Raw genomic sequence first — 44110 nt, forward strand, 5'->3', positions numbered from 1 at the left:
CGCCCGGGCAAGGGCGCCGGCCGGCGACTGCGACTCATATGGAGCAGATAGTGATCATCTCTTTCGTACGACGACGAAGTCCGCGAGCGCTGTGAGCTGCGCCCGCACGGTCTGCGGCATGTCGATGCGGTGCAGCGCCTCGATGGCGACCGCGTGCTGTCGACGGGCCTCCTGGGCGGTCCACTCGCGGCCGCCCGCCTCCTCGATGAGTGCCGCACGGGCGGCGAACTCCTCTTCGGAGAAGCTGTCGAAATCGCTGCTCTTGGCGTCGGCGGCGAGCAGTTCGCCCAGGCGTTCCGATGCCGGGCCGCCCGCGGCGAGCGCGGCGACGACCGGCAGGGACTTCTTGCGCTGGCGCAGGTCGCTCCAGGTCTGCTTGCCGGTGGACTCGGGGTCGCCCCAGATGCCGAGCAGGTCGTCGACGGCCTGGAAGGCGAGGCCGAGGTGGTAGCCGTACGCCTCCAGGGTGTCGGCGGTCCGGTCGTCGGCACCGCCGAGGACCGCGCCGATGGAGCAGGCGCAGGCGAGCAGGGCGCCGGTCTTGTTGCCCTCCATCTCCAGGCACTCCTCGACGGTGACCCGCTCGCGGTGCTCGTAGGAGATGTCCTGGGCCTGGCCGTCGATGAGCTTGCGGCTGGCCGCGGTCAGCCGGCGGGTCGCGCGGCCCGCCTCCACGGTGCCGAGCTCCAGCAGGACCTCGTTGGCGAGGGCGAAGAGCGCGTCGCCGACCAGGATCGCCTGGGCGGGGCCGTGCACCTTCCAGACGGTGTCGCGGTGGCGGCGCTGTTCGTCGCCGTCCATCAGGTCGTCGTGCAGCAGCGAGAAGTTGTGCACGAGTTCGACGGCCACGGCGCCGGGGACGCCGGCCTCGGCGGCGGCGCCGGCGGCCTCCGCGGACAGCAGGGCGAGGGCGGGGCGGACGGCCTTGCCCCCGTCGCCGTCGGCGGGCTGTCCCTGGGCGTCGATCCAGCCGAAGTGGTAGGCGGCGACGGTGTCCATGGGCGGTGCGAGCCGGTCAACGGCGGCCCGGAGCACCGGCGTGGAAAGGGCCCGTCCGCGCTCCAGAAGCGCGGTGACGTCCGTGTCGGCCACGGTGTCGAAAGCCGGATTCGCCGGGGTCACTGACTCTCCTCTTGTTCCGGTGGTACTGCTCATGCCGCCTCCTGCAGCGGATGTTCCTGGGGCCGGCCGAGCGCCCGGAGGGCGGCGTCGGCCGCGCTGAAGCCGCTGCGTACGGCGCCCTCCATCGTCGCGGGCCAGCCGGTGGCCGTCCATGCACCGGCCAGGCAGAGGCCGGGGGCACGGGTGCGGGCACCGGGCCGCAGCCGGCCGACGCCGGGGGCTGGGGCGAAGGTCGCCGTGCGCTCCCGGGTCACGAAGAAGTCCCTGATGCCGGCCCCGCGTGCGGCCGGAAGGAGCCGCTCCAGCTCGGGCAGGTAGCGGCTGCGCAGTTCGGCGACGGGGAGGTCGATCTCCTCGTCGGCGGCGGACTGGGACACGGCGAGGTACTGCCCCGGCCCGGTGAGGCCCGAGGCGTCGGTGCGGTCGAAGACCCACTGGACCGGGGAGCCGAGCGCGGCGAAGAACGGCCGGCGCAGCACCTTGCGGTCGTAGACGACGTGCACGTTGAGGATCGGCGAGGTGCCGATGTCGAGCAGCCGCCCGGGTTCGTCCAGTGCGCCCTCGGGCAGCAGGTCGTGGGCCTCGCGCTGGGGTACGGCGAGGACGACGGTGTCCGCCTCGATCCGTTCGCCGCCGGTGTCCACGATCCAACCGCCGTCCTCCGTACGGGTGAGGGCGGAGGCCTTCGTGCGCAGCTCGGTGCGGACCGAGGCGGAGTCGAGGGCCTTGCGGGCCAGCGTGTCGTGCACCTCGCCGAGGGGCACGCTCGCCCAGCCGATGTCGGCGGCGCCGGGCTCGGAGAGGAGTCCGGTCCTGAAGACCTTCGCGGCCAGGGCCAGCGAGGAATTCGGCGCGGTGGCGTTGAGCGTGGCGACGCCGACCAGGTCCCACAGGGCCTCGATGGTGCGCGGCGACTGGCCGTGCCGGGCGAGCCAGCTGCCGAAGTCGATGGCGTCGAGCGCGGGGTCGTCGGGGTCGAGGCGGCCGAGTGCCAGGGCGGCGCGGCCGACGCCGGCCCGCTCGGCGAGCGAGAGGTGCGGGTAGCCGGCCAGTCCGGCGGCCAGATGGAAGGGCACCGGCAGCGCGTTGCGGCGCAGCCGTCCCAGCCGGGGGCCCGAGGGGCGACCGACGTCGAGAACGGGCACGTCCAAACGGTTTTGCAGGGGTGCCAGACGCGTCCCGTCGACGCGGTCGAGGAACCAGCGGTAGGCGGTGCAGCAACGCAGATAGACATGCTGTCCGTTGTCGACCGTCAGTTCGCCGCGCTGGAAGGAGAACGCGAGGCCGCCGAGCCTGGGCCGTCCTTCGAGCAGGGTCACGTCAAGCCCGGCGTCGGCGAGACGCAGCGCCGAGGTGATGCCGGCGAGTCCGCCACCGATCACGACCGCACGGGAGGAGCGCGGGGTGCCGTCCGTCATGTGTCCTCCTTTCGCCGGGTCACTTCAGTCAGGGACGCGTCGGCGCCGCAGCGGGTTGACCGCCGGGCCGATCGGTTCTCCGTGTTGCACATGGTGCGCGAGAACTCCGCACGGCGCATCAGACACGCCCCCGCGTCGTGCGCCGGGAAATGTACCGGGCGTCGAGCCCCGACAGTCCGCGCACCGCCACGTACGCCTTCTCGTGGCCCGGCAGCGAGACCCGGCCGCGCAGCACCGCCTCGGGGTCGCGCTCGATCCGGTCGAGCAACCGCCGGTAGATGCCCGCCATGGCCGCGACACACGCGCCGCTGCGCCGGTCCAGCATGGGCAGCAGCCGGTAGCCCTCGGCGAACAGCGTGCGGGCGCGCCGCACCTCGAAGTGGACGAGGCCCGCGAAGTCGGCGCCGGGCGGCGGTGTGGCCCGGTGGAAGCCGGCCGAGCAGCCGAACTTGGCGAGGTCGTCGGCAGGCAGATACGTACGCCCGTTGCCGGCGTCCTCGCGGACGTCGCGCAGGATGTTGGTCAGCTGGAGCGCGAGTCCGAGCGTGTCGGCGTACTCCGCGGCCCGGTCGGCACCCGGGGCGCCGGGCTCCGTGCCGAAGACGCCGAGGCTGAGGCGGCCGATGGCACCCGCGACACAGCGGCAGTAGACCTTGAGGTCGTCCCAGGTCTCGTACGTCGCACCACGCACATCCATCAGCACGCCGTCGATGAGCTCGTCGAGCCCGCCGAGCGGGAGCGGGAATCTGCGCGCGGCATCGGCGAGCGCGACGGCCACCGGGTCGGTGTCGTCCTCGTCGACCGCCCCGTCCCGGATCCGGTCCAGGACGGTACGGGTGCTCTCCAGGCGGGCCCGCTTGGTGTCCGCGTCCAGCTCACCGTCGCCGATGTCGTCGACTCTGCGGGAGAAGGCGTACAGCGCCGACATGGCCTGTCGCTTCTCGGCCGGCAGCAGCCTGATGCCGTACGCGAAGTTACGCGCCTGCTGTCCGGTGACCGCCTCGCAGTAACTGTATGCGGCCTGTACCGGTGCCGACATGTATGTCGTCTGTCCCTCCACGGTCCGGCTCACCCCTCTCTACGCGCTCTTCGCAAGACAACTCCCACCTCGCGCAGCAGGCTGGGCTTGGTGGGCTTGGGCGGTCCGGGCAGTACGTCGAACCCGGCGGCCGCGATCGCGGTGAGGGCGGCGCGCCCCCCTCCCACGAATCCGGCGAGAAGCAGCTTGAGCCTGCCGTGGACGCTACCCACCAGGGGGGTGCCTTCATTCAGCAATTCCCGAGCGCGTTCTGCTTCGTACGCGACCAGTGAACGCACCGATGCGCCCCCAGAGGGGGCGGCCAGGTCGGCCTCCGTGACATGGAACCGGGCCATGTCCTCGGCGGGCAGATAGATCCGGTCGCGGCCGAGGTCCTCGGTGACGTCCTGGAGGTGCTCGACGATCTGCAGGGCGGTACAGACGGCGTCGGAGCGGCGGATGCGTTCGGGGCTGGCGGTGCCGGTGATCTGCAGGACCAGCCGGCCCACGGGGTTGGCGGAGAGCTCGCAGTAGGCCAGGAGTTCCTCGTACGTCCCGTAGCGGCGGACCTTCTGGTCCTGCCGGTTCGCCTCGATGAGGCCGAGGAAGGGTTCCGGGGTGAGCGCGCAGCGCCGCACGGTGGGGAGCAGGGCGCGCAACAGGGGGTGGCGGGGGCCGTCGCCGGAGGTGTCGAAGACCCGGTGGAGGTCGGCCTCGAAGGCGTCGAGCATGGCGAGCCGGTCGTCGGCCCGCGCGGGGTCGACGCCGAGGTGGCGGGCGTCGGCGCCACCGGGGGCGAGATCACCGTCGCCGATGTCGTCGACCAGGCGCGCGTAGCCGTAGACGGCCATCAGGTCGTCGCGCCAGGCGCGGGGCAGGAAGAAGGGGGCTACGGGGAAATTCTCGTCCGCGGCCTTGTCGAGGGTGCTGGGGACGGCGCCGTCGGGGTGCGCCTGCCGGGTACGGGTCACCACGGACCGCCCGGCGCTGGGACGGCGTGAGCACCTCGGAGCTGGAGATTTTCCGTCATTGCCGTCACATCTCCCGTTCTACACTGCTGACCCAAAACATCCCATTCCGGACACGCCGCCCGCTCTGCCGAGTGCGGAGCGCTGCCTACGGGCCGTACAACCAGGCACTATCGCCCCACTTGCCTCGAATCAGCACCGGTACAGCTTACGTCGTACAACGCTCATCCATACGGCGGGGTGTTGGGCGCGTTACCCGAACGCCGTCCGCCCCGCCAACCTTCCCCGCACACAAGGGGATTGACGTCATCCGTCGGGACGAGATCCTGCCCGCGGCATACCGCCGGGCGTGGAGAGCGCCGGCCGCGGTCCACGATCCGGACGCCGGGGCGGCCCCCGCCGGAGGTTCCGACAGGGGCCGCCCCGGTGACACAGGACCGGACGAACCACTACTTTCCGGTCTCGCGCTCGTACGCCTTGAGCACCTCGTCCGTCGGGCCGTCCATCAGCAGCTCGCCCTTTTCCAGCCAAAGCACCCGGTCGCAGGTGTCCCTGATGGACTTGTTGCTGTGGCTGACCAGGAAGACGGTGCCGGCCTCCTTGCGGAGCTCCCTGATGCGCTTCTCGGAACGGATCTGGAACTTGCGGTCACCGGTCGCCAGCGCCTCGTCGATCATGAGGACGTCATGGTTCTTGGCGGCCGCGATGGAGAATCGCAGGCGTGCGGCCATGCCGGAGGAGTACGTACGCATCGGCAGGGTGATGAAGTCACCCTTCTCGTTGATGCCGGAGAAGTCGACGATGCCCTGGTAGCGCTCCCGGATCTCCTCACGCGACATGCCCATCGCGAGGCCGCCGAGCACCACGTTGCGCTCACCGGTCAGATCGCTCATCAGCGCGGCGTTCACCCCGAGCAGCGAGGGCTGCCCGTCGGTGTAGACCTTGCCGTGCTCGGTCGGCAGCAGACCGGCGATGGCCCGCAGCAGCGTCGACTTGCCGGAGCCGTTGGTGCCGATGAGGCCGATCGCCTCGCCCCGGTAGGCGGTGAAGGAGACGCCGCGGACGGCGTGCACCTTGCGCACCCCGCGCGATTCTCCCTTGCCGCGGCGCATGATCCGGCTCAGTGCCGCCGTCGCGCTGCCCTTGCCGCCGCCGGCGCCGTTGACGCGGTACACGATGTGCACATCATCGGCGATGACGGTGGGGACGCGCCCCGGTGTCTTGTCGTCAGCCACGGCCGTACCGTTCCTCTGCCTTCCAGAAGTACACGAAGCCCACCAGGCCGACCAGGACCGCCCAGGCGAGCGCCACGATCCAGACGTGTGCCGGCAGGTTGCCCGAGCCGTAGCCGTCGATCAGCGCGAAGCGGACCAGGTCCATGTAGATGGCCGCCGGGTTGTACTGCAGAACGTTGGCGATCCAGTCCGGCTTGTCCTTGAGCATCACCGGGATGGAGAACATGACGCCCGACGCGTACATCCAGGTCCGCATGACGAACGGCATCAACTGCGCGAGGTCGGGGGTCTTGCTGCCGAGCCTGGCCATGATCAGCGCCAGACCGGTGTTGAAGACGAACTGCATGACCAGCGCCGGGACGATCAGCAGCCAGGAGAGGCTCGGGTAGCTGCCGAAGGCGATCGCCACGGCCGCGAGCACGATCATCGAGAACAGCAGCTGCTGGAGCTGTTGGAGCGAGAACGAGATCGGCAGCGAGGCACGCGGGAAGTGCAGTGCCCGGACCAGCCCCAGATTGCCGGAAATGGCCCGCACGCCCGCCATCACCGAACTCTGGGTGAAGGTGAAGACGAAGACGCCGGTCACCAGGAACGGGATGAAGACCTCCTGGGTCATTCCCTTCCTGGTGCCCAGGATCAGCCCGAAGATCAAGTAGTAGACCAGGGCGTTGAGCAGCGGTGTGGCCACCTGCCAGAGCTGGCCCAGCTTCGCCTGGCTGTACTGGGCGGTCAGCTTCGCCCTGGAGAACGCCATGATGAAGTGGCGCCGGCCCCAGAGCTGCCGGATGTACTCGAAGAGCCCTGGCCGGGCGCCGCTCACCGTCAGGCCGTACTTGGCGGCCAGGGCGGCCGAGGTCAGGCCGTCGTCGGCGGATGGTGGGGTACTCAATGCGACCGCACCATCATGGGTTGTGTCACTCACCAGATGAAACTCTCGTATTCAGGATGCGCAGCCAGTCGCGGGTGCGGCTCGGAGCGGACAGGTCCCGTGAAGAAGACGTACGTCCCATGCTCTCAGAGGTGAGCCTCTCAGATCACGGGAGGTCGGCCCAGTCTGGTCAGCCGCCAGACCGTCCGCCATTTCATCGGGCGGCGGGTGCCGCACGGCGTCGCCCAGCCTTCCCGGAAGCCGCCGAGCCAGGCCTTCAGCGCCGGGCCCGAGGGCTTGCGGACCAGGGTCAGCAGCAGCCACACCCCGAGATAGACGGGGACCAGCGGCGCGGGCAGATTGCGACGGGCCAGCCAGACCCGGTTACGGGCCACCATGCGGTGGTACACCGCGTGCCGCGAGGGCGCGGTCGTCGGGTGGTTGAGGACCATGTCCGCGCGGTAGTCGATCATCCAGCCGGCGTCCAGTGCCCGCCAGGCGAGATCGGTCTCCTCGTGCGCGTAGAAGAACTGGCCGGGCAGCGGGCCCACCTCTGCGATGACCTTGGTCCGTACGGCGTTGGCGCCGCCCAGGAAGGTCGTCACGCGTGAGGAGCGCATCGGGTCGGCCACGCGCAGCCGGGGCACGTGGCGGCGCTGTGTGACCCCGGTGTCCGGGTCGGCGATGCGGAAGCTGATGATGCCCAGCCCGGGATCGGCCTCGAAGGCCTGCCGGCACAGCTCGGCGGTGTCGCTGAGCGGCAGCAGTCCGTCGTCGTCGAGGAAGAGCAGGGCGTCCACGTCGGCGCCGGACGGGCCGAAGGCCTCGATCCCGACGTTGCGGCCGCCGGGGATGCCCAGGTTCTCGGGCAGCTCGACGGTCCGCACCCCCGCGGGGACGTCCGGTACGGGGGCGCCGTTGCCGACGACCACCACCTCGATCCGGTCGCCGTCCTGCCCGGCGACCGAATCGAGGAGAGCGCGGAGCTCGTCAGGACGGTTGCCCATCGTGATGACGACCGCGCCGAGTTTCATGGGGGTGCTCACTTCAGCCTGCTCGACGCCAGGATCGACACGAGGTGCAGGAGCGTCTGGAGCAGCGCGATACCGGCCAGCACCGCGACCATGAGACGGCTGAAGAACAGGTCGTCACGGACCGCGTCGAGGACGGCCGCCGCCAGGATGACCAGTGACGCCTCGACCCCGAGGATGAGCCGGTGGAACTTGAGCGCACCGGCGGCCCGGCGGGCGAACGCCATTCCGGACGAGCGCGGTTCCGAAGCGGCCTCCTTGACCGGCGGCAGCCCGCCCTGGTGGCGCGCGACGCCCACGAGGTCGGTCTCGGCCTTGATCAGGATGGCGCCGAGAGCCGCGAGCGTGCCGAGGAAGGCCCAGAGCCAGTCGATCCGTCCGCTGCCCCACAGGTCGGCGGCGCGCAGGCCGAAGCCGACCAGCACGGCCGCGTCGCAGAGGTACGCGCCGACCCGGTCCAGGTAGACCCCGCCCAGCGAGAACTGCTTCTTCCAGCGGGCCACCTCGCCGTCGACGCAGTCGAGCAGCAGGTAGAGCTGGACCGCGAGCACTCCGAGCAGCGCGCCGGGAATGCCGGGCACGAGCAGGGCCGGTGCGGCGAGCACGCCCGCGACCGTCATCACATAGGTCAGCTGGTTGGGCGTGACCCTGGTGTTCACCAGGTGCCGGTCGATGCGCAGCGAGATCTCGCGCATGTAGAGCCGACCCGCCCAGTGCTCACCACTGCGCCGGTCCTTCACGCCCGGCGGGTGCACGACCGGACGGAGTTCAGCTATGGATGGCTTTTGCATAGTCGGCGTACGCGTCCCTGATCTGGTCGGTGGACAGGTTGAGGTGTTCCAGGATCGTGAAGCGCCCCGGACGGGTCTGCGGGGCGTAGTCGACGGCCTGGACGAACTCGTCGACGGTGAAACCGATCTCTTCGGGCACGACCGGCAGCCCGTGACGGCGCAGGGTGGCCGCCATGTACAGCGACTCCTCCCGGGCGCCGCGCAGATGCATGGCGAAGCAGGCGCCGAGGCCGACCTGCTCGCCATGGCTGGCCGCGCGCTTGGGGTACAGCAGATCGAAGGCGTGGTTGATCTCGTGGCAGGCGCCGGAGGCCGGCCGGGAGTCCCCGGCGACGGACATCGAGATGCCGGTGAGCACCAGGCCCTCGGCCAGCACCTTGAGGAAGGCGTCGTCGCCGATCTGGCCGGGGTGGCGCAGCACGGCCTCGCCCGCCTGCCGGGCCATGGCCGCCGCGAGTCCGTCGATCTCCTCGCCGTTGACCTCGTGGGCGAGCTCCCAGTCGGCCACGCAGGAGATGTTGGACACCGCGTCGCCGATGCCGGAGCGCACGAAGCGGGCCGGTGCCTGGCGGACTATGTCGAGGTCGATGACCACGGCGATCGGGGTGGGTACTCCGTAGGAGCCCCGGCCGTTGTCGTTGTCGAGCGTCGCGACGGGCGAGCAGAGGCCGTCGTGGGCGAGGTTCGTCGCCACCGCGACCATGGGCAGCCCTACCCGCGCCGCCGCGTATTTCGCCACGTCGACGATCTTGCCGCCGCCGAGGCCGACCACGGCGTCGTACCGGTTGCCCTTGATGTCGTCTGCCAGCTTGACCGCCGAGTCGAGGGTGCCGTCGGTCACGGGGTACCAGTGGGCTCCGGGCAGCGCGGGCGTCAGCCGCTCGCGCAGGGCACGCCCCGAGCCGTCGCTGATCGCGACGGCGAGCTTGCCGGAGGCGGAGATCCGCTGGTCGGCGAGGAGGCCGGCCAGATCGTCCAGGGCGCCGCGACGGATGTCGACGACGACCGGGGACGGAATGAGCCGGGTCAGTACTGGCACGCGATCTCACGGCCCTTCGCGAGGTCGTCGTGGTTGTCGATCTCCACCCACGTCACTTCGCCGATGGGGGCCACGTCGATGGTGAAGCCGCGGTTCACGAGCTCCTGGTAGCCGTCCTCGTAGTAGAGGTCGGGGTCGCGCTCGAAGGTCGCCTTGAGGGCGTCCGCGAGCTCCTCGGCGGCCTCGGGCTCGATCAGGGTGACGCCGATGTACTCACCGGTCGCGGTGGCCGGGTCCATCAGCTTGGTGATGCGCCGCACACCCTTGCCGTCCTCGGTGATGACCTTCATCTCCTCGTCGGCGAGCTGCTTCACCGTGTCGAGGGCGAGGATGATCCTCTGCCCGTCGCCACGGGCGGCGAGCAGGGTCTTCTCGACGGAGACCGGGTGGACGGTGTCGCCGTTGGCCAGGATGACGCCGCGCTTGAGTACCTCGCGGGCACACCACAGGGAGTAGGCGTTGTTCCACTCCTCGGCCTTGTCGTTGTCGATCAGGGTGAGGGTCACGCCGTACTTGGCCTCGAACTCGGCCTTGCGGTCGTACACGGCTTCCTTGCGGTAGCCGACGACGACGGCGACCTCGGTGAGACCTATCTCCGCGAAGTTGGCCAGCGTGAGGTCCAGCACCGTCTTCTCGCCGTCGACAGGCACGAGCGCCTTCGGAAGCGTGTCGGTGTAGGGGCGCAGACGCCGTCCTGCACCGGCTGCCAGTACGAGGCCGATCATGCGGGTTCTCCTTCGTCGTGAACGGCGGGTGCTCCGGAGGACACCCAGAAACGGATGGACTCCACGAGCACCACCAGTGCCACCGCCACCGCGAGGGTGGTCAGCGCCACGGTGAAAGCCGAATGCTGAGTGAATACGGCGGCGAGTACGGCCACCACCAGGGTGCGGCCCTCGTGCCCACCGATCGTGCGTACCAGCCACTGGGGCGGCGCGCCGGTGCCGCCGCGAATGCGGTACACCGTGTCGTAGTGATGGTAGGCGACCGCCGAGACCAGCCCGAAGGCCGCCGGAAGGGCTCCCGGGACATCGCTGCGGGCCGCGAGGATCAGGACGGTGCAGTACTCGGCCGCCCTGAATATCGGGGGTACGAGCCAGTCGAGTGCGCCCTTGAGCGGGCGGGCCACCGCCACGCCGGAGCAGATCGCGTAGAAAATCGCGGCGAAGATCATCTGCTTGCTGCCGAAGGGCTGCTGCAGTGCGGCGGCGATCAGTGCTCCGGCGCCGACGAGTGCGATCACCGGGGCGCTCCAGGCGCCCGGGATCCGGGGGCCGCGGGCCGCGACGAACTGGGCGACCGGTCCGGAGTCGGCCAGCTCGGCGAGTGCCAGCGCGGCCCGGTCGGTGCGCTCGGCCTTGCGGGTCAGCGAGCGCAGCAGCCGGCCGGCGGTGGTGTAGCAGGCGGCGAAGGCGCAGCCGATGAGCAGCGCGTAGAAGACGATCCGGGGGGTGGTCACCGCGGTCAGTACCGCGATCATCGCCCAGCGCTCACCGATCGGCAGCACTATCATCCGGCGCACCCAGACGGTCCAGCCGACGCTGTCGAGCCGGTCGGAGAGTGCCGCCGTGGGGCTGGAATTGGCCACCGCGTCGTGGTTGGCCTCGTTGAACGAGAAGTCGATGACGTGCCGGCACGCCTGGAGCACCATCGCGCCGAGGGCGAGCGCCCATACGTCGTCGCCGCCGCGGGCGGCGCCGAGGGCGAGGCCCGCGTAGTAGGCGTACTCCTTGGCCCGGTCGAAGGTCGCGTCCAGCCAGGCGCCCATCGTCGAGTACTGCAGCGAGTAACGGGCGAGCTGCCCGTCGGTGCAGTCCAGCACGAAGGAGAGGAGCAGCAGCACCCCGGCCGCGATGTAGCCGCCGCGGGTACCGGTCGCCGCGCTGCCGGCCGCTATCAGCGCCGTCAGCAGGGACGCGGTGGTCACCTGGTTCGGCGTGAAGCCGCGGCGGGCGCACCAGCGGGCGATGTAGCGGGAGTACGGGCTGATGAAGAACGTGGTGAAGAAGCCGTCGTGGGCCTTCACCGCGCTGCGCAGCCGCACCGCCTCGTCGTCGACGGCGGCCAGGGCGCTCTCCGCCTCGGCGCGCGCGGTCCCGTCGACCGGAACGGCGGCGACCAGCGAACCCAGCTCGGGGCGCTGTACGGAGGTGCCCTCGGCGTCCATGGTGACGGCGAGGCGGCCCGGCACGGTGCGGTCGGTGACCGGTGCGGCGGGCGTGCCCGTGGGGACGCCGGCGCCGACGGCCTCGGCCGTGGTGTCCAGGGCCCGGACGAGCGCGGGGCGCGCCTCCGGCTGCGCGGTGAGCGCGCCGGGCACGGTGGCGGCGGGGAAGCGCGGGTCGGTCAGTCCGAGCCGGAGGGCGTGGACATGGCCGACGAAACGGGGATCGACCAGTGCGACTCGGCGGTCGGCGGGTACGGCCGAGAGCAGCCGTGCGGCCTCGGTCACATCGGCGGCGACCTGTACGTCGAAGCCCAGTGACCGCAGGTCGTCCGCGAGCGACGACCCGGGTACCGGTGCACCGGTGAGGATGGCGGTCGACAGACGAACTCACTCCTTGGTGCTGACGGGGTCGGCGCGCGACAGCGCGGCCCGGATGCGGGCCGGCGGCACGTCGGCAGAGGCTATCGGATGAACGGAAGCACGAGTTCACTGACCGTTTGCGCTCTGTTCGGGGTGGACCGGCATCATGCGACGCCGTCCGCGATCATCATCGTCGATCGCCGCCTCGCCTGACAAAACGCGATCGCGCGACCCCGGCCGGGCCCGCCGCGCCCCCTGGGGCCTCTCGTTCGGATCCGGCCTGATCCAACCGGAGGACCCTCGCTGACCTGCAAGCATTTCCGCAGGTCAGAGCATATGACAACGGTGTTCAGTGCCGTGTTGCCGGATACCCCCCACCCGTAGTTCACTGGCATTGCCCGGGCCGAACGCGTCCGGGTCCGAGAGACGGCTGGGAGGCATTCCCCATGGGGGCAGGGCACGACCACGGGCACACACACGGCGGGCCGCCGCCCACCGGCACGGCAGCCGCCGCGTACCGGGGACGGCTGCGGATCGCGCTCGGCATCACACTCACCGTGATGGTCGTGGAGATCGTCGGCGGGGTGCTCGCCGACTCGCTCGCGCTGATCGCCGACGCGGCCCACATGGCGACCGACGCCCTCGGCCTCGGCATGGCGCTGCTGGCGATCCACTTCGCCAACCGGCCGGCCGGGGTGAACCGCACCTTCGGCTACGCCCGCGCCGAGATCCTCGCCGCCCTGGCCAACTGTCTGCTGCTGCTCGGGGTGGGCGGCTTCCTGCTCTTCGAGGCCGTCGAGCGCTTCATCACCCCGGCCGAGACCAGGGGCGGGCTGACGATCGTCTTCGCCCTGGTCGGCATGGCCGCCAACATGGTCTCGCTGTCGCTGCTGATGCGCGGGCAGAAGGACAGCCTCAATGTGCGCGGCGCCTATCTGGAGGTGCTCGCGGACACGCTCGGCTCGTTCGCGGTGCTGGTCTCGGCGGGGATCATCCTGGCCACCGGCTGGCAGGCCGCCGACCCGATCGCCTCGCTGGTCATCGGCCTGATGATCGTCCCGCGTACCGTGAAGCTGCTCAGGGAGACGCTCAACGTGCTGCTGGAGTCGGCGCCCAAGGGGGTCCACATGGGAGAGGTGCGGGCCCACATCACCGCCCTGCCCGGGGTGCTGGACGTGCACGACCTGCACGCCTGGACGATCACCTCGGGGATGCCGGTGCTCTCCGCCCATGTGGTGGTGCGCCAGGACATGCTCGACTCGATCGGCCACGAGAAGCTCCTCCATGAGCTGCAGGGCTGCCTCGGCGTCCACTTCGACGTGGAGCACTGCACCTTCCAGCTGGAGCCGAGCGGCCATGCCGAGCACGAGGCCAGGCTCTGCCACTGACCGGCCCCCTCCGAGGGGGCCATGTAAGGTGATCGCAGAGGCGTTCGACCTCCCCATGTGCGAGAGAGGAGCTGAGGTTGATGACCGTCGCGACGGCGCCTGCCCGGCGCAGCATCCGGTCCTTCCTCATCTCCCGGGTTCTCGGCTAGCGCCCCGACTCCCACCGGGTCGGCCCGTTGGCCGGAGCCCTCGTAATCAAGGGTTCCCACGTTGACCGACAACGATCACGCCGTCCGTACCGAGGCGTTCTTCTCCCTTCACCACAACCTGCCCCGGCAGAGCCCCGGCTCCGATGCCACCACCCGGCGGCTGCTGGAGTTCGCCGGCCCGTTGCCGCGCCGTCCGCGCGTCCTGGATCTGGGCTGCGGGCCCGGCCGCGCCGCGCTGCTCCTGGCCGCCGAGGCGGGTGCCGAGGTGACCGCCGTCGACCTCCACCGGCCGTTCCTCGACGAACTGCGCGAGGCGGCCGGGGCCCGCGGGCTCGGCGACCGCATCCGTACGGTCCGGGCCGACATGGCAGAGCTGACCGGCCCCGATTTCCCCGACGGGTCCTTCGACCTCGTCTGGGCCGAGGGGTCGGCGTACATCATCGGTTTCGACACCGCGCTGCGTGACTGGAGGCGGCTGCTCGCGCCGGGCGGCTCCCTCGTCGTCACCGAGTGCGTCTGGACGACGGACGCGCCGACGGCCGAGGCGCGCGCCTTCTGGGAACAGGAGACGTCGATGCGTCCCGTGGCGGGCAACACCGCGGCGGCCGTCGCGGCCGGCCACCACGTCCTCGGGGTGCTGGTGCAGCCCGACAGCGACTGGGACGAGTGCTACGTCCCGCTCGCCGAACGTGTGGAGAGCGCCGACGCGTCCACCCCCGGGATGCAGTGGGCGCTCGCCGCGACCCGCGAGGAGCTGGCCATGCGGCGCGAACACGGCGCGGAGTACGGCTACGCCGGCTATGTGCTGCGCCCCGCCGACTCCCGCTGGACGACCCGGCCGGAGACGGCGGCGGACGCGGTGGCCGTCCACGCGGTCAACGCCGCGGCGTTCCCGACCCCGGACGAGGCCGATCTCGTCGACGCGCTGCGCGCCGATCCGGCGGCCTGGCTGCCCGGCCTCGGCCTTGTCGTGACGGACGGCCCGGACGGGGACATCGCGGCGTACGCCCTGCTGACCCGGTGCCGGGTCGGCGACGTGCCCGCGCTCGCGCTGGCCCCGGTGGCGACCGCCCCCGAACACCAGCGCCGGGGTGCGGGGCAGGCCGCGGTGCGGGCGGCGCTCGACGCGGCAAGGCTGCGCGGCGAGTCACTCGTCCTGGTGCTCGGTCATCCCGAGTACTACCGGAGGTTCGGTTTCGTACCGGCGTCGCGCTACGGGATCCGGCCGGGCTTCGACGTCCCGGACGAGGCGATGATGGCCCTGGTGCTGGACGAGTCCGCGCCGGTGCCGCAGGGCACGATCCATTACCCGGCCGCCTTCGGCGTCTGACACACCGTCCGGTCCCGCCGCGCCCCGTGGCGGGGCGGGACCGGACATACCAGACCCCGAGGTGCGGACAAGCGGCTTTTGTACGGCAGACTTGACCGGAATCGACGGGACCGGCGCACCGGGCCGGGACCATAGCGAAGGATGGGTATGCCGACCACACCAGCCACCGCGGCGCACAGCTCGTCGAACGGCACAGCAGAAGTGATCATGCTCGAACTGGTCGACGAGGACGGCACCACCATCGGTACGGCGGAGAAGCTCGCCGCCCATCAGCCGCCCGGTCAGCTGCACCGCGCCTTCTCCGTGTTCCTCTTCGACGAGCAGGGCAGACTTCTGCTCCAGCGCCGCGCGCTCGGCAAGTACCACTCCCCCGGTGTCTGGTCGAACACCTGCTGCGGCCACCCCTACCCCGGTGAGGCGCCCTTCGCCGCCGCCGCCCGGCGTACGTACGAGGAGCTCGGCGTCTCGCCCTCGCTGCTGGCCGAGGCGGGCACGGTCCGCTACAACCACCCGGACCCGGCCTCGGGCCTGGTGGAGCAGGAATTCAACCACCTCTTCGTGGGAATGGCGCAGGACCGGCTGGACCCGGATCCGGAGGAGGTCGGTGAGACCGCGTTCGTGACGGCCGAGGAGCTTGCCGAGCGGCACGCCCGCTCGCCGTTCTCGGCCTGGTTCATGACGGTGCTGGACGCCGCGCGTCCGGCGATCCGGGAGCTGACCGGGCCGTCCGCCGGCTGGTGAGGGACGGACGGCACCGGGCGCGGGCGGTCAGGGCCGGGGTTTCAGCGGCAGCGCCGCCCAGATGATCTTTCCGCCGCCTGCGGTGTGCTCCACATCGCAGGCGCCGCCCGCTTCCCGGGTGATCTCCCGGACCAGCAGCAGACCGCGTCCGCCGGTCTGCGCGTAGTCCGTCTCCAGGGCCGTCGGCCGGTAGGGGTGGTTGTCCTCGACGGACACCCTGATCCACTCCTCGCCGACGGCCACCTCGACGGCCAGCTCCGGCGAGAGCAGCGCGGCGTGTTTCACCGCGTTGGTGACCAGCTCGGAAACGATGAGCAACAGCCCCTCGGCGACGTCGTCGTCCAGCGGCACGCCCTGGCGCTTCAGCAGATCGCGCACCGCGTGCCGGGCCTGCGGTACCGATACGTCCACGGCCGGAGCGGTGAACCGCCAGACTCCCTCGTACGGGACGGGCCGGGCAGGGACACTCCCGCGGCTCTCCATAGTCCGGTACCCGCTCTCCACTCGGTGGTGACTGCACGTCGAGTACAGAGTGCGGGGCGTAGTCGGCCCGGGCCGGGACAGTGACTCAAGTCGCCCCCTATCGGCGAATTTCGACCGGACAGAGCACCAATGAGTCAGCCTTTGGACCGTTTCTGCTCATTTCCCGGTGACGGGTCGGGCAGTTCGTCGGTCACCCTCTGTTCCGAGACCATCGAGACGATGCGGCGGCCGCCCACTCCCATCGCGATCAGGCCGAGCCCGTCGAAGAGCAGCGCCAGCGAGAAGAAGAGCCCCAGTACGTAGAGGCTGCTGTGCGGCCAGTCGAAGAGCACCAGCAGCCCCAGCAGCAGGCCGAAGGCTCCTTGCAGCAACGTCCAGCCGAACTGCGGGCCGCGCACCACGACGCTGCCCACCAGGCGGAACACCCCGCCGGTCAGGAAGAGCAGCGCGGCGAACATGGTCAGCGCCTCGGCGGTGCCGTGCGGGTGGCGGATGACGACGATCCCGGCGGCGATGTTCAGCGCGGCCACCACGACACCCAGCCAGAAGTAGTCGCTGCCGCGGGAGTCGATGGCGTGCAGCAGTCCGACGATGCCGCCGATCAGCAGCAGCCAGCCGAACAGGAGCATCGAGGTCAGCGTCGCGACGCCGGTGTAGACGAGACCGACCAGACCGGCCACGACGAGCAGGGTGCCGAGCAGGGCGAGCCAGCCGAAACTGCGGCTCAGTCTCCTGCCCTCGGTTGCGGGATCTGCCACGGGAAGCTCCTCACGGTGCGTACCTGGTCCCGGACCCCTTCTTGATCATAGGTTCGAACCGTACGGATAGCATCCGGCACATGGACCGTACGGAACCCGGGCTTGAGCACACCGTCGCGGACGGCGTCGCCACCGTCGTGATCAGTAATCCCGCCAAGCGCAACGCGATGACCGCCGCGATGTGGAGCTCGCTGCCGGGTCTGCTGGATCGGCTGGCGGCCGACCCCGGGGTCCGGGTGCTGGTGCTGACCGGCGCCGGGGACACCTTCTGCGCAGGCGCGGACATCTCCTCGCTGCGGGATCCTGAGGGTGATCCACAGGCGCTCGCGGTGGCGGCCGAGGAGGCGCTGGCCGCGTTCCCCCGGCCGACGCTCGCGGCGATCCGGGGGTACTGCGTGGGCGGCGGCAACCAGTTGGCGGCCGCCTGCGACCTGCGGTTCGCCGAGGAGGGCGCGTCCTTCGGTGTCACCCCGGCCAAGCTCGGCATCGTGTACGCGGCGTCGTCGACGCGGCGGCTGGTGGCACTGACCGGCCCGGCCACGGCGAAGCATCTGTTGTTCTCCGGCGAGCTGATCGACACCCGGCGGGCGCTGCGCACCGGCCTGGTCGACGAGGTGCTGCCGGCCGGCGAGCTGGACAAGCGGGTGGAGGAGTACGCGCGGACCCTGACGGCCCGCTCGCAGCTGACACAGGCGGCGGCGAAGGAGTTCGCCGACGGGCGCGAGGACCGGGACGCGTACTGGGCTCGGCAGGCGCGCAGCAGCGGCGACACCGCCGAGGGTGTCGCCGCCTTCCTGGAGCGGCGCGCGCCGGAATTCACCTGGACGACCGGGCCCTGACGGCCTGCGCCCTACTGGAGGAGGTAGTGGCGCTGGGCACGGAACTTCTCGACCATGGCCGCCGGGGCCTTCTCCGGCGAGCCCGCGTCGTACGGCGGCTGCGGGTCGTACTCGGTCAGCAGCTGTACGGCCTGGGCGTGCTCGTCGCCGGCGATCCGGCCGGCCAGGGTGAGCCCCATGTCGATGCCGGAGGAGACGCCGGCCGCGGTGACGTACTTGCCGTCGATGACGACACGCTCACCGGTCGGCTCGGCGCCGAACCCCTCCAGGACGTCCAGCATGAGCCAGTGCGAGGTGGCCCGCCGCCCCGTCAGCAGTCCCGCCGCGGCGAGCAGCAGCGAGCCGGTGCAGACGGAGGTGGTCCAGGTGCTGGTGGCATCGGCGGCGCGCAGCCAGCCGAGCAGCGCCTCGTTCTCCATCTGGTCGCGCTGACCGGGCCCTCCGGGCACGACCACCACGTCCGGTGCCGGTACGTCGGCGAAGGTCCGGTCGGCGACGAGCGTGAGGCTGTCGGTGTCATTGCGCACGGGGCCGGTCCGCTCGGCGACGAACACGGTCTCGGCGCCGGGGGTACGGGTGAGCATCTCGTACGGGCCGACCGCGTCGAGTGCGGTGAAACGGTCGAAGAGGACGATGGCGATCTGCATGGGTTCCCTTTCGCGGCCGAACGGTGGCGGGTCGGCGGTCGGTGGTGTGGGCAAGCGGCAGGCGGTACCGGCCGGCGGTCGATGGTGCGGACAAGCAGCACGTGGAACCGGCCGGCGGTCGATGGTGCGGACAAGCAGCACGTGGAACCGGCCGGCGGTCGATGGTGCGGACAAGCAGCACGTGGAACCGGCCGACGGTCGATGGTGCGGGTCAGTGGTCGGCCGACGACGGGTTCGCGGTCCTCGGCCGCAGGTCGATGGATGACAGGTGACGGATGACGGGTGACGGGTCGCGGTTCGCCGGCTGCGGGGTGGCGGTCAGCCGGCTGCGGGGTGGGGGCGGAAGCGGCGGCGGTATTCGGCTGGGGCGGTGCCCAGGGCCTTGATGAACGCGCGGCGCATGGCCTCCGGGGTGCCGTAGCCACAGGCGCGTGAGATGCCGGTGACGCCGTCTGTGGTGTCCTCCAGCAGCCTGCGGGCCTGTTCCAGGCGTACGCGGTCGACGTAGCGGCCGGGCGTGAGGCCCGTCTCGGCCTGGAAGGCGCGGGCGAAATGCCGGGGCGAGAGGCGGGCGCGGGCGGCGAGCGCCTCGACGCAGAGATCCTCGCCGGGGTTCTCGCTGATCCAGTGCTGCACCTCGCGCAGCGGTTCGCGCCGGGCGGTCTGGGCGGCGAGCTGGGCGCTGAACTGTGCCTGGTTGCCGGGCCTGCGCAGAAAGACCACGAGGTGCCGGGCGACGGTGAGCGCGATGCCCCTGCCGTGGTCCTCCTCCACGAGTGCGAGGGCCAGGTCGATTCCGGCGGTGACTCCGGCGGAGGTGGCCAGCCTGCCGTCGCGTACGAAGATCGGGTCCGGGTCGACCTCGACGGCCGGGTGGTTGCGGGCGAGGTGCTCGCAGACCGTCCAGTGCGTGGTCACCCGGTGTCCGTCCAGCAGTCCGGCCCCGGCCAGCAGCAGTGCGCCGGTGCAGACGGAGACGAGCCGTTCGGCGTGCGGGGCGTGCTCGCGCAGCCAGTCGACGAGCGCCGGGTCGGGGTCGCGGGTGCCCTCACCGCCGGGGACGAGGAGGGTGTGGGGCGGTTCGGCGTCGGCGAGGCTGCTGTCCGGGACGAGGACGAGGCCGCTGCAGGTGCGGACCGGGGCGCCGTCGAGCGAGGCGGTGCGCAGTCCGTAACCGGCCCCGGGAAACCGGGAGGCCCCGGCGAAGACCTCCACCGGCCCGGTGACATCGAGGCTCTGGACGCCGTCGTAGAGGACGACGAGTACGGATCGCTGCGTCATGGCCACGATCCTGGTCGGCCCGGAGCGTGGCCGCAATGACGAAGAACCCACCTTTTCTGCCATCGCGAGACCCCGGCGATTCCGGCGCCGCCCCGGGGCTACCCGGCGTACCGACCAGTCGGTAATGTGCCTGCATGAGTATTCTGCCGCCGCGCGCCGGACGCCGCTGCCACAACGCCATCAACCCGCTGCACTCGACGGTCTACTTCTCCCCCGACCTCGGCAAGGAACTCGGGGAGCTCGGCATCGACGACCCCAACGCCGCCTATTTCGCCGCGCGTTCGGCGGCGATGGGTGCTGTCGGACCAGGCACCGTCACCGCCGCGTTCTACAACTTCAACCACGACCTCGTCGCCCGGCATCTGCCCGCCGTGTGGTCCGTCGCCGCGCCGCAGGCGGTGCTGGACGCCCGGCTGCGCGCCGCCGACACCACCCTGCGGCGGCTGCTGGGCGAGGAGGTCATAGCCTCCCCGGAACTGGCCGAGGCGGCCGGACTGGCGCTGCGCGCAGCCGAGGGGTGCACCCGACACGCCCGGCCGCTGTACGCCGCCCACGCCGATCTCCCGGTGCCCGAGGAGCCGCATCTGGCGTACTGGCACGCCGGCACGCTGCTGCGGGAGCACCGCGGCGACGGCCATCTCGCCGCGCTCCTGACCGCCGGGCTCGACCCGCTGGAGGCGCTGGTCAGCCACACGGCGACCGGCAAGGGGATGTCCTCGCGCTGGGTGCTCACCACTCGCGGCTGGCGGCGCGAGGACTGGGACGCGGCGAGCGAGCGGCTGCGCGGACGCGGACTCCTGGATGCCGAGGGCGAGTTGACGGAGGCGGGCGTCGCGCTCCGGGCGGAGCTGGAGGAGGCCACGGACCGGATGGACGCGGCCCCGTACGAGCACCTGGGCGCGGAGGGTGTGGAGCGGCTGACCGAGCTGGGGCGCGGGTTCCTGTTCACGGCGGCGTCGGCGGGCGCGTTCCCCGCCGATCTGATGGGCAAGGACTGATCCTCCGGCCGGTCCGGTCCGGACGAGAGGCCCCGGGGGTGGCCGGGCGACACGGCGCCCGGCCACCCGGCACAATGCAGGCCAAGGGGCCCCGCCCCGGCAAGCACAGCCAGTAGAGCCAGTACGAGAAGGCGAGTCGGTAGAACCGTGACGACGTCCATCGAAGGCAGGATCGCCGAGGAGCTCGGCGTACGCGAACGGCAGGTGAAGGCGGCCGTCGAGCTGCTCGACGGCGGGTCGACCGTGCCGTTCATCGCGCGCTACCGCAAGGAAGCGACCGAGATGCTCGACGACGCGCAGCTGCGCACGTTGGAGGAGCGGCTGCGGTATCTGCGGGAGCTGGAGGACCGTCGGACGGCGATCCTCGACTCGGTGCGCGAGCAGGGCAAGCTGGACGAGGCGCTGGAGGCGCAGATCCGGGCCGCCGACACCAAGGCGCGCCTGGAGGACATCTATCTGCCGTTCAAGCCCAAGCGGCGCACGAAGGCGCAGATCGCCCGGGAGGCGGGGCTCGAACCGCTCGCCGACGGCCTGCTCGGTGACCCGTCGGTGGAGCCGCTCGCGGCTGCCGCGGCCTTCGTCGACGCCGACAGGGGCGTTGCGGACGGCGCCGCCGCGCTGGAGGGGGCCCGTGCCATCCTCACCGAGCGGTTCTCCGAGGACGCCGATCTGATCGGTGAGCTGCGTGAGCGCATGTGGTCGCGCGGGCGGCTGGCCGCAAAGGTGCGGGACGGCAAGGAGGAGGCGGGCGCGAAGTTCGCGGACTACTTCGACTTTGCCGAGCCGTTCACCGCGCTGCCCTCGCACCGGATCCTCGCGATGCTCCGGGGCGAGAAGGAGGACGTGCTCGACCTGGTCATGGAGCCGGAGGAGCCCTCCGCGATCCCCGGGCCCTCCACGTACGAGAACATGGTCGCCCGGCGCTTCGGCGTGGCCGACCGCGGCCGCCCCGGCGACAAGTGGCTCGGCGACACCGTGCGCTGGGCCTGGCGGACCAGGATCCTGGTGCACCTGGGCATCGATCTGCGGCTGCGGCTGCGCACCGCGGCGGAGGACGAGGCGGTACGCGTCTTCGCGTCGAACCTGCGCGATCTGCTGCTCGCCGCACCGGCGGGGACGCGCGCCACGCTGGGACTGGATCCCGGCTTCCGTACCGGTGTGAAGGTCGCCGTCGTCGACGCGACCGGCAAGGTCGTCGCGACGGACGTCATCCACCCGCACGTCCCGGCGAACAAGTGGGACCAGTCGCTGGCCACGCTGGAGCGGCTGGCGAAGGCGCACGACGTCGACCTGATCGCGATCGGCAACGGCACGGCCTCCCGGGAGACCGACAAGCTCGCCGGTGAACTCATCGACAAGCACCCGGAGTTGAAGCTCACCAAGGTGATGGTCTCCGAGGCCGGCGCCTCGGTGTACTCGGCCTCGGCCTTCGCCTCGCAGGAACTCCCCGACATGGACGTGTCGTTGCGCGGGGCCGTCTCGATCGCGCGGCGGCTGCAGGACCCGCTCGCCGAGCTGGTGAAGATCGACCCGAAGTCGATCGGGGTCGGCCAGTACCAGCACGACCTGTCCGAGGTGAAGCTGTCGCGCTCGCTGGACGCGGTCGTCGAGGACTGTGTGAACGGTGTCGGTGTCGACGTCAACACCGCGTCCGCGCCGCTGCTTTCGCGGGTCTCGGGGATCGGCTCGGGGCTCGCCGAGAACATCGTCGCGCACCGTGACGCGAACGGACCCTTCCGGTCGCGCCGGGCGCTGAAGGACGTGGCGCGGCTGGGTCCGAAGGCGTACGAGCAGTGCGCGGGCTTCCTGCGCATCCGGGGCGACGATCCGCTGGATGCGTCGAGCGTGCACCCGGAGGCGTATCCGGTGGTGCGGTCGATGGTGAAGCGGACCGGCGGCGATGTCGCGTCGTTGATCGGCAACACCGGTGTGCTGCGGTCGCTGCGGGCCGACGACTTCGTGGACGAGAAGTTCGGTCTGCCGACGGTCACCGACATCCTGAAGGAGCTGGAGAAGCCGGGGCGCGACCCGCGGCCCGCCTTCAAGACGGCCACCTTCAAGGAGGGCGTCGAGAAGATCGGCGATCTGACGTCCGGCATGGTGCTGGAGGGTGTCGTCACCAATGTCGCGGCGTTCGGCGCGTTCGTGGACATCGGTGTGCATCAGGACGGCCTGGTGCACGTGTCGGCGATGTCCCGGACGTTCGTGAAGGACCCCAGGGACGTCGTGAAGCCCGGTGACATCGTGAAGGTCAAGGTCATGGATGTCGATGTGCCGCGGAAGCGGATCTCGTTGACGCTGCGGCTGGACGACGAGGCGGCGGCCGGCACGGGCGCCCAGGGCGGCGGACAGCGGCGCGAGCGCGGTGAGCGCGGCGGCCAGGGCGGCCGGCCGCCGAGGCAGCGCCAGGGCCAGGGCGGCCAGGACCGGGACCGGCGCGGTGGCGGCGGTGGCGGCGGCTCCGCCCGTCAGGCGCCGGCGCCGGTGAACAGCGCGATGGCGGACGCGCTGCGACGGGCCGGGCTGGCGGACCCGAACCAGGGCGGCAGGAAGCGGTAGCGGTGCCCGGGCGGGGAGGGGTGAGCCTGTGACGGCCCCCTCCTCGCCCCTCTCTTCACGGATCCGGTGAGTACACCCCGGATCACGGGTCCGGTGAGTACACCCCGGATCACGAACCGGCGCCCTCTTCGCGGCGCCCCCACTCTCGCGACCGGGGCGTGCCCCATTCCGCCCGCGCGATCCGGGCATTCGCCTTCCGGGACTCCCGCTCGCACCTCCCCCGTCGACGCCACGTACGCACGCGACCGATCCAGCATGCGGACGGAACACCTTGTCGGTATACCAAATTGGTCTCAGGTGAACGTAAAACCCGACACCACATGCGCCACCCCGCCCCTTATATCCAGGGTGTTTCATTACGGCGCAGCAAACGGCATCACATATGCCGATTGATGCCACACCCCCTTGGTATACCTTTGCGCCTCAACGTGCACCCGCACCGGCACTCGTCCGGTCGCCCTGCCGTTTCTGCCGTCCTGCCGTCCTGAAGGAGGCTTGTTCCCGTGCGTCGAATCCCGGCCACTGTCTCGGTGGCCGCGCTGCTGGCGATCACCACCGCGTGCAGCTCGCTCTCTCTCCCCCCCGGCAAAGAGGCCACCACGCGGACGCGGCTCACCGATCTGCGCCCCGTGCGCGATGGCGGCACGGTCACCATCGGGCTGAAGTCCGATCCCGACATGCTGGACCCGAGCCTGACATCGACCCTGGTCGCCCGCACCGTGTTCTCGTCCATGTGCGAACAGCTCTACGACGTGGACCAGGACAACAAGTTCGTACCGCAGCTCGCCGACTCGATGCCGAAGATCACCGACGGCGGCCGGACCTTCACCTTCACCGTCCGCAAGGACGCCAGGTTCAGTGACGGCGCCCGCCTGGACGCCCGGGCGGTGAAGACCTCGCTCGACCGGCATCCGCAGCTGCGCGGATCCGGGCGCGCGTCCGAGATCGACTCCGTGCAGGAGGTCACCGCGATCGGCCCCTACACCGTGCGGCTCTCGCTGAGCCATCCCGACGTCCCGCTGCTGGGCCGGCTGGCCAACACGGCCGGGCTGATCATGTCCCCGAAGGCGCTCAGGAAGTACGGCAGGAACTTCGCCGCCCATCCGTCATGCGTCGGCCCGTTCCGGTACGACAAGCGGGTCGTCGGCGACCGGATCGAGCTGACGAAGGACCCGCTGTACTACGACGCGGACAAGGTCCATCTCGACCGCGTCATCTACAGGACGATCACCGACGGCAACATCCGGATGGCCAACATCCGGTCGGGCGACGTCCAGATCGGCGACCAGACGGGCCCCGTCGAGGTCCGCAACTCCATGGGTGAGAAGGACCTCCAGCTCCTCAACACCCCGTCGCTCGGCTACATGGCCCTCACCCTCAACGTCGGCAACTCGCACGGCATCGACAAGGACCCCAGCCCCGTGGACAACCCCTTCGGGCGCGATGTGCGGGTGCGGGAGGCGTTCGACCTGTCGCTGGACCGCACGCTCATCAACAAGCTGGTCTTCCAGGGCATGTACGAGCCGGCCTGTGGGCCCGTACCGCCGGGAACCCCGCTCAGCACCCCGCTCACCTGCCCGAAGCGGGACGTGTCGAAGGCCGAGCGGCTGCTGAAGGAGGCCGGGGTGAAGACTCCGGTGCCGCTGGAGCTGATGATCAACACGACTCCGGACGACAGCAGGCTCGGGCAGGTCGTGCAGGCGATGGCGGCGGACGCCGGCTTCGACGTCCGGCTGCGGCCCACCGAGTTCGCCACCGGGCTCACCCGCACCCTCGCGGGCGACTTCGAGGCGCGGACCGGCGGCTGGGGCGGCCAGCCGGACCCGGCGGGCAACATCGACAGCCTCGTCGGCACCAAGGGCAGCAACAACCAGGGCAAGCTCTCGGACCCCACGATCGACCGGCTGATCGTCGAGGGCCGCAGCACCTCCGACATCGCCGAACGGCGCGAGATCTACCGCAGGCTCACCACCGCGATCAACAAGCAGCACGGGGTCCTCTACCTCTACCGCAACATCAACTACGTCTCCGCCTCGAAGGACGTGAGCGGGATCAAGCTCTCCGGTGACGGCCTGATCAAGGCCAAGGAAGCCGGCTACACGAAGGGGAGCCGGTGAAACTCCTGCGCAGACTGCTCACGTCGTACGTGAGCCGCCGGATCGGCATGTCGCTGGTGACCATGGTCCTGGTGAGCATCACCGTGTTCTTCGGGGTCCGCGCGATGCCCGGCGACACCGCCCAGGCCCTCGCCGGCGAGCAGACCTCCCCGGAGGTCCTGGCCGCGATCCGCGAGGAGTACGGGCTCAACGACAACATCGCGGTGCAGTGGACTGGCGTTACGTCAGCAACGCGGCCACCGGAGACTTCGGCACCTCGGCCCGTACCGGACTCCCGGTGCTGGACTCCATCACCCAGGCACTGCCGATCACCCTCGAACTGGCCGCGCTGTCCCTGCTGATGGCCGTGGTCGTCGGCATCGGCGCCGGGGTGCTGGCGGCCGTGCGGCGCGGCGAGCCGGAGGAGTGGCTGGCCAACGGCATCGCCCTGCTCGGCATGTCGGTGCCCTCCTTCTGGCTCGGGATCGTGCTGGTGCTGGCCTTCGCCATCGCCATGCCCGTCTTCGCGGCCTCCGGATTCGTGCCGTTCAGCGCGGATCCGCTGGAGCACCTGCGCCGTCTGGTGCTGCCGGCCGTGGGTCGTCCTGGACGCCGTCGCGGATGTCGTCGAGCCGGAACGCGACCAGGTCCGCCTGTGCGCCCGGTTCCAGCCGTCCGAGGTCGGTGCGGCCCAGTGCGCGGGCGCCGCCGAGGGTGGCCGCCTCTACGTAGCGTTCGGCCGGTGCCGCGTCCGGGCGCCCGTCGACGACCTTGGCGAGGTGGACGCCGAGGTCCATGCCCCGGATCAGGTCCGGCGGGAAGGAGTCGGTGCCCAGGCAGAGGTTGACGCCGGCCCGTCGGTGGGCGTCGAAGGAGTGCAGCACCTGGCCGTAGCGCAGTGAGGTCTGCGGGCAGTGGATGACCGAGACGTCCGCCGCCGCGAGCGTCGCCAGGTCGCCGCGGTCCTCGCCGTGCACCACGGGGGCCGGTCGATCACGATTCCGTGCGGGACGAGGAGCCGGGTGTCCAGCAGCCCGGTGCGTTCGAGCAGCCGCAAGGGGGTGGTGCCGTGCAGCTCCCGCACCAGGTTCCGTTCGTGCAGGCCCTGGAGGCAGTGGAGCCGTACGAGGACGTCGCGGCGGCGCGCGATCGCGGCGGTCTCCCGCATGAGCGCCTCGGTGAGCGTCTCGATGCGGCACGGCAGCAGCACGCCGTTGACCAGCGGGTCGGCCAGTGCGGCCGTGTGATCGAGGAAGCGTTCGGCGTCCCGGAGCCCGTCGCGGCCGAGGTCCTCGTCGAACTCGACGCCCCGGCTGCCGTCGGGCAGGGTCACGTTGACGCCGGAGCGGTAGGCGGCCCCAGATAGCCCCGCAGGCCGATCCGCCTGGACGTCCGTGCCATGTCGACGAGTTCGTCGTACGGCTCCGCCCAGGCGCTGTGGATCTCCGAAGCGATGGGCATGTAGGTGGTGATGCCGTGCAGTGCGAGCTGGACGAGCGCGTACTCGCGTACGGTGGCCCGTTCCGCCGGTGTGAAGACGTCGTGCCGCCGGTCGGTGAAGTGCTCCCGCGACCAGAGGAGTCCGCCGCCGGTCTCCGGCGGCGCCCAGGAGTCCAGGACGAGATGGTCGATGTCGGTGAGGGCGTCCAGGTCGATCAGCCCCGGCATCACCAGCGCCTCGCCGAGGTCCAGCTCCGCGTCCACCGGTCCGTCGTAGCGCGTGCCGACGTACGCGATCCTGTCTCCGTCCCACACGATCTCGCCGTCGCGCAGCAACGCGTGGCCGCCGTCGCGGTGGGCGAGGATGTGGGTGGCGCGCCAGCGGGTACGCACAGGGGCCTCCTGCGGATGCGGTGTCGGGGCCGTTCCGGCCGGACGGCGGTCCTTGGCGGAGCCGACACTAGCACTTGGCATACCAAATTCCGCCACCGCCGAGCGGTATGCACGTATTGCGGCGAACGCCCCGGCTGCCGAAGGTACAGAATCGGGAAGTGCGACCCCTTTGGGATACCAGAAGGGGTGATGGATGGTCCGAGCTGCCGGGCTCCGGGCCGCCGCCGACGGCCCGGAGCGGGGCTCAGAGCTCCGTGACCCGTCCCGCCGCCACCTCGACCCGCCTGGTCGTGCGTACCGCCTCCAGCATGCGCCGGTCGTGCGTGACCAGCAGCAGCGTTCCGGTGTACGAGTCGAGCGCCGATTCCAGCTGCTCGATCGCGGGCAGATCGAGGTGGTTCGTGGGCTCGTCGAGCACCAGGAGGTTGACGCCCCGGCCCTGGAGCAGGGCGAGCGCCGCCCGGGTGCGTTCGCCCGGGGAGAGGGTCGTGGCGGGGCGCATCACATGGTCGGCCCGGAGGCCGAACTTGGCGAGCAGGGTGCGCACTTCGGCCGGTTCGGTGTCGGGCACGGCGGCGCAGAACGCCTCCAGCAGCGACTCCGGGCCGTGGAAGAGCTTGCGTGCCTGGTCGACCTCGCCGACCACCACGCCCGAGCCGAGCGTCGCATGGCCGGAGTCCAGCGGGAGGCGGCCGAGCAGCGCGGCGAGCAGGGTGGACTTGCCCGCTCCGTTGGCGCCGGTGATGGCGACCCGGTCCGCCCAGTCGATCTGCAGCGACGCCGGACCGAAGGCGAAGTCCCCGCGTACGGCCTGCGCTTCGCGCAGGGTGGCCACGACCGAACCGGAGCGGGGAGCCGCGGCGATCTCCATCCGCAGTTCCCATTCCTTGCGCGGTTCCTCGACGACATCGAGCCGTTCGATCATGCGCTGGGTCTGCCGGGCCTTCGCGGCCTGCTTCTCGCTCGACTCGCTGCGGAGCTTGCGGCCGATCTTGTCGGAGTCGGTGGCCTTGCGGCGGGCGTTCCTGACGCCCTTGTCCATCCAGGAGCGCTGCATCTGGGCGCGCCCTTCGAGGGCGGAGCGCTTGTCGGCGTACTCCTCGAACTCCTCGCGGGCGTGCCTGCGGGCGCGCTCACGCTCCTCCAGATAGGCCGCGTAGCCGCCGCCGTACAGATTGATCTGCTGCTGGGCGAGGTCCAGTTCGAGGACCTTGGTGACCGTGCGCATCAGGAATTCGCGGTCGTGGCTGATGACCACGGTGCCCGCGCGGAGCCCGGAGACGTAGCGTTCCAGCCGCTCCAGGCCGTCCAGGTCGAGGTCGTTGGTGGGCTCGTCGAGCAGGAAGACGTCGTAGCGGGAGAGCAGCAGGGAGGCCAGACCCGCGCGGGCGGCCTGACCGCCGGAGAGCGCGGTCATCGGCAGGTCGAGGCCGACGGTCAGTCCCAGCTCGGCGGCGACCTCGTCGGCACGCTCGTCCAGGTCCGCGCCGCCGAGGGCCAGCCAGCGCTCCAGTGTCTCGGAGTACGCGTCGTCCGCACCCGGTGCCCCGTCGACGAGGCCCTGTGTGGCGGCGTCCATCGCGGCCTGGGCCTCGGCGACTCCGGTGCGGCGGGCCAGGAATTCCCGCACCGTCTCTCCGGCCCGCCGTTCCGGCTCCTGCGGGAGGTGGCCGACGGTGGCGGTGGGCGGGGAGAGCCGCAGCTCGCCCTCCTCCGGCCGGTCGAGTCCGGCGAGGAGCCGGAGCAGGGAAGATTTACCGGCGCCGTTGACTCCGACGAGACCGATCACATCACCGGGCGCGACGACGAGGTCGAGTCCGGCGAAGAGTGTGCGGTCGCCGTGTCCGGCGGCGAGGTCCTTGGCGACGAGGGTGGCAGTCATCAGGGTGTCGATCCTAATCGGCGCCGGGGGGCCGGACCGCCCGGCCGGTCGCGTTCCGGCCGGGCGGCGGGTGCCCTCAGCCGTCGCGCGGCGGGGTCGCCCGGCCGGTCGGGCCGGGGTCGGGTCCGTGGCCCTCGTGGAGCCCGGTGGTGACCTGGCTGCCGCCCGGACCGATCCGGATCTCGAAGTCACCGGCGTACTTCGCGTGCCCCTCGATCACTGCGGATTCGACGGCTTCCACACCGAATTCGCGCCGGACGATCAGCGGGTCCTGGCGCAGGTCCCGCATCAGCGCCACGCACATGCCGATCATGACGACGGTGAACGGCGCGGCGACCAGGATCGTGAGGTTCTGGAGTCCGGCGAGCGCGTCGCCCTTGCCGTTGCCGATGAGCAGCATGATCGCGGCCACCGCCCCGGTGACCACGCCCCAGAAGATGACGACCCACTTCGCTGGTTCGAGGATGCCCTTCTGGGAGAGCGTGCCCATCACGATGGAGGCGGCGTCGGCGCCCGAGACGAAGAAGATGCCGACCAGGATCATCACCACCAGGCTCATCGCCGTGGCGATCGGGAACTGCTGGAGCACGCCGAAGAGCTGTGCCTCCTGGGTGACGGCGTTGCCGAGCTTGCCCGCCTCCTGGAGGTTGATCGCCGTACCGCCGAAGATGGCGAACCACACCAGGCTGACGGTGCTGGGCACCAGGATGACGCCGCCGATGAACTGGCGGATCGTGCGGCCGCGGCTGATCCGGGCGATGAACATGCCGACGAAGGGCGTCCAGGAGATCCACCAGGCCCAGTAGAAGACGGTCCAGTTGCCGAGCCACTCGGCCACGTCGCCCTTGCCGGTCGCCTCGGTGCGTCCGGCGAGCTGGGCCAGATTGCCGAAGTAGGCGGCGATCGAGGTGGGCAGCAGGTCGAGCACGATGATGGTGGGCCCGGCGATGAAGACGAAGACGGCGAGGACCAGGGCGAGCACCATGTTGGTGTTGGAGAGCCACTGGATGCCCTTCTCCACACCGGAGATCGCCGAGGCGACGAAGGCCACGGTCAGCACGGCGATGATCAGCACCAGCAGTCCGGTGCCGGTCTCCTCCTTCCAGTGCAGTTCATGGAAGCCGCTGCCGATCTGGAGGGCGCCGAGGCCCAGGGAGGCGGCGGAGCCGAAGAGGGTGGCGAAGATGGCGAGGATGTCGATCAGCCGCCCGAGACCGCCGTGGGCGTGCCTGGCTCCGATGAGCGGTTCGAAGACGGCGCTGATCGTCTGCCTGCGGCGGCGCCGGAAGGTGCTGTACGCGATGGCCAGACCGACCACGGCGTAGATCGCCCAGGGGTGGAGCGTCCAGTGGAAGAGGGTGGTGGCCATCGCCGTCTGCATCGCCTCGGAGGCGTCGGCGGGGTGGGTGCCGGGCGGCGGGCTGGTGAAGTGCGCGAGCGGCTCGCTCACTCCGTAGAACATCAGGCCGATGCCCATGCCGGCGCTGAACATCATGGCGACCCAGGACACGGTCCGGAACTCGGGCTCCTCGCCCTCCTGGCCGAGAGCGATCTTGCCGTAGCGGCTGACGGCGAGCCAGAGGGCGAAGACCACGAAGCCGGACGCGGCGAGCATGAAGGCCCAACCACCGTTGTGGATCAGCCCGTTGAGCATGGCACTGGAAATGTCCTCCAGCGTGTCGGTGGCGGTGGCTCCCCAGACCACGAAGGCGAGGGTGAGGACGGCGGTGACACCGAACACCACCCGGTCCGTCGTGGGGTGCCGGTTCTGGGCCGGGTCGCCGGGGAGGTCCGCCGTCACCGACAGTTCACCCCGGCCGCCCGTTCTCTGTTCGTCCTGCGACACGGATGGCACCTTTCACGGAAGCAATGATTTCGCTCTCCGTAGGCAGTACCACACGCAGCGCTCACCTCCCGGGACCAACAAGCGGTACCGGCCCGCGCACCGGTCCCGGGGTTCCGCGGCCCGACGAGGCGCTAGGCGTGGCCGCCGCCCGGGACGCGGGCGGCCGGACGCTGCGGCGTGACGCCCTGGACACCGGCGGTCCCGGGGCCGTCCGGTACGGCCGCGGAGCCCGTGGTGGCGCGGACGAAGGCACCGGTGCCGCCGACGAAGGGCAGCTTCGCGAAGGTGCGGGCCAGATCGAGGGTGAGGGTGGGGGTGGAGTCCGGCGGGTCGATGAGGTCCCGGTCGGTGCCGGCGACGATCAGGGCGAGGCGGTGCCCGGCCGGGACGACATGGTCGGTGGCGGCCAGGTCGAGGGTGAGGGTGACGGCCCTGCCGGGAGTGAGGGGGCGGCCCTTGCGCGCGTCGGCGTAGGTGCCGAGGTCGGCCCAGCCGCGGCTGACCACGGTCCGGTCGACGGTGGCGGTGCTCGCCCCGGTCTCCTTGAAGCAGGAGCTGTCCCCCGCGGTGCTCGCGCCCCAGCAGCTGCGTTCGGTGAGGGTGGTGATGCCCTCGCCGGAGGAGCCGTAGTCGCGGATGGTGTCGGGGCCGATGTCCACGAGGACCGCGGAGAGATGGGCGGTCGTCGTGGTCGGGGTGGCGGTGAGGGTGACCCTGGAGGAGCCGGAGAGCCGCAGGTCGGTGGTGAGCGGCGCGGTGCGGAAGCCGGCCTTGGCTCCGGTGGTCCGGTCCAGGTCCGCGGCCCACTGCGTCTCGCTCTGCGCCGGATCGTCGGTGAACGTCTCGGTGGCGCCGGGGCGGGCGGGCTTCAGGGCCAGGGTGCCGACGCCCGGCGCGCTCCCGGTGCCGGGGCGCACGGTGGTGGCGTGGGTGGTACGGGGCGGCCAGACCCGGTCGGTGGACCACTGGTCGGGGTGGCGTTCGATGTCGGCCATCGGCTCACGGTCGATGCCGTTGTCGTAGCCGAGCAGGTAGTGGTCGAACCAGCGGTGCAGCGTGTCGACCCATTCGGCGCGCCGGAAGTCGAACGGGTCGACGTGTCCGGTCTGGGAGAGCCAGATCTTGCGCTCCACACCCCGGTCCGCGAGCGCGTCCCACCACTGTCCGAGGTGCTTGGTACGGACGTTGAGATCCTGCATGCCATGTACGGCGAAGACGCTGGCGCGCACCTTGCGGGCGTCCTTCACGTAGTCGCGCCCGGTCCACAGGCCCGTCCAGTCGCCGGTGCGCGGGGCGCCGTCGACGAGCCGCTGCTGGACGGCGGCGCAGCGGTCGCGCGCCTCGGGGCTCTCCACGTAGCCGGAGAGCCAGTCTGGGCCGCTGCCGTAGAGGGGTGCGCCCTGCGCGAAGTAGTAGTCGTACCAGGAGGAGATGGCGCCGATCGGCACGATGGTCCGCAGTCCTTCGACGCCGGTCGCCGCAACGCCATTGGCGACGGTGCCGTCGTAGCTCTTGCCGATCATCCCGGTGCGGCCGTCGGACCAGCCGGCCGTGGCGCGGGCGGAGCCGGTGCGGGTGGTGTAGCCGCGGGCCCGGCCGTTCAGCCAGTCGATGACGGCCTTGGCGGACTGCACGTCCGAGCGGCCTCCGACGTCCACACAGCCGTCGGACCGGCTGGTTCCGGCCAGATCGACGGCGACGAAGGCATATCCGCGCGGCACGAAGTAGTTGTCGTAGTGGAGCGGGAACTGTACGGGCCGGCCGTCGGCGTCGTACGTCTTGAGCTGGCTCTCGTTGCCGCGCCCGCAGCAGGAGTAGTACGGGCTGGCGTCCATGATCACGGGGATCTTCCGGCCCTGCCGGGCGGGTTCGCGCGGCCGGACGATGTCGGCGGCGACGCGGTCGGAGCGCCCGTCCCCGTCGCCGTCCAGTCCGGTGTCGACCCAGACCGATTCGCGGACGGCGTCCCCGTACGAGTAGACGGGCCTGCTCTCCGGTGGCCGGGCCTTCCCGGGGCTCGCGCCCTGGGCGCCCGCCGGTGAGAGCAGTACGGCCATCAGGGCGGCGACGGCCGCCACGACCAGCGATCGGTAACTCGAACGGGGGCCTCGCGCACGAATCGGCATGGGCGGAAGGTACCCCGGTCAACTCCACCGCGACAGAGGGCGATCAGCGACACGAATGGCACGATCACGGCGCAAACCCGACGGGCCTGGGTGGCGGCCGAATGGCGATCGTGTGACAGCTGCGGCCATGGACACGACTGTTGCGGCAGTCGCTGAATAGTGTCGACGTGACGGTTCGAAAGATCATTCGCCCCGACGACTTGGAGCATTCCGTGCACCGCAGATTCATCGTCCCGAGCGCGATCGCGGCCTCCCTGCTGCTGGCGATCCCGGCCTCGGCCGCCGAAGACACCGTGGGCGCCCCGGGCATCGGCGACCCCTACTACCCGGCCAGTGGCAACGGCGGCTACGACGTGTCCCACTACGACCTGCGGCTGAAGTACCAGCCCGCGACCGATCTGCTGGAGGGCACGGCGACCATCCTCGCCACGACCACCCAGGAACTCTCCCGGTTCAACCTGGACTTCGGGCTGGACGTCTCCGAGGTGCGGGTCAACGGCAAGAAGGCCGGCCATGTGAGGAACGGCGAGCAGGAGCTGGAGATCACCCCGGCGGCCCCGCTGGCGAAGGGCAGGGCCGTCTCGGTGGTCGTGCGGTACGCCGGGAAGCCGTCCGAGGTGAAGATCAACGGCTGGACGTCCTGGGTCCGCACCCCGGACGGCGCGGTGGCCGCCCAGGAGCCGGAGTCGGCCGCGTGGTGGTTCCCCGGCAACGACCACCCGCTGGACAAGGCGACGTACGACATCTCGGTCTCCGTCCCGGACGGCACCCAGGCGATCAGCAACGGCACGCTCCAGTCGCAGAGTTCGAGGCTCGGCTGGACCCGCTTCAACTGGCGCTCCGCGCAGCCGCAGGCGACGTATCTGACGACGCTGGCGGTCGGGAAGTTCGACATCACCACGGACACCACGTCGGACGGGCTGCCGGTCGTCAACGCGTACAGCAAGGACCTGGGCGCCAACGCCGGTGCGGCCCGCGCCAGCATCGAGCGGACCGCCGAGGTCGCCGAGTGGCTGACCGGCGTCTTCGGGCCGTACCCCTTCGACGCGCTCGGCGGCTACTCCCCCAATGTGACGAGCGGCTTCGCCCTGGAGACCCAGACCAGGCCGTTCTACAGCCCGAAGCAGTTCGCCAACGGCGCCAATGTCTCGGTCGTCGTCCATGAGCTGGCGCACCAGTGGTACGGCGACAGTGTGTCCCTCAAGGGCTGGAAGGACATCTGGATCAACGAGGGCTTCGCCCGCTACAGCCAGTGGCTGTGGTCGGAGAAGGAGGGCGAGGGCACCGCGCAGGAACTGGCGGACTACACCTACGCCCTGCACCCGGCCGACGACCCCTTCTGGACGGTGAAGCCGGGCGACCCGGGCCCCGACAACCAGTTCGACGCGGCTGTCTACGACCGGGGCGCGATGGCGCTCCAGGCGCTGCGCAACGAGCTGGGCGACGAGACGTTCTTCGCGCTGCTGAAGGGCTGGCCCGCCGAGCACGCGCACGGCAACGCGAGCGTGAGCGACTTCGTGACGTATGCGGAGCGGGTCTCGGGCAAGCCGCTCGCCGCCCTCATCGACGCCTGGCTGTTCCGCGCGGAGCGGCCCGGGGCCCCGGCGGCGGCCGGCGCGCACGCACTGCACGCCGCCGGGCAGCCGGCCCGGCCCGCCTCCTGGAAGAAGATCGCGGCGACGAACTCCGTGCACGACCACCGCTGACCGGTACGCGGACCGGGTCCGGACGCCGTCGCCCCTCCTCCTCCACGTGGGGCGGCGGTGCCCCCGGCGGCGGGCCGGCGGCGCCGGTTAGGCTGATGGCGTCGGTGCTGTCCGGCCGGCCCAGGCCGTTTTTGGCCCGATTCCGCGTGTACGAGGAGCGTCCCTTGCCCGGTCCGTCCCACGACCCCGCCCACGATGCCCGCCCCACCCTGGAAGCGGTGGCAACCCGTTCCGGGGTCTCCCGGGCGACGGTCTCCCGGGTGGTGAACGGAGGAGCCGGGGTGCGCAAGCCGCTGGCGGACCGGGTGCGCAAGGCGGTCGAGGAGCTCGGCTACGTACCGAACCACGCGGCCCGGACCCTGGTCACCCGGCGCAACGGCGCGGTCGCCGTGATCATCGACGAGCCGGAGTTCCGGATCTTCTCCGACCCGTTCTTCTCCCAGCAGATCCGTGGCATCAGCCGCGAACTGACGGCGCACGACTCCCAGTTGGTCCTGCTCCTGGTGGAGGGAAGCGGGGACTTCGACCGGGTCGCCCGCTATCTGGCCGGTGGCCACGTGGACGGCGTGCTGGCCTTCTCGCTGCACACCGACGACGAACTCCCCGCGATCATCCGCAGGTTCCGGGTGCCCACCGTGTACGGCGGCCGTCCGGGCCTGCCGGGCGCCGCGTCCGAACTGGCCGTCCCGTACGTCGACTGCGACAACCGGGGCGGCGCGGCCGCGGCCGTACGCCATCTCGTCGCCCTGGGGCGGCGGCGGATCGCGCACATCGCCGGACCGCCCGACCAGACCTCGGCCCTGGACCGGGTGGACGGCTACCGCGACGTGCTGCCCGAAAATGATCCGACGCTGGTCGTGGCGGGCGACTTCACCGTCGAGGGCGGTGCGCGGGCGATGGCAGAACTGCTCGATCGCCACCCCGGCCTGGACGCGGTCTTCGCCGCCAACGACCTGATGGCCTCGGGCGCCCTGCGGGTGCTGCGCGAGCGCGGTCGCAGCGTGCCGGACGAGGTGGCCCTGGTCGGCTTCGACGACATGGTGTCGATAGCCGAGGTCACCGAGCCGCCGCTGACGACGGTCCGTCAGGATGTCGAGGGCATGGGCCGGTTGATGGTGCGGATGCTGATGAGCCGGCTCGACGGCGAGGCCGGTGGCGACGAGCAGGAGTCGGTGATCACACCGACCGAGCTGGTGCGCCGGGCCTCCGCGTGATCTCACGCTGGGCCGCCCGTGCCCTGCGCGCGTACGGGAGATAGCGCAGCCGCTCGGGGAGCACGGGCACCACGCGCCGCACCACCCCGCTGAAGCGCCGCAGTCTGCGCTCCTGCCGGTCCGTCCACTCCAGCCCGATGGCCTCGCGTGCGTCGGGCGGCATCAGCCCGATGGTGACGAAGCGCCGGAACCGGGCCAACGGCGGGAACAGTACCGGCCACAGCGCCCTCAGCAGCAGCCTGAGCGGCAGCGGTCCGCGGTCCGGCGGCGGGACGGGGCGGTCGATGGCGACCAGGTCCTCGACGACCGCGGTCGCCCCTATCTCGTCGGCGAGCACCTTCCGGTAGTACGGCCAGAACTCCTCAATCGTCTGCGGCATGTCCCGGTCGTGGATGCCGAGGACCCGGCCGACCTGGAGCCATTCCCGGTACAGGGCGCGTTCCTGTGCCGGGGTGAGCGGCCGGACGAGATAGCGGGCGGCGTGCTGGTAGACCGGGAAGCCCGTGGCGTGCACCCACGCGTAGTTGGCTGGCGACAGCGCGTGGTAGCGCCGCCCCCGGGTGTCGGTGCCCTGGATGGTGCGGTGCAGGGCGCGCAGTCTGCGCCCCTCCTCGGCCGCCGCCTCGCCCCCGTAGACCCAGAGCTGGAGCGAGCGCAGGGACCTCTCGCCCCGCCCCCAGGGGTCCGTGCGGAAGACGGAGTGTTCGTCGACCCCGGCGCCGACCGCCGGATGGGCCACCTGGAGGGTGAGCGCGGCGGGCAGCATCAGCAGGGCCCGGACATCGCCGGAGAGGCTCCAGAGCACACCGCCGGGCGGCGGCGGTACGGGTTCGGCGCCCCTGGCCGGTTCGCTGGTCATACGGTGCTCCCGACGGTCGGCGGGCGCACGGCTCGGCGCCCGGTCCCCTGTATGACCCAGTATGCGAGCGCCCGGGAAGTCATGCGCACCGGCCCCCCGCGGCAGCCCGCCGCATGCGCGGCCGTCGACGGTGTTGACGGGACTCATGAAACAAGTCGATAGTATTTGTAACTTTGACTCCCGAGCTGGATGGTCCGTCACATCCCTTGCATGCAAAGCGAGTTGGCCAGCCGCTCAGCGACAACCCACAGGAGCGGCCCCGCAGGGAGTCGGTACCCGGACAGGAGGGCGCACCATGGGCCGATACAGCCGCCTGCACGAGATACGCCGGATGGATCCGGCGCGCGACTACGCCGAGATCCTTCGGCTGATCTCCCAGTACGAGTTCCCCTGGGACTACCGGCAGGGGGTGAGTGTCGCCTTTCTCCGGGACTACGGCGTGCCCCGGATCTCCCTGCTCCTGGACCGGACCCAGGAGTTCGAACGGGCCGGGCAGAAGCGGTACGACGACACGGTGCTGATCGGGTACGAGATGGCCGCCGACGGCTTCGACTCGGAGCGCGGGCGCGCTGCCGCGCGTCACCTCAACCGGATCCACGGCAAGTACAAGATCCCGAACGACGACTTCCGCTATGTTCTCGCGACCACGGTCGTGGGGCCGAAGCGCTGGATCGACCGGTTCGGCTGGCGCCCCCTGTGCACCCAGGAGGTCCAGGCCCTGGTGGAGGCGGGCCGCAAGACGGCGGCGATGATGGGCATCGAGGGCGTGCCCGACACGTACGAGGGGTTCGAGCGGCTCCTCGACTCCTACGAGGAGCGGATGTTCGCGTACGACCCGGCGAACCGGCGGGTCGCGAACGCCACGTTCCGCGTGATCGCGAGCTGGTACCCGCGTCCGTTGCGGCCCCTGGTGGCGAGATTCGCGCTCGGGCTGCTGGACGATCCGCTGCTGGCGGCGCTGGGCTTCCGGCCACAGCCGCAGTGGGTGCGGGCCTCGGCGTCGGCCGCCCTGCGCCTGCGCGCGCGCTGTGTCCGCGGGCTGCCGGCCCGGCCACGCAGGTTTCCCGCGCGCCCGCAGCCCCGTTCGTACCCCTTCGGCTGGCGGCTCGACGACCTCGGACCGCACTGGGCCCGCAACCGCCCCCTGGAGCCCCTGCCCGACGAGACGGAAGGCAGCGCCGGGGGCGCTACCCGGCAGCGAGCAGCGGCACCAGATAGCGGCGGGCGAACTCCCGCACCTGGGTGTCGTCGTCCAGCTCGAAACAGCTGACGGGGTTGAGAAGGAAGGAGACGGTGATCCGCACCATCAGTTCGGCGACCGGGGCCGGATCGCACGCCGGCCGGCCCTCCGCGCGCCGGGCGTCCCGCAGCCGGTCGGCCAGGTACTCGCGGATGGCGAGGAAAGCAGGTCCGCTCTCCAGGGTCAGGAACGGCAGCATCGTCTCGGGCTCCAGCCTCAGCAGACCGCCGATGAGCGGATGTTCGCGTATGTGCCGGAGAACGGCGGCGAAGCCCTCGACGAGCCGGTCCTCCGTCGTCGGCAGCGCGGCCACGGCGTCGTCCACCTCCACGACGAAGCGGCGGTACTCACGCAGCAGACAGGCGGAGACGAGGCTGTCCTTGTTGCCGATCCGCCGGTACACGGTCACCCGCGAGACCCTGGCGCGCTTGGCGACGTCGTCGACCGTGGAGCGGCGCAGCCCGAAGGTCGTGAACTGCTCGCGGGCGGCGTCCAGGATCTGCTCGCTCAGCGCGTCGGAGGGCGGCGTCGCACTGAGCGCCAGGGCCAGCCGTGTCTCGTCGGTGCTCCGTGCCGTCATGGGCCCTCTCCCGTTTCTCCGCGTCCACCCCACCATAGAAGTCGATACGGAGTGACCCACCCCGTATCTCTGCATCTCTGTATCTCTGTATCTCTGTATCTCTGTATCGACGAGGACGGGGCACCCATCCGAGTCCGGTGGGCACCCCTGCCTTCGATGCGGTGGTGCGGCGGGTGCTACTCGCAGGTGCCGGCGAACGTCCCCCGGGTCACCACGTCGGTGGCCGCCGCGGTCGTGTCCAGCCAGGCGACGCGCTGGCCGTCACCGAGGGACGGGGCCAGCTGGGAGCCGGAGGAGCAGGAGACACGGCTGAAGCTGTCGATGCCCGCGACCACGTCGGCGGTCCTGGCGACCTTCACCTTGGTCGGTCCGCTCCACGAGCCGAGCGCGCCCCAGAAGTCGTACGTGGAGTAGGCGAAGTACTCGTCGTTGACCGAGAACTGGGCGAGGTAGGTGCTCGACGGGTACCGCAGCGTCGCTGCCTTGGACAGGTCGTCGAGCGGAGCCGACGCGAACTTCGAGGACGGAACCAGGAAGCCGTTCGTCTCCCGCCAGAACACCCGGTCCGAGGTGATCTGGATGTCCGAGACGTAGTTGAAGAGGAAGCCGGAGATGCGCTTGGTCTGCGTGGTGCCCTTGGCGATGTCGTAGACGGTGACCCAGGTGCCGTCGACTCCGGCCCAGGCGATCCTGCCGTGCTTCATCGCGAGCCGGGCGGCCTTGGTGCCGGCCTCCGGGGTCACGTTGACCGTCGTTCCGTCGGCCTTGCGGAGCATGACGTCCTGCTCGCCGTCGGGGGTGGTGCTGATGTAGGCGAGCGCGCCGTTGTCGGTCACCGGCTCGGTCTCGTCCGCGCCCGGCAGGTCGACCAGCTTCTTGATCGCGCCCTGGCCCTTCGAGCCGGTCCGGTAGATGCCGATGCCGTCGGCGGTGATCCGGGTGAAGACGATGCGGTCGTCGTCCAGGGAGGGGTCGAGCAGATAGGCGTCCTTCTGGGCCACCTCGTGCACCGGCTTCTTGCCGAAACGGCCCACGGTGATGCCGAAGGCGGCGCTGCCCTGGTCCCAGGCGATGGCGTCGCCGTGGCTGATCGCATAGACGTCGCCGTTGATCTGGGCCGCCTGCTCGTCGACTCCGCTGTAGAGCTCGTAGGCGGGCAGGACGTCGGCGCCGATGGTGGTGCCGTCGTGCGTGCCGCCCTTGCGCTCCCAGCCGGCCTCGATGCCGTGGTCGTCGAAGGCCTTGCCGATGGTGGCGAGGTCGGCCTTGGAGACCTTCAGGGACTTGGCGGCCAGGGTCACCGCATTGCGCATGTCGGTAAAGCCGGACAGCGGCGTGAGGTAGTTCTGCGCGGAGCGGTAGATGATGCGGTCCGCCAGCTCGGTGTCGAGGTTCTTGCGGATGTCCCACAGCGCGCCGCCGACGATGGTGGAGTTGTAGTGCACCCCGCCGTTGTCGATGTCGAGCGTGATGGGCTCGTAGTCCTTCTGCGCGTTGCGCCCGTCGTTCAGGTCGCGCAGGGCGCACTCCTCCAGCGGCTTCGTGCCGTTGCAGAGGTACTCCCCGATGAGGCCGGACTTCGGGTCGCTCATCGCGACTCCCTTGTCTGCGGTCTCCATGGCGTTGCCGAAGTAGTCGGATATCGCCTCGTTGAGCGCGCCCGACTGGTTGAGGTAGACGAGCCCGGCGGAGTGCTCGGTGACGCCATGCGTCATCTCGTGGCCGACGACGTCCAGGCCAACGGAGAGCGGCACTCCGTCCATGTGGCCGTAGACCATCTTGGAGCCGTCCCAGAAGGCGTTGGCGTAGTCCTTGCCGTTCGCGGCGACGTTGACGACGGAGTGGATCGTGCCGCCCTTGCCGTCGATGCTGTCGCGGCCGATCCGGTTCTTGTAGAACTCGTAGACCTTGGCCGCGTTCAGGTGGGCGTCGACCGCGCCCGAGGAGGTGTTCGCGCCGTCGAAGCGGTCGCTCGCCGAGGTGCTCAGCGGGATGTCGTCGGTGACCGGGCCGCCGGCGACGAGCGTGTATTCCTTGCGCTGCGCGTCGTAGGTGCGTATCTGGCCACCGGTCTGCGGGTACATGGTGCGCGTCGAGTCGACGAGCGTGTACGAACCGTCCGTCTCCTTGTTGACGTCCAGCTTCGCCTCGCTGCCGTCGACGCGTACGCCCGTCCCCTGTGCGGGCGACGCGTCCGCCGCGTCGATGTTGTTGTACGAGAGCGCGATGCCGCCCACCCGCGCGTCGACGTACACCTCCTGGCGCACCGGGGTGCCGTTCGCCCTGCCGCCGGTGACCGTGAAGTGCCAGGCGAGCCTGCCGCCGTGGGCGTCGGGCAGTACGGACAGGCCGTGCGCCTCGGTCTTCGCGCCCAGCACGCCGGACAGGCCGCGGTCGAGCGTGAACATCCGCTGCTTCGCGGTGGCTTCGCTCACCTTCGGCGTGGTGGAGACCGTGAGGTCGGTGTAGAGCGTGCCGGTCGCGGAGATGACCTGCTGGCCGCCGTCGGCCGCCTCGGTCTGCACCGCGTACTCGGCGCCGAAGACCGGCACACCGTCGTGCTTCTGCTGGAAGCGCACCGAGGACTGCTTGCCCTCCTTGGTGGTCCGCAGCGTCTTCAGGTCGGAGACCGGGACCTTGTACGTGCCCTTGTGGTCCTTGATGTGGGCGCGGGCCGCCTCGGCAGGCGTGCCCTGCCGGGCGGTCCGGTCCAGCCCCTGGGTCATCGCCGGGGCGACGGCCACCGGCTCTGTCGGCTGCGCCGTGGCGGTGTCGTCCGCCCAGGCGGGTGCGGCCAGCAACGTCGCGCCGGTCGCGGCGGCGACCACTCCGGTCGCCAGCATCCGCAGCACACTCGTTCGTCTCACGGGACCTCCCCATCACACACCTGCGCCTGAACCACAGGGGCTCAGGCGTTGACGTGCTGATCGTTCGCCATGGGGGGTTGGATGAACAAGAGATGATGCTGGCGTGAAAGTGCCGTGGCGTAATTACGCCTCAGCTGCCTTTCTGGGCACCGGAGTTGTCCGCGATGTCGGGCAGCCACCCGGCTCGGGCGGCGTACCAGCCCAACTGGAAGCGGGTGGCCGCGCCCACCTCGTCCATCAGCGCGTGCAGTCTCCGCTGGACGGTGCGATGACCCATGCCCAGCTGACGGGCTATGGCCGCGTCGGTCAGGCCGACGTGGAGGAGAGCCACGATCTGCCGGTCGATCACGGCGACCGGGGCCTCGTGTTCCTCCTCCGTACCGGAGACGCTCAGTCGCCAGCCCTTCGCGAAGTGCTCCTCGAAGAGCGAGACCAGAGCGGTGAGCAGACCCGTCCGGTGCACGACGAGCGCCACCGGTTCCGCCTCGCGCTCCGGGTACAGAGGCAGCAGGGCGACCCGGCGGTCGACGATGGCGAGCTTGATCGGCAGCCGGTCCGTGACGGATATGTGCTGGCCCTGGGCGACGCAGGAGGCCAGCACGGCCGCGGTCGCCGGCTGCTCCAGCCATTCGCGTTCGACGACACTGCGCACGGTCACGCCGCGGTCCATCATCTCGGAGTCCACCTCTTCGTGGTTGTCCTCGAAGCTGAGCACCGCGGGCACATGCCTGGCCGGAACCAGGGTGCACACCTCGGTCCTGGCCTGGCGCTGCATGCTCAGCAGGCGTCGCCGGATCGCCGCCGGACCGGACAGCACCTCCACCGGCGCTCCCGACGCGTGCGACTGTGCGGCGCGGTGGCGCTCGGTGAGGTCTCCCACCAGCGACTCGACCCGGTGCAGCGCGGCCCGGCGGGCTTCGAGGAGCGGCCCGAGCGCGAGCACGGGCGAGGCGGCCCGGTACCGGACGGTGCCGTCCGGCTCCGGCCGCGCGGCACTGGCGAGCCCGCGATCGACGAGCGAGCCGAGCGCACGCGCCACCGCCGAGCCGTCCAACGGGCTTGCGAGAGCGTCGGGCTCACTGTCGGGACGGTCCACCAGCAGGCGGTAGACCGCGTCCTCGTCCGGTCCGAGGCCGAGCAGGGTCAGCAGGGACATGTCCACCAGGTCGCGCGGTGCGGCGGCATCGGGACACCCGGGCTCCCCGTGCCCCGTCTCGGCACCCGTCACCGGCCCCACCCGCTTCCTGCCGCCCGTCGGCCGGGGTCAGGGTATCCGGCGGATTTCCGCAGGCCGAGGCCCCAGGAGCCGGGAAAGGCCCCGGGTTCTGTCCTAGTCGAAGTCGTACACCGTCACCGGTATGCCCCGGCCGGTCAGCCGCTGCTCTATCAGGGGCTCGATCCGGGACCACTTCCCGCCCGCGAGCCCGCAGCCGATCCGTGGCATGTGGACCGAGGCCCCCAGCTCGCGGGCCCGGTCGGCCACCGCCCCCAGCGCCGTGTCGATCGCCTCGTAGCGCACCGGAACCCCGTTGCTGCGCGTGCGCATCCCCCGCTGTCCCACCGTGTTCGCCACCCATATGTACGGGCTCACCTGCACGAACTGCACCGCGCCGAGGGCGAAGTCATTGCCCGCGCGCTCCCGGTGCCAGCGGCGGTAGGCCGCTTCGGGCTCGGGCCAGCGGCGTGAGACTGCCAGGACGAACCCCTTGCCCCAGCCGCCGAGGTCGTTGCAGACATGGACGATCAGCTTGACGCCCTTGCCATGGGGTGCGGTCGCATCCCCCTGTACGTACACGATCTTGGACATGGCATCAGCCTAGGTTCCGCCTCTGACAGCCGAGCACTTTCACATAACTGGTGAGACAGCAATACTGTTGCACCGGGGCGGGCCACGCGTACAGCCGCTCGCCCTCAGGGTCGGACACGAGGAGCAGACATGGCGACCGGCACCGAGGAGCCGACGCTCACCGTCGACGAGCTGGCGGCGCGCGCCGGTGTCACGGTACGCACCGTGCGTTTCTACAGCACCCGGGGTCTGCTGCCGCCCCCGGTGATCGGCCCGCGACGCGTCGGGCACTACGGCCACGAGCACCTGTCCAGGCTGGCGCTCATCGAGGAGCTCCAGCACCAGGGCATGACGCTGGCCGCGATCGAACGCTATCTGGAACAGCTGCCGCCGGACCTGAGCGCGCACGACCTGGCGATCCACCGCGCGCTGGTGGCCTCCTGGGCACCCGACTCGGCGGAGGACGCGACGCGGGCGGAGCTGGAGCGGCGGGCCGGCCGGGAGTTGACCGAGCAGGACATCGCGAGGCTGGCCGCGATGGGTGTGCTGGAGCGCGCGGAGCCGGTCGACGGGAGCTACCGGGTGGATCCGGGGTTGCTGCGGCTCGGCGTGGAGCTGCTCGGCGTGCCGATCGCCCACGAGACGATCCTGGCCGCCCGCACGGTGCTGCTGGAGCACTCCCGCTCCGCCGCGCAGGAGCTGACCCGGCTGTTCCGGGACGAGGTGTGGGGTCCGTACCGGGAGCGGGAGGCGGACCCCGAGCACGTGGCGGCGATGAAGTCGCTGTCCGCCCATATGCAGCCGATGGTGCTCCAGGCGCTGGTGACCGCGTTCCAGCGGTCGTTGAAGGAGGAGCTGCGGGCCGCGTTCACGGCGGAGTGAACG

Annotated in this window: 38 protein-coding genes and 1 pseudogene; 13 read left to right on the forward strand and 26 right to left on the reverse strand. The window is 70.9% G+C overall.

Going from position 1 to position 44110, the window contains the following annotated elements:
* Positions 1-54: 54 nt before the first annotated feature.
* The 11 genes from ACFVH0_RS02040 to ACFVH0_RS02090 all read right to left on the reverse strand — a co-directional run bounded on the left by ACFVH0_RS02040 (position 55) and on the right by ACFVH0_RS02090 (position 11981).
* Positions 55-1155, reverse strand: coding sequence for a polyprenyl synthetase family protein (locus ACFVH0_RS02040; protein WP_266909756.1), 1101 nt, complete (start codon positions 1153-1155; stop codon positions 55-57).
* The gene (gene hpnE / locus ACFVH0_RS02045; RefSeq protein ID WP_385817518.1) at positions 1152-2540 is read right to left on the reverse strand and encodes a hydroxysqualene dehydroxylase HpnE; all 1389 of its coding nucleotides are present in this window, start codon (positions 2538-2540) and stop codon (positions 1152-1154) included. The genes ACFVH0_RS02040 and hpnE overlap by 4 nt, the downstream gene beginning before the upstream one ends.
* Before the next feature lie 118 nt (positions 2541-2658).
* Complete coding sequence (hpnD, locus tag ACFVH0_RS02050; protein WP_385817519.1) at positions 2659-3579, reverse strand: presqualene diphosphate synthase HpnD; 921 nt, start codon at positions 3577-3579, stop codon at positions 2659-2661.
* Positions 3580-3608: 29 nt separating this feature from the next.
* Entirely contained in the window at positions 3609-4529 is a 921-nt protein-coding gene (gene hpnC, locus ACFVH0_RS02055) for a squalene synthase HpnC (RefSeq protein ID WP_385817789.1), read from the reverse strand.
* A 446-nt stretch (positions 4530-4975) separates the two neighbouring features.
* On the reverse strand, positions 4976-5761 hold the full coding sequence (locus tag ACFVH0_RS02060; protein ID WP_266727932.1) for an ABC transporter ATP-binding protein: 786 nt from the start codon (positions 5759-5761) through the stop codon (positions 4976-4978).
* Positions 5754-6683 (reverse strand): ABC transporter permease, encoded by a 930-nt coding sequence (locus ACFVH0_RS02065; RefSeq protein WP_259934427.1) that lies wholly within the window; start codon positions 6681-6683, stop codon positions 5754-5756. The genes ACFVH0_RS02060 and ACFVH0_RS02065 overlap by 8 nt, the downstream gene beginning before the upstream one ends.
* Positions 6684-6790: 107 nt before the next feature.
* Positions 6791-7663, reverse strand: a complete 873-nt coding sequence (locus tag ACFVH0_RS02070; RefSeq protein WP_385817790.1) for a glycosyltransferase family 2 protein — start codon at positions 7661-7663, stop codon at positions 6791-6793.
* 8 nt (positions 7664-7671) lie between these two features.
* Positions 7672-8451 (reverse strand): CDP-alcohol phosphatidyltransferase family protein, encoded by a 780-nt coding sequence (locus ACFVH0_RS02075; protein ID WP_385817520.1) that lies wholly within the window; start codon positions 8449-8451, stop codon positions 7672-7674.
* On the reverse strand, positions 8429-9490 hold the full coding sequence (locus ACFVH0_RS02080) for an iron-containing alcohol dehydrogenase family protein (protein ID WP_385817521.1): 1062 nt from the start codon (positions 9488-9490) through the stop codon (positions 8429-8431). Before ACFVH0_RS02080 ends, ACFVH0_RS02075 begins: the two co-directional genes overlap by 23 nt.
* Complete coding sequence (locus ACFVH0_RS02085) at positions 9478-10215, reverse strand: sugar phosphate nucleotidyltransferase (protein WP_385817522.1); 738 nt, start codon at positions 10213-10215, stop codon at positions 9478-9480. The genes ACFVH0_RS02080 and ACFVH0_RS02085 overlap by 13 nt, the downstream gene beginning before the upstream one ends.
* The gene (locus ACFVH0_RS02090) at positions 10212-11981 is read right to left on the reverse strand and encodes a DUF5941 domain-containing protein (protein ID WP_385817791.1); all 1770 of its coding nucleotides are present in this window, start codon (positions 11979-11981) and stop codon (positions 10212-10214) included. The genes ACFVH0_RS02085 and ACFVH0_RS02090 overlap by 4 nt, the downstream gene beginning before the upstream one ends.
* Positions 11982-12463: 482 nt before the next feature.
* Between ACFVH0_RS02090 and ACFVH0_RS02095 the strand changes: the two genes are divergently transcribed.
* The 3 genes from ACFVH0_RS02095 (at position 12464) to idi (ending at position 15625) form a co-directional block, all read left to right on the forward strand.
* Positions 12464-13405, forward strand: coding sequence for a cation diffusion facilitator family transporter (locus ACFVH0_RS02095; RefSeq protein ID WP_385817523.1), 942 nt, complete (start codon positions 12464-12466; stop codon positions 13403-13405).
* 210 nt (positions 13406-13615) lie between these two features.
* Positions 13616-14884 (forward strand): bifunctional class I SAM-dependent methyltransferase/N-acetyltransferase, encoded by a 1269-nt coding sequence (locus tag ACFVH0_RS02100; RefSeq protein WP_385817524.1) that lies wholly within the window; start codon positions 13616-13618, stop codon positions 14882-14884.
* 147 nt (positions 14885-15031) lie between these two features.
* Entirely contained in the window at positions 15032-15625 is a 594-nt protein-coding gene (gene idi / locus ACFVH0_RS02105) for an isopentenyl-diphosphate Delta-isomerase (protein WP_385338909.1), read from the forward strand.
* 27 nt (positions 15626-15652) lie between these two features.
* Here the strand turns inward: idi and ACFVH0_RS02110 are convergent, their stop codons facing one another.
* Entirely contained in the window at positions 15653-16108 is a 456-nt protein-coding gene (locus ACFVH0_RS02110; protein WP_385817525.1) for an ATP-binding protein, read from the reverse strand.
* A 134-nt stretch (positions 16109-16242) separates the two neighbouring features.
* The gene (locus ACFVH0_RS02115; RefSeq protein WP_385817526.1) at positions 16243-16866 is read right to left on the reverse strand and encodes an HdeD family acid-resistance protein; all 624 of its coding nucleotides are present in this window, start codon (positions 16864-16866) and stop codon (positions 16243-16245) included.
* 80 nt (positions 16867-16946) lie between these two features.
* Between ACFVH0_RS02115 and ACFVH0_RS02120 the strand changes: the two genes are divergently transcribed.
* Positions 16947-17705 (forward strand): enoyl-CoA hydratase/isomerase family protein, encoded by a 759-nt coding sequence (locus tag ACFVH0_RS02120; RefSeq protein ID WP_385817527.1) that lies wholly within the window; start codon positions 16947-16949, stop codon positions 17703-17705.
* Between the two features lie 11 nt (positions 17706-17716).
* Here ACFVH0_RS02120 and ACFVH0_RS02125 read toward each other — a convergent pair whose 3' ends face one another.
* Positions 17717-18352 carry a DJ-1/PfpI family protein gene (locus ACFVH0_RS02125; protein WP_385817528.1) on the reverse strand — a complete coding sequence of 212 codons (636 nt, stop codon included), beginning with the start codon at positions 18350-18352 and terminating at the stop codon, positions 17717-17719.
* Between the two features lie 318 nt (positions 18353-18670).
* Positions 18671-19633, reverse strand: coding sequence for a GlxA family transcriptional regulator (locus ACFVH0_RS02130; RefSeq protein WP_385817529.1), 963 nt, complete (start codon positions 19631-19633; stop codon positions 18671-18673).
* Positions 19634-19767: 134 nt separating this feature from the next.
* On the opposite strand from ACFVH0_RS02130, the gene ACFVH0_RS02135 reads away from it, so the two are divergent.
* The 4 genes and pseudogenes from ACFVH0_RS02135 to ACFVH0_RS02150 form a co-directional block, all read left to right on the forward strand.
* Complete coding sequence (locus ACFVH0_RS02135) at positions 19768-20631, forward strand: hypothetical protein (protein WP_385817530.1); 864 nt, start codon at positions 19768-19770, stop codon at positions 20629-20631.
* Positions 20632-20778: 147 nt separating this feature from the next.
* A complete protein-coding gene (locus tag ACFVH0_RS02140) occupies positions 20779-23190 on the forward strand; it encodes a Tex family protein (RefSeq protein ID WP_385817531.1) in 2412 nt (803 codons plus the stop codon).
* Between the two features lie 503 nt (positions 23191-23693).
* Positions 23694-25307, forward strand: coding sequence for an ABC transporter substrate-binding protein (locus tag ACFVH0_RS02145; protein WP_385817532.1), 1614 nt, complete (start codon positions 23694-23696; stop codon positions 25305-25307).
* A 62-nt stretch (positions 25308-25369) separates the two neighbouring features.
* Positions 25370-25462, forward strand: a pseudogene (locus ACFVH0_RS02150) (ABC transporter permease); the annotation flags it as partial.
* A 64-nt stretch (positions 25463-25526) separates the two neighbouring features.
* Here ACFVH0_RS02150 and ACFVH0_RS02155 read toward each other — a convergent pair.
* The gene (locus ACFVH0_RS02155; protein ID WP_385817800.1) at positions 25527-25802 is read right to left on the reverse strand and encodes a hypothetical protein; all 276 of its coding nucleotides are present in this window, start codon (positions 25800-25802) and stop codon (positions 25527-25529) included.
* Between the two features lie 32 nt (positions 25803-25834).
* Positions 25835-26266, reverse strand: a complete 432-nt coding sequence (locus tag ACFVH0_RS02160; RefSeq protein ID WP_385817533.1) for an amidohydrolase family protein — start codon at positions 26264-26266, stop codon at positions 25835-25837.
* A 23-nt stretch (positions 26267-26289) separates the two neighbouring features.
* Between ACFVH0_RS02160 and ACFVH0_RS02165 the strand changes: the two genes are divergently transcribed.
* Positions 26290-26652 carry a hypothetical protein gene (locus ACFVH0_RS02165; RefSeq protein ID WP_385817534.1) on the forward strand — a complete coding sequence of 121 codons (363 nt, stop codon included), beginning with the start codon at positions 26290-26292 and terminating at the stop codon, positions 26650-26652.
* Here the strand turns inward: ACFVH0_RS02165 and ACFVH0_RS02170 are convergent.
* The 4 genes from ACFVH0_RS02170 to ACFVH0_RS02185 all read right to left on the reverse strand — a co-directional run bounded on the left by ACFVH0_RS02170 (position 26616) and on the right by ACFVH0_RS02185 (position 32973).
* Positions 26616-27119, reverse strand: a complete 504-nt coding sequence (locus tag ACFVH0_RS02170; RefSeq protein WP_385817535.1) for a hypothetical protein — start codon at positions 27117-27119, stop codon at positions 26616-26618. The genes ACFVH0_RS02165 and ACFVH0_RS02170 overlap by 37 nt on opposite strands.
* A gap of 244 nt (positions 27120-27363) precedes the next feature.
* Entirely contained in the window at positions 27364-29001 is a 1638-nt protein-coding gene (locus tag ACFVH0_RS02175) for an ABC-F family ATP-binding cassette domain-containing protein (protein WP_385817536.1), read from the reverse strand.
* A gap of 76 nt (positions 29002-29077) precedes the next feature.
* A complete protein-coding gene (locus ACFVH0_RS02180) occupies positions 29078-30847 on the reverse strand; it encodes a BCCT family transporter (protein WP_385817537.1) in 1770 nt (589 codons plus the stop codon).
* A 131-nt stretch (positions 30848-30978) separates the two neighbouring features.
* Positions 30979-32973, reverse strand: coding sequence for a Xaa-Pro dipeptidyl-peptidase (locus ACFVH0_RS02185; protein WP_385817538.1), 1995 nt, complete (start codon positions 32971-32973; stop codon positions 30979-30981).
* Between the two features lie 212 nt (positions 32974-33185).
* On the opposite strand from ACFVH0_RS02185, the gene ACFVH0_RS02190 reads away from it, so the two are divergent.
* A complete protein-coding gene (locus ACFVH0_RS02190) occupies positions 33186-34679 on the forward strand; it encodes a M1 family metallopeptidase (protein WP_385817539.1) in 1494 nt (497 codons plus the stop codon).
* 164 nt (positions 34680-34843) lie between these two features.
* On the forward strand, positions 34844-35893 hold the full coding sequence (locus ACFVH0_RS02195) for a LacI family DNA-binding transcriptional regulator (RefSeq protein WP_385817540.1): 1050 nt from the start codon (positions 34844-34846) through the stop codon (positions 35891-35893).
* On the opposite strand, the gene ACFVH0_RS02200 is transcribed toward ACFVH0_RS02195, so the two are convergent.
* On the reverse strand, positions 35856-36752 hold the full coding sequence (locus tag ACFVH0_RS02200; protein ID WP_385817541.1) for an oxygenase MpaB family protein: 897 nt from the start codon (positions 36750-36752) through the stop codon (positions 35856-35858). The genes ACFVH0_RS02195 and ACFVH0_RS02200 overlap by 38 nt on opposite strands.
* A 295-nt stretch (positions 36753-37047) precedes the next feature.
* Between ACFVH0_RS02200 and ACFVH0_RS02205 the strand changes: the two genes are divergently transcribed.
* A complete protein-coding gene (locus tag ACFVH0_RS02205; protein ID WP_385817542.1) occupies positions 37048-38022 on the forward strand; it encodes an oxygenase MpaB family protein in 975 nt (324 codons plus the stop codon).
* Here the strand turns inward: ACFVH0_RS02205 and ACFVH0_RS02210 are convergent.
* The 4 genes from ACFVH0_RS02210 to ACFVH0_RS02225 all read right to left on the reverse strand — a co-directional run bounded on the left by ACFVH0_RS02210 (position 37940) and on the right by ACFVH0_RS02225 (position 43246).
* Positions 37940-38572, reverse strand: coding sequence for a TetR/AcrR family transcriptional regulator (locus ACFVH0_RS02210; RefSeq protein ID WP_385817543.1), 633 nt, complete (start codon positions 38570-38572; stop codon positions 37940-37942). The genes ACFVH0_RS02205 and ACFVH0_RS02210 overlap by 83 nt on opposite strands.
* A 176-nt stretch (positions 38573-38748) precedes the next feature.
* Positions 38749-41439, reverse strand: a complete 2691-nt coding sequence (locus tag ACFVH0_RS02215) for a M4 family metallopeptidase (RefSeq protein WP_385817545.1) — start codon at positions 41437-41439, stop codon at positions 38749-38751.
* 130 nt (positions 41440-41569) lie between these two features.
* Complete coding sequence (locus ACFVH0_RS02220) at positions 41570-42667, reverse strand: helix-turn-helix transcriptional regulator (protein ID WP_385817546.1); 1098 nt, start codon at positions 42665-42667, stop codon at positions 41570-41572.
* A 102-nt stretch (positions 42668-42769) separates the two neighbouring features.
* On the reverse strand, positions 42770-43246 hold the full coding sequence (locus ACFVH0_RS02225; RefSeq protein WP_385817547.1) for a macro domain-containing protein: 477 nt from the start codon (positions 43244-43246) through the stop codon (positions 42770-42772).
* Positions 43247-43375: 129 nt separating this feature from the next.
* Between ACFVH0_RS02225 and ACFVH0_RS02230 the strand changes: the two genes are divergently transcribed.
* Positions 43376-44107 (forward strand): MerR family transcriptional regulator, encoded by a 732-nt coding sequence (locus tag ACFVH0_RS02230; RefSeq protein ID WP_385817548.1) that lies wholly within the window; start codon positions 43376-43378, stop codon positions 44105-44107.
* Positions 44108-44110: the final 3 nt, after the last annotated feature.

The organism is Streptomyces sp. NPDC127117, from assembly GCF_042677325.1.
Classification (GTDB): Bacteria; Actinomycetota; Actinomycetes; order Streptomycetales; family Streptomycetaceae; genus Streptomyces.

What these genes read in the sequence shown, in the direction of transcription:
- ACFVH0_RS02135 (WP_385817530.1), top strand. Translation starts at nt 19,768, where the DNA reads ATGAGTATTCTGCCGCCGCGCGCCGGACGCCGCTGCCACAACGCCATC.
- ACFVH0_RS02085 (WP_385817522.1), bottom strand. Translation starts at nt 10,215, where the DNA reads ATGATCGGCCTCGTACTGGCAGCCGGTGCAGGACGGCGTCTGCGCCCC.
- ACFVH0_RS02120 (WP_385817527.1), top strand. Translation starts at nt 16,947, where the DNA reads ATGGACCGTACGGAACCCGGGCTTGAGCACACCGTCGCGGACGGCGTC.
- ACFVH0_RS02205 (WP_385817542.1), top strand. Translation starts at nt 37,048, where the DNA reads ATGGGCCGATACAGCCGCCTGCACGAGATACGCCGGATGGATCCGGCG.
- ACFVH0_RS02095 (WP_385817523.1), top strand. Translation starts at nt 12,464, where the DNA reads ATGGGGGCAGGGCACGACCACGGGCACACACACGGCGGGCCGCCGCCC.
- ACFVH0_RS02130 (WP_385817529.1), bottom strand. Translation starts at nt 19,633, where the DNA reads ATGACGCAGCGATCCGTACTCGTCGTCCTCTACGACGGCGTCCAGAGC.
- ACFVH0_RS02075 (WP_385817520.1), bottom strand. Translation starts at nt 8,451, where the DNA reads ATGCAAAAGCCATCCATAGCTGAACTCCGTCCGGTCGTGCACCCGCCG.
- ACFVH0_RS02210 (WP_385817543.1), bottom strand. Translation starts at nt 38,572, where the DNA reads ATGACGGCACGGAGCACCGACGAGACACGGCTGGCCCTGGCGCTCAGT.
- ACFVH0_RS02040 (WP_266909756.1), bottom strand. Translation starts at nt 1,155, where the DNA reads ATGAGCAGTACCACCGGAACAAGAGGAGAGTCAGTGACCCCGGCGAAT.
- ACFVH0_RS02125 (WP_385817528.1), bottom strand. Translation starts at nt 18,352, where the DNA reads ATGCAGATCGCCATCGTCCTCTTCGACCGTTTCACCGCACTCGACGCG.
- hpnE (WP_385817518.1), bottom strand. Translation starts at nt 2,540, where the DNA reads ATGACGGACGGCACCCCGCGCTCCTCCCGTGCGGTCGTGATCGGTGGC.
- ACFVH0_RS02200 (WP_385817541.1), bottom strand. Translation starts at nt 36,752, where the DNA reads ATGACCAGCGAACCGGCCAGGGGCGCCGAACCCGTACCGCCGCCGCCC.
- ACFVH0_RS02155 (WP_385817800.1), bottom strand. Translation starts at nt 25,802, where the DNA reads ATGGCGATGGCGAAGGCCAGCACCAGCACGATCCCGAGCCAGAAGGAG.
- hpnD (WP_385817519.1), bottom strand. Translation starts at nt 3,579, where the DNA reads ATGTCGGCACCGGTACAGGCCGCATACAGTTACTGCGAGGCGGTCACC.
- ACFVH0_RS02225 (WP_385817547.1), bottom strand. Translation starts at nt 43,246, where the DNA reads ATGTCCAAGATCGTGTACGTACAGGGGGATGCGACCGCACCCCATGGC.
- ACFVH0_RS02070 (WP_385817790.1), bottom strand. Translation starts at nt 7,663, where the DNA reads ATGAAACTCGGCGCGGTCGTCATCACGATGGGCAACCGTCCTGACGAG.
- ACFVH0_RS02175 (WP_385817536.1), bottom strand. Translation starts at nt 29,001, where the DNA reads ATGACTGCCACCCTCGTCGCCAAGGACCTCGCCGCCGGACACGGCGAC.
- ACFVH0_RS02110 (WP_385817525.1), bottom strand. Translation starts at nt 16,108, where the DNA reads ATGGAGAGCCGCGGGAGTGTCCCTGCCCGGCCCGTCCCGTACGAGGGA.
- idi (WP_385338909.1), top strand. Translation starts at nt 15,032, where the DNA reads ATGCCGACCACACCAGCCACCGCGGCGCACAGCTCGTCGAACGGCACA.
- ACFVH0_RS02230 (WP_385817548.1), top strand. Translation starts at nt 43,376, where the DNA reads ATGGCGACCGGCACCGAGGAGCCGACGCTCACCGTCGACGAGCTGGCG.
- ACFVH0_RS02185 (WP_385817538.1), bottom strand. Translation starts at nt 32,973, where the DNA reads ATGCCGATTCGTGCGCGAGGCCCCCGTTCGAGTTACCGATCGCTGGTC.